Origin of the sequence: Micromonospora haikouensis (assembly GCF_900091595.1) — a bacterium.
In the GTDB taxonomy this organism is placed as follows: domain Bacteria; phylum Actinomycetota; class Actinomycetes; order Mycobacteriales; family Micromonosporaceae; genus Micromonospora; species Micromonospora haikouensis.
This window is the reverse complement of the sequence record NZ_FMCW01000041.1, coordinates 1-45,478: the sequence shown is the minus strand read 5'-3', so window position 1 is coordinate 45,478 and position 45,478 is coordinate 1. Positions and strand designations below refer to the sequence as shown.

Here is a 45,478-nt window from a genome sequence, read left to right as displayed (position 1 = left end):
GGTGCCGCGGGGGGTTCCGTTTGTGGGGTCGCCGGGTTTGGAGGATGCGGCGTATGTGATTTTCACGTCGGGTTCGACGGGGCGGCCGAAGGGTGTGGTGGTGCCGCATCGGGGGATTGTGAATTTGTTCGTGTCGCATCGTGAGCGGTTGATGGTGGGTCCGCGGCGGCGGGTGGGGCATGTGGCGTCGTTTACGTTCGATGGTTCGTGGGAGCCGTTGTTGTGGTTGTTGGACGGGCATACGTTGCATGTGTTGGACGATGACGAGTATCGGGACGACGCGGCGTTGGTGGGTTATGTCCGTCGGCATGGTGTGGATGTGTTGGATGTGACTCCTACGTTTTTGCGGGAGTTGGTGGGTGCGGGGTTGTTGGATGCGGGTTTGAGTGTGTTGTTGGTGGGTGGTGAGGCGATTGATGGGCAGTTGTGGGGGCGGGTGTGTGGGGTTCCGGGGTTGGTGTGTCATGACTTGTATGGGCCGACGGAGGCGTCGGTGGATGCGTATGGGTGGGAGGGTGCTGGGCGGTCGGCTTATCGGTTGAGGAATGTGCGGACGTATGTGTTGGATGGTGCGTTGCGTCCGGTGCCGGTGGGTGTGGTGGGTGAGTTGTATGTGGCGGGTGCTGGTGTGGCGTGGGGGTATGTGGGTCGGGCGGGGTTGACGGCGGAGCGGTTTGTGGCTGATCCGTTTGGTCCGTCGGGTGGGCGGATGTATCGGACGGGTGATGTGGTGCGGTGGGGTGTGGGTGGGGTGTTGGAGTTTGTGGGTCGGGTGGATGGGCAGGTGAAGGTTCGGGGTTTCCGGATCGAGTTGGGTGAGGTGGAGGCTGCTCTTGGTGGGCAGGCGGCGGTGGTGGTGCGGGATGGTCGGTTGGTGGCGTATGTGGTGGGTGGTTCGGTGGATGTGGATGCGGTGCGGGGGGTGTTGCCGGATTACATGGTGCCGTCGGCGTTTGTGGTGGTGGATGCGTTGCCTCGGACGGTGGCGGGGAAGTTGGACGTGGCGGCGTTGCCGGCTCCGGATTGGTCGGGGTTGAGTGGTGGTCGGGTTGCGCGTAACAGTCGTGAGCAGCGGTTGTGTGAGTTGTTCGCCGAGGTGTTGGGTTTGCCTGTGGTGGGGATCGACGACGACTTCTTCACGCTCGGCGGCGACAGCATCGTCTCGATCCAACTGGTCAGCCGCGCCCGCGCGGCCGGCTTCGGCATCAGCCCGCGGGACGTGTTCCGGCACAAGACCCCCGCCGGGCTCGCCCAGGTGGTCACCGTCGAGACCACCGTGACCGAGGACCCGCGCGAGGCGTACGGGACCGCGCCGCTGACCCCCGTGATGCGCTGGCTCGCCGAGGTGGCCGGGCCGATCGCCGGATACAGCCAGTCGATGCTGCTGCACGCGCCACCCGGGCTCACCGCGGCGACGCTGGTGGAGGTGCTCCAGGCGCTTGCCGACCGGCACGACCTCCTGCGCGCCCGCGTGACGGCGGAGGGCATCGTGATCCCCGAGCCCGGCGCGCCGATCGACGCGGTAAGGGTCGCCCCGTACGCCGAGGACACCCTGCCCACGATCGCCGCCGAGGCCCGGGGCCGGCTCGACCCGGCCCGTGGCGTCATGCTCCAGGCGGTGCTGCTCGAACCCGGCCACGTGCTGCTCGTCGTGCACCACTACGCCGTGGACGGGGTGTCCTGGCGGATCCTGCTGCCCGATCTCGCCGCCGCCTGGGCCGCCCACCGGTCCGGCGACCCGATCCGCCTGCCGCCCACCGGCACCTCCTTCCGCCGCTGGGCCAGGGAGCTCGACGCGCTCAGCAGGGACGCGCGGACCGTCGCGCAGCTGCCGTACTGGACGGAGGTGCTGGCCGGGGCGCGCGCCGCGCTCGGCGACCGGCCCCTCGACCCGGCCCGGGACCTCGCCGGCACCTGCGCCGAACTCGCCGTCGAGCTGCCGCCGGAGGAGACCCAGCGGCTGCTCACCGCGGTGCCCGCCAGCTTCCACGCCGGGATCGCAGACGTCCTGCTGACCGGGCTCGCGCTGGCCCTGCGCGACTGGGCCGGCGCCGCCGGCTGGCTGGCCATGCTGGAAGGACACGGCCGTGAGGAGCAACTCGTGGCCGGTGCCGACCTGACCCGTACCGTCGGCTGGTTCACCACCGAATACCCGGTGCGGCTGGACCTCGGCCCGGAGAGCCCCGGCGAAGCCCTCAAGACGATCAAGGAACGGCTGCGGGCCGTGCCGGACAACGGTGTCGGCTACGGCCTGCTGCGCCACCTCAACCCTGAGACCGCCGGCCCGCTCGCCGCAGCCGGCCGACCCCTGATCGGTTTCAACTACCTGGGCCGGTTCGCCGCCGGGGACGCCGGCGGCGGCCCATGGGAGCCGGCCGGCGAGGGCTGGGGCGGCGGCGTCGACGACGCGATGCCCGCCGACTATCCGTTGGAGATCAACGCCACGACCGAGGACCATCCGGACGGTCCGCGACTCGCCGCGACCTTCACCTGGCCCCGCGGCCTGCTCGCCGAGGCGCAGGTGCGCGACCTGGCCGGCCGCTGGCAGGCGGCGCTGCGGGCGCTCGCCGCCGACTCGGCGACCGGTGGCTACACCCCGTCCGACCTGAGCCTGGTCGAGCTGAGCCAGGAAGACATCGACAGCTTTGAGGCCGAGTTCGCCGACCTCGAGTCCGAGTGGGAGACGCAGTGACCAAGAAGAGCGGACTCGAGGACGTCCTGCCGCTGTCGCCGTTGCAGGAGGGGCTGCTGTTCCACGCCCTCTACGACACCGACGCACCCGACGTCTACACGGTGTCGACCGCACTCGACCTGACCGGGCCGCTGGACTCCGGCCGGCTCCGCGACGCCGGACAGGCGCTGCTCGACCGGCACGCCAACCTGCGGGCCGGTTTCCGGCGCACGGCCAAGGGCGGCACGGTCGCCGTCATCCCCACCCGGGCACGGCTGCCCTGGACCGAGCACGACCTGAGCGGGCTGCCCGAGGCCGAGCGCGCGGCCGGCCTCGACCGGCTCGCCGCCGCCGACCGGGACGAGCGCTTCGACATGGCCCGGCCGCCGCTGCTGCGCATGACGTTGACCCGGCTCGGCGACGACGTCCACCGGCTCACCATCACCCACCACCACATCCTGCTCGACGGCTGGTCCGCGCCGCTGCTCGTGCGGGAGCTGCTCGACCTGTACGCCAGCCCCGGCTCGCTGCCGCCGGTCACCCCCTACAAGGCGTACCTGGCGTGGCTGGCCCGCTGGGATCGGGACGCGGCGATCGCCGCCTGGCGGCAGGCGCTGGCCGGACTGGACGAACCGACCCGCATCGCGCCGGCCGGCACCGTGCCCGAGCCGGTCGTGCCCGGCTCGGTGGAGACCGCGTTGCCGGTCGACCTCAGCGGTCGGCTCACCCACCTGGCGCGGTCCGCCGGCCTGACCCTCAACACGGTGGTGCAGGCGGCCTGGGGGCTGTTGCTGGCGCGTCTGACGGGTCGTGACGACGTGGTGTTCGGTGCCACGGTGTCGGGGCGTCCGCCGCAGCTTGCGGGTGTGGAGTCGATGATCGGGTTGTTCATCAACACGGTGCCGGTGCGGGTGCGGCTGGATCCGGGGGAGTCGGTGGCCGGGTTGTTGGCCCGGCTCCAGGACGAGCAGGCCGGGTTGATGGAGCACCAGTACCTCGGGCTGTCCGACATCCAGCGGCTCGCCGGCCACGGAGAGCTGTTCGACACGCTCACCGTCTTCGAGAGCTACCCGTACGATCCGGCGGCCGCCGAGCCGGTGGCCGGGCTGCGGGTCGCCGAGGCACGGGACGAGGACGCCACGCACTACCCGTTGGTGCTGGTGGCCGAGCCGGGACCGCAGATCAACCTGGAGATCCGGCACCGGCCCGACGTCTTCGACGCCGAGGCCGCCCGCGTGCTGCTCGACCGGCTGACCCGCATCCTCGCCGCGGTCGCCGACGATCCGGCCGCCCCGGTCGGCCGGATCGACATCCTCGACCCGGCCGAGCGCGCGACCGTGCTCACCGACTGGAACGGCAGCATCGACGGCATCGTGCCGACCACCTTCCCCCGCCGGTTCGCCGAGATGGCCGAGGCGTACCCGCAGCAGGTGGCCGTGGTCTGCGGCGACGAGCAGGTCACCTACGCCGAGCTGGCCACCCGCTCGGACCGGCTGGCCCGGGCGCTGGCCGCGCGCGGTGTGGGCCCCGGCCAGGTCGTCGCGGTGGCCCTGCCCCGGTCGGTCGACCTGGTCACCGCCCTCGTCGGCGTGCTGCGTTCCGGAGCGGCCTACCTCGCGCTCGACCTGGACTACCCGACCGACCGGCTGCGCTACATGCTCGACGACGCCGCGCCCGCCTGCGTCGTCACCGACGCCGGCCTCGCCGGGACCCTGCCCGGCGACGTGCCGGTGCTGGACGTGGCCGCGGAGGGCCCGCAGGTGACCCCGCGCGAGCCGCAGGTGCACGACGCCGCGTACGTGATCTACACGTCGGGATCCACCGGTCAGCCCAAGGGCGTGGTGGTCACTCACGAGGGCGTCGCCAAGCTGCTCGCCACCCAGCAGCAGCGGCTCGGCGTGGACGAGCACAGCCGGGTGCTGTTCTTCGCCTCGCCCAGCTTCGACCTCGCCTACTGGGAGCTGTGCCAGGCGCTCCTGTCCGGCGGCGCACTGGTGGTGGTCCCGGCCGAGCTGCGGGTCCCCGGCGCCTCGCTGGTCGACTACCTCACCAAGCACGAGGTCACCCAGCTTGCGCTGCCCCCGTCGGTGCTCGGCGCCCTGCCCGCTGACTGCCAACTGCCGCTCGGCGTGTCCATGCTGGTCGGCACCGAGGAGGTGCCGGCCCGGCTCGCCGAGCGCTTCGCCGCCGGCCGGCGCATGTTCAACGCGTACGGCCCGACCGAGACCAGCGTCAACGCGACCCTGTGGGAATGCGCGGCGGTCACCAGCGCCACCGTGCCGATCGGCCGGCCCGATCCCGGCCAGCTGGCGTACGTGCTGGACAGCGGCCTGAACCCGGTGCCGGCCGGCACCATCGGCGAACTGTACCTCGGCGGTCTCGGCCTCGCCCGCGGCTACCTCAACCGCCCGGGTCTGACGGCCGAACGCTTCCTGCCCGACCCGTTCGCGGCGTCGGGCGCCCGCATGTACCGCACCGGCGACCTGGTGCGCTGGACGGCCCACGGGGCACTGGAGTTCGTCGGCCGCGCCGACCACCAGGTGAAGATCCGCGGATTCCGGGTGGAGCTGGGCGAGATCGAGGCGGTGGTCGCCCGGCAGGAGGGCGTCCGGCAGGCGGCCGTGGTGTTGCGCGCCGACGGTGGTGTCAAGCGGATCGTCGCCTACGTCGTCCCCGGCGTCGACCTCACCCGGTTGCGCGCGGACGTCGCCGCCGTCCTGCCCGACTACATGGTGCCCGGCGCGTTCGTCGCCCTGGACGGGCTGCCCGTCTCGGTCAACGGCAAGCTCGACCGGGCTGCCCTGCCCGCCCCCGACTTCACCGCCGACCGCCCTCGACGTGCCCCCCGCACCCCCCGCGAGAAGCTGCTCTGCGACGTGTTCGCCGAGGTGCTCGGGGTACCGGAGATCGGCGTCGACGACGACTTCTTCGCCCTCGGCGGCGACAGCATCATGTCGATGCAGTTGGTCGGCCGGGCCCGCGTGGTGGGTCTGGTGATCTCCCCCCGCCAGGTCTTCCAGCATCGCACCCCGGCCGGGCTGGTGACCGTCGCCGGCACGGTGAGCACCGCGGAGGTGATCCCGGCGAGCCTGTCTCTGGTCAACCTCACCGAGGCGGACCGACGCGAGCTGGCCGGCCTCGGCGCCGAGGTGCGCGAGTTGCTGCCGCTGTCGCCCCTGCAGACCGGCCTGCTGTTCCACAGCCTCCTCGACGACGGCGGCCTGGACGTCTACACCGTCCGGATGGTGCTGGAGCTGGCCGGGCCGATCGACCCGGTCCGGCTGCGCGCCGCCGGGCAGGCCCTGCTGGACCGGCACGGCAACCTGCGCGCCTCGTTCCACCACCTCGCCTCCGGCACGGTCGTCAGCGTCGTACCGGCCCGGGTCGCCGTGCCGTGGACCGAGGTCGACCTGTCCGACCTGGACGGGGACGCGCGGGACAGCGCCTGGCAGCGGCTGCTGGCCGAACAGAGCCGCCGCTTCGACCCGGCCACCGCGCCGCTGCTGCGCCTCGCCCTGGCGCGGACCGGCCCGGACGCCCACCGGCTCGTGCTCACCCACCATCATCTGCTGCTCGACGGCTGGTCCCGGGGGCCGCTGCTGGCCGAGCTGTCCGCCCTGTACCGCGACGGCGACTCCGTGCCGGTCACCGGCCGCCCGTTCCGCGACTACCTTGCCTGGCTGTCCGGGCAGGACCGGCAGGCCACCGAGCAGGCCTGGGCCGCCGCCCTCGATGGCCTGGCCCAACCCACCCGGGTCGCGCCCGTCGACCAGCACCGCGCCGCGTTGGCCCCCGAGGTGGCCGAGGCGGCCCTGCCCGAGGACCGGACGGCCGCCCTGACCGCGCTCGCCCGCGCCCACGGCGTCACCGTCAACACGGTGGTGCAGGCGGCCTGGGGGCTGTTGCTGGCGCGTCTGACGGGTCGTGACGACGTGGTGTTCGGTGCCACGGTGTCGGGGCGTCCGCCGCAGCTTGCGGGTGTGGAGTCGATGATCGGGTTGTTCATCAACACGGTGCCGGTGCGGGTGCGGCTGGATCCGGGGGAGTCGGTGGCCGGGTTGTTGGCCCGGCTCCAGGACGAGCAGGCCGGGTTGATGGAGCACCAGTACCTCGGGCTGTCCGACATCCAGCGGCTCGCCGGCCACGGAGAGCTGTTCGACACGCTGCTGGTCTTCGAGAACTACCCGGACGGCGACGCCGCCGACGACGGGTTGCCGGTCACCGGCGCCGACGGGCACGACGCCACCCACTACCCGCTCACGCTGATCGCCGAGCCCGGTCCGATGCTGCACCTCGCGGTCGAGTACCGGCCCGACCTGTTCGACCGGGCGCACGCCACGCGGCTGGTCGACGCCCTCGTCACCGTCGTCGACGGGCTCGTCACCGGCCTCGACGCCCCGGTCGGCCGGGTCGGCCTGCTCGACCGGGCCGGACGCGAGGCGCTCCTGGCTGCCGGGACCGGCGAGATCCGTGACCTGCCCGGGGCGACCCTGCCGGAGCTGGTGGCCGCGCAGGTCGCGGCGACCCCGGACGCGGTCGCGGTGATCGGCCCGGACGGCGTCGAGCTGACCTACCGCGATCTGGACGCGCGCGTCGAACGGCTCGCAGGGGTGCTGGCCGCGGCCGGTGCCGGCCCGGAGCGCGTCGTGGCGCTGGCCGTCCCGCGGTCGGTCGCGCTGGTCGTGGCGTTGCTCGCGGCGGGCCGGGCCGGGGCCGCGTACCTGCCGCTCGACCTCGACCACCCGGACGCCCGGCTCGCGGCGATGCTGGCCGACGCGCGGCCGGTCGCGCTGCTCGCCTCCGCCGCCACCGCAGCACGCGTCGCCGGGTTGCCGCACGCCCCGCGGCCCATCGTGGTCGACCAGCCGCTCGACGCCCGGCAGGCGCTGCCCACCCCGCCCGGACCGCGGCACCCGGCATACGTCATCTACACCTCCGGCTCCACCGGCGCGCCCAAGGGCGTCACGGTCGAACACGCCGGCATCGTCAACCGGCTGCGCTGGATGCAGCACGAGTACCGGCTCACCACCGACGACCGGGTGTTGCAGAAGACCCCGGCGGGCTTCGACGTGTCGGTGTGGGAGTTCTACTGGCCGCTGATCACCGGCGCCGCCCTCGTCGTCGCGCGGCCCGACGGCCACCGCGACCCGGTCCACCTGGCCGAGCTGATCCAGCAGCAGCGGGTCACCACCGTCCACTTCGTGCCGTCGATGCTCGCCGCGTTCCTCGCCGAGCCCCGGGCGGCCGGCTGCACCGGGCTGCGCCGGGTCCTGTCCAGCGGTGAGGCGTTGCCCAGCGCCCTCGCCGGCCGCTGCCGGGAGGTGCTGCCCGGCGCGGACCTGCACAACCTGTACGGCCCGACCGAGGCGTCCGTCGACGTGACGGCCTGGCCCGCCGCCCGCGACGCCGGCGTCGTGACGGTCCCGATCGGCGCCCCGGTGTGGAACACCCGGGTGGCCGTGCTCGACGCCGCGCTGCGCCCCGTGCCGGTCGGCGTGCCCGGTGAGCTTTACCTCTCCGGCGTGCAGCTGGCCCGTGGCTACCGGGGCCGGCCCGACCTCACCGCCGGCCGGTTCGTCGCCGACCCGTACGGCCCGCCCGGCGCGCGCATGTACCGCACCGGCGACCAGGTGCGCTGGGCCGCCGCCGGGGTGCTGGAGTTCCTCGGGCGCGGCGACGGTCAGGTGAAGATCCGTGGGCTGCGCGTCGAGCTGGGCGAGATCGAGGCCGCCCTGGCCGGGCAACCCGGCGTGAGTGCGGCCGTGGTGGTGCTGCGCCAGGACCGGCCCGGCGTCGCACACCTGGTCGCGTACCTGACCGTGGCCGGCGCCCTCGACGAGGGCGCCCTGCGCGGCCGGCTCGCCGCGCTGCTGCCCGAGCACATGGTGCCGTCCGCCTTCGTCGTCCTCGACGCGCTGCCGGTGTCGGTCAACGGCAAGCTGGACCGGGGTGCCCTGCCCGCCCCGGACTTCGCCGCCGTGGCCACCGCCACGGCCGCCCGCAACCCGCGCGAGCAGCTGCTCGTCGACCTGTTCGCGCAGGTGCTCGGGCTGCCGGCGGTGGGCGTCGAGGACGACTTCTTCGGTCTCGGCGGCGACAGCATCGTCTCGATCCAGCTGGTCGGCCGGGCCCGCGCCGCCGGCCTGTCGCTCTCGCTGCGGCAGGTCTTCCAGCTGCGTACCCCGGCCGCGCTGGCCGCCGCCGCCGGCTCGGCGTTCACCGCCACCACCGACAGCGGCGCGCTCGTCACCCTCACCGACGCCGAGACCGCCGAGATCGCCGGGCTCGGCCTGGACGTGGCCGAGGTGCTGCCCCTGTCGCCGCTGCAGGCCGGACTGCTGTTCCACGCCGCGTTCGACGCCGACGGCCTCGACCTCTACACCGTGCAGATCGTCTTCGACCTGCCCGGCGACGTGGACCCGGCCCGGCTGCGCGCCGCCGGGCAGGCGCTGCTGCAGCGGCACGCCAACCTGCGGTCGTCGTTCCACCAGCTCGACACCGGCCGGTCGGTCGCCGTGGTGGCCCGCAGCGTCGTGCTGCCCTGGGCCGAGGCGGATCTGTCCGGGCTGAGTCCCGACCAGCGCGACGAGGCCTGGCAGCGCTGCCTCGCCGAGGAGGGCCGCAGGTTCGATCCGGCGGTCGCCCCGCTGCTGCGGATGATGTTGGTGCGCACCGGCGACGCGCACCGGCTCGTCCTGACCCACCAGCACATGCTGCTCGACGGCTGGTCCCGGGGCCCTCTGATGGACCAGCTGGCCGAGCTGTACGCCGGCGACGCCGGGCCGGCCCCGGCACCGTACCGCGACTTCCTGGCCTGGCTTGCGGGGCAGGACCGCACGGCTGCCGAGCGGGCGTGGCGCGCGGCGCTGTCCGGGATCACCGACGCCACGCGGCTCGTGCCGGCCGACCCGCAGCGGGAACCAGTGGTGCCAGACCTGGTCGAGCAGGAACTGCCGGGAAGCGTGACGGCGGAGCTCACCGCGCTGGCCCGCTCCCGCAGCCTGACCCTGAACACGCTGGTGCAGGCGGCCTGGAGCATCGTGCTGGGCCGCCTCACGGGTCGCGACGACGTGGTCTTCGGCGCCACCGTCTCCGGGCGGCCACCGCAGCTTGCGGGCGTGGAGTCGATGATCGGGTTGTTCATCAACACCGTGCCGGTGCGGGTGCGCATCGATCCGGCCGAGCCGGTGGCCGGGCTGCTGGCCCGGCTCCAGGACGAGCAGGCCGCGCTGCTCGACCACCAGTACCTCGGGCTGGCCGACATCCAACGGCTCGCCGGGACCGGGGAGCTGTTCGACACCCTGCTGATCGTGGAGAACTATCCCGAGCGCGACCCCGGCGGGCCGGGGAGCCTGCTCGAGGCCGCCGAAGCCGGCGGACGCGACGCCACCCACTACCCGTTGACGTGGGTCGTCGACCCGGGGGAGCGGCTGCGGGTGGGCCTGGAGTTCCGTCCCGACCTCTTCGCGCAGTCGACCGCCGCCCGGCTCGTCGCCGCGCTCGTCGCCGTCCTGGCCGCGTTCACCACCGACCCGGCCCGCCCGGTGGGCCGGATCGATCTGGTGTCGGGCGAGGAGCGCACGGGCTGGAATCCGCCGCCGCCCGTCGTCGGCGACGACGATCCCACGGTGGCTGTGCTGTTCGAACGGCAGGCGGCCCAGTCGCCGCACGCGCCCGCCGTGGTGGGTGGGTCGGCGCGGTGGACGTTCGCCGAACTCAACGACCGCGCCAACCGGCTGGCCCGACTGCTGGCCGCCCGCGGCGTCGGCGCCGAGGACGTCGTCGCGTTGGCCCTGCCGCGCACCGCCGACGCGATTACCGCGATCCTCGCGGTGCTCAAGGCGGGAGCCGCCTACCTGCCGCTGGACCCGGCCTACCCGCCGGCCCGGGTGGCCGCCATGCTCGCCGACGCCCGGCCCGCGCTGCTGGTCACCGCCGCCGGCGCAGGTGTCGCCGCCGACGGCGTCGACCGCGTCTTGGTCGACGACCCCGCGTTGGGCGCGCTCGCCGGGGGGAACCTGACCGACGCCGACCGGGCGCGCCCGGCCCGCGCCCAGCACCCCGCGTACGTCATCTACACCTCCGGCTCCACCGGCCGCCCGAAGGGCGTGGTGGTGACCCACCGCAACCTGGTCAACCTGTTCCGCAGCCACCGCGACCAGCTGCACCTGCCGGCCCGGGTGACCACCGGCCGCCGCCACCTGCGGGTGGCGCACGCCTGGTCGTTCGCGTTCGACGCCTCCTGGCAGCCGCAACTCTGGCTGCTCGACGGGCACGCGCTGCACATCGTCACCGAGGAGGAGCAACGCGACCCGGAGCAGCTCGTCGAACTGATCCGCGCCGAGGGCATCGACTTCATCGAGGTGACCCCGTCGCACTTCACCCAGCTCGCCGACGCCGGCCTGATCCGGGACGGGCGCTGCCCGCTGGCGCTGGTCGGGGTCGGCGGTGAAGCGGTGCCACCGGCGCTGTGGCAGCGGTTGGGCGGGCTGTCGGACACGGAGGCGGTCAACCTGTACGGCCCGACCGAGGCCACCGTGGACGCCCTCGCCGCCCGCATCGGGGACACCGCGTCGCCCGTGATCGGCCGGGCGATCGTGGGCGCCCGCGCGTACGTGCTCGACCACGCCCTGCGGCACGCGCCCGCCGGCGTGGCCGGCGAGCTGTACGTCGCCGGAGCCGGCCTGGCGCGCGGCTACCTGGGCCGGCCCGACCAGACCGCCGAGCGGTTCCTCGCCGACCCGTACGGCCCGCCGGGCGAGCGGATGTACCGCACCGGCGACCTCGTGCGGTGGACCGAGGACGGCCGGGTCGAGTATCTCGGCCGGGTCGACGAGCAGGTGAAGATCCGCGGTTTCCGGGTGGAGCTGGGCGAGATCGAGTCGGTGCTCGCCGCACAGCCTGGGGTCACCGAAGCCGTGGTGGTCGCCCGCGAGGACCGGCCCGGGGCGCGCCTGCTGGCGGGCTACGTGGTCGGCGGCGACGACCTCGACCCCGCCGCCCTGCGCGCGGCGGTCGCCGCCGAGCTGCCCGACTACATGGTGCCCGCCGTGCTGCTGCGCCTCGACCGGCTGCCCACGCTGGCCAACGGCAAGCTGGACCGGGCCGCTCTGCCCGCCCCCGACCTCGGTGCGGCCGCCGGTGGCCGGGAGCCGCGCACCGACCGGGAACGCCTGCTGGGCGACGTGGTCGCGGCGACCCTGGGACTGCCGTCGGTGGACGTCGAGGCGGACTTCTTCGCGCTGGGCGGCGACAGCATCGTCGCGATGCAGCTCGTCGGCCGGGCCCGGGCGGCCGGTCTGCGGCTGACGCCACGGCAGATCTTCGCGGAGCGTACGGTGGCCGGGTTGGCCCTGGTCGCGACCGCGATCGATCCGGTCGGGGACCGGACCGCCGACGGGGTCGGTTCGTTCCCGTTGACCCCGGTCATGCACTGGCTGCGCGAGGTGGGCGACCCGATCGACGGCTTCAACCAGTCCGCGGTCGTGCAGGTGCCGGCCGATCTCGGCTGGGACGCGCTGCTGACCGCGTTGCAGGCCGTCGTTGACCGGCACGACCTGCTGCGGGCCCGGCTGGATCGCACCGGCGACTGGTCGATAGTCGTCCCGCCGCCGGGATCGTCCCGGGCCGCCGACTGGACCGTCCGGGTCGACGTCGCCGGCCTCGACGACCGTGGCCTGTGGGACGCGGTCGCCGAGCAGGCACGCCTCGCGCAGGCCGCGCTCGACCCGGTCGGCGGCGTGCTGATCCGGGCGGCCTGGCTGGACGCCGGCCCGCGCCGGCCGGGCCGCCTGCTGCTGCTGGTGCATCATCTGGTCGTGGACGGGGTCTCGTGGCGGGTGCTGCTGCCCGAGATCGGGGCCGCCTGGCGGGACGCGGTCGCCGGCCGCGCGCCGCTCACCACCCCCGGCGGCACTTCGTTCCGCCGCTGGGCGACCGGCCTGGCCGAGCGGGCACTGGACCCGGCGCGGGCGGCGGAGCTGCCCAGGTGGACGCAGATCGTGGGCCGGGGCGACCCGCTGCCGGCGCGCCGTCGCCTCGACCCCGCGGTCGACGTGGCCGGCACGCTGCGGGACATCACCCTGACCCTGCCGACCGACGTCACCGACGCCCTGCTCACCCGAGTCCCGGCCGGCCTCGGCGCCGGCATCAACGATGTCCTGCTGGGCGCGCTCGGCGTGGCCGTCACCCGCTGGCGGGCCGCCCACGGCGGCACGGGCGACGCGGTGCTGGTCGCGTTGGAGGGCCACGGACGGGAGGAACACCTGGTGGACGGGGCCGACCTGTCCGGCACGGTCGGCTGGTTCACCAACATCTTTCCGGTCTGCCTGGACACGGCCGGGATCGATGTGTCCACCGGCGGCCCGGCGGTGGCCGAGGCGGTGGGTCGGGTGCGGGAGCACCTGGCCGCGTTTCCGGACAACGGCATGGGCTACGGCATGCTCCGTTATCTCAACCCGACGACCGGGCCGGCCCTGGCCGCGCTGCCGCACCCGCCGATCCAGTTCAACTACATGGGCCGGTTCGACTTCCCGGAGGCCGCCGACTGGGAGTTCGCGCCCGAGGCGGAGGCCGCCGAGAACGGCGCCGACGAGGCGATGCCCGAGACCTACGAACTGGTGCTCAACGCCCAGACCGAGGACCGCGCGACCGGCCCACAGCTTGTCGCCACCTGGAGCTGGCCGGACGGGTTGTTCGCCGAGGAGTCGGTGGACGACCTGGCCCGCGCCTGGTTCGACGCCCTGCAAGCCCTGGTAACCCACACCCGCACGAGGAGCAACCGATGAGCACCAACCCGTTCGACAACGCAGACGGCACGTTCCTGGTCCTGGTCAACGACGAGAACCAGCACAGCCTCTGGCCGGTCTTCGCCGAGGTGCCGGCCGGCTGGCGCACGGTGCACGGACCGGCCGACCGGCAGTCGTGCCTGGACTACGTGAACGCCAACTGGACCGACATGCGGCCGCAGAGCCTGATCGACGCCGACCGTTGAGCAGCCCGGACCAGCGCGCGCTCAGTGTCGCGCGCGCTGGTCCGACCAGGCCTGCCAGAGCGTGGCGTACGGCCCGCCCCGCTCGATCAGGTCACGGTGCGGGCCGACCTCGACGATGCGGCCGGCCTCCATCACGACCACCCGGTCCGCCGTCACCGCCTGGGTGAGCCGGTGCGCCACGATGAGCGCCGTGCGCCCCGCCAGGGCGGCCGTGGCCACCCGTTCGAGCAGGCGGGCTCCGGCGCTGCCCGCCTCGGCGGTGGCCTCGTCGAGGATCGCCACCGGCGGGTCGGCCAGGATCAGCCGCGCGAACGCCAACTGCTGCGCCTGCGCCGCCGTGAGCGGGTGACCGCCCGAGCCGACCTCGGTGTCGAGGCCGTCCGGCAACTGCTCGACCCAGCCCAACGCGTCCACCGCCGCCAGCGCGGCGCGCACCTCCTCGTCCGTGGCGTCCGGGCGGGCCAGCCGTACGTCGTCGCAGAGGGCGCCGGCGAAGACGTGCACCTCCTGGGTGACCAACGCGACCTCGCCGGCCGGCACCGCCACGGTGCCTCCGTCCGGCTGGTGCACCCCGGCAATGATCTTGGCGAGCGTGGTCTTGCCCGCCCCGCTGCCGCCGACCAGCGCCACCCGCTCGCCACGCCCGATCGTCAGGTTCACACCGGTCAGCACCGGACGTTCCGGCAGGTAGGCGAAGTCCACGCCGCGCACCACCACCGCCTGCGGGGCGTCACCCGTTGCCGCTCGCTGCCGCTCTGGCGGATCCAGGTCGGCGACGCCGACCAGCCGGTTCAACCCCGAGAAGGCCGCCTGGGCGTCGTCCACCAGCGCCAGCGCCACGTTGATCGGGCCGAACAGGCCATGGAAGTACAGCGCCGCCGCCGTCGCCGTGCCAATGCTGACCGCGTTCCCGCTCACCAGGAAGAAACCCGTGGCGAGCACCGCGGCGAGCCCGGCGAACTCGGCGACGTGCAGCCGGGCGTAGAACCGGGTCTGCAGCGCGACGCCGCGCAGCAGCAGGTCCACCGCCTGCTGGGACTTGCCGGCGACCCGGTCGCCGTGCTCGTCGGCGATGCGGAACGCGCGGATCGTCGGCGCGCCGTCGATGGTCGCCAGCAGGTGGTGCTGCTGCGCGGCGACGGCGACCCGCTGCCGGGCGTAGAGCGGAACGGCGCGGCGGGCGTACCAGCGGACCGTGTACGCCTGCACGGGCACCGCGATCAGCGCCGCGGCCAGGAACCGCCAGTCGAGCACCGCCATCCCGGCCAGGGTGAGCACGATGGTCAGCAGGGCGCGGGCGAACTCGGGAAGGGCGCTGCGGGCCGCCTCGGCGATCACCGCCACGTCGTTGGTGACCCGCGAGGTCAGGTCGCCGGTCCCGGCGCGTTCGACCTGCGCCAGCGGAAGCCGCAGCGCCGACTCGACGAACCGTTCCCGTAGCCGGGCCAGCACCCCCTCGCCGACCTGCGCGAGCAGGGCGACGCCGAGCCCGGCCAGGGCCGCCTCGACGAGCGCGCCGGCCACCAGCCCGACACCGGTGAGCACGAAGTCGGCGGTGCTGCCTCCGTTGTTCGCCAGATCGACGATGCGACCGAGCAGGGGCGGGGTCACCAGCCCTGCGGCGGTGCCCGCGACCAGCAGGGCCAACGCCCCGGCCAGCCGGGCCCGGTGTGGCCGCACCAGCACGCGCAGCTGGGCTCGGGTGCGCCGGCCGCCCGCGATGGGCAGCAGCGCGGTGGTTTCGGCGGTCATGGCTGGGCCTCCGTCGGCGTGCCCTGCCGGCCCTCGCCCGCAGCGCCGCTGGTGGGTGCGGCCGGGTGCCGCACCTTGCTGTTGATCATGCGAGAACGAGCTCGCGGTAGGCGCCGTCCCCGGCGACGAGGTCACGGTGCGTGCCGTCGGTGCGGACGACCCCGTCGCGCACGACGACGACCCGGTCGGTCACCGCCAGCAGCGCCGGGCTGGTGGTCACCAGGACCGTGGTACGTCCCTCCCGCATCGCCCGCAGCCGCCCCGCGATCCGCGCCTCCGTCACCGCGTCCACCGCGGTGGTCGGGTCGTGCAGCACCAGCACCGGCGGGTCGCCCGCCAGCGCCCGGGCGAGCGCGATGCGTTGCCGCTGCCCGCCGGAGAGGGAACGGGCCCGCTCGTCCAGCACGGTCTCCAGCCCGTCGGGCAGGCTGCGCGCCACCTCGTCGGCGGCGGCCGTGGCGATCGCCGCCTCGACCCTGTCCGGCCGGGCCCGCCCGGACAGGGAGACCGCGGCCCGGATCGTGCCGTCGAACAGGTCGGTGTGGTGCTCCATGGCCAGCACCACGGTGCGCAGCTTGGCCGGCGCCAACGCGGCGAGCGCGACGCCGTCCAGCCCGATCGAACCGCCGGCCGGGTCCCGCGTCCGGCCGAGCAGCCGCACCAGCTCGGCGGCCTCGGCCGGGTCGGTGGCCACGATCCCGACGATCTCGCCGGGGGCGACCGCCAGATCGATCCCGCGCAGCGGCGGGCTCTGCACCCCGTGCAGCACGAGCCCGCCCCGGGCCGGCGTCGCCGGCCCCGCCCCGCCCCCGGCCACCGCGACGGGCGCGTCCAGCACCGCGGCGATGCGACGAGCCGACGCGCGGCCCTGAGCGAGGTCGGCCCCGACCCAGCCGAACGTCGACATCGGACCGACGAGGAACTGGGCCAGACCGAGCGAGGAGATCAACTGGCCGACGCTGATCTCGCCACGCACGGCGAGGATTCCGCCGAGCACGGCGATGAGCGCCAGGAACGTCCCGCTGAGGGTGAGCACGACACCCTGGTAGGCGGCTTCGGCACGCGCCGCCCGTACGGTCGCGGCCAGCGCGCTGCGGCTGCGTTGCCGATACCGGGCGACCGCCGCGCTCTCGGCCCGCAGGCCCTTGACCACGCGGAGCCCGGCGACCAGATCTGCGGCGATGCCGGAGGCGTGTGCGCCGTGCTCCTGTTCGGTCTCGCTGCGTTCCTCCAGCGGCTTACCCAGCAGGCGGGTGAGCAACAGCAGCGGCGGGGTGCCCAGCAGCACCAGGAGCCCGAGCGGCAGCGAGATGGACAGCAGGAGCACCGCCGCGAACACCAGGCCGACGACGGCGGCCACGCCGGACGCCACCGCGACGGCGACCGCACCCACCCGGGTCGCGTCGCTGGTGGCGATCGACACCAGGGCCCCCGGCAACCGGTCGGCATCGGCGCCGCCGCGCTCGTGCAGCACCCGCCGGGTCACCCGCAGCCGCAGCTGGTGGGCGGCCTGCTCGGCGGCGCGTTCGCCGGTGCGCTCACCGTAGCGGTAGCTGTAGCTCAGACCGAGATACACCACGGCCAGCGCCCCCAGCCAGAGCGCCAGGTCGCCGACGCCGCCGGCGACCGCCTGGTCGATGACCACGCCGATCAGAAACGGCACCGCGGCCTCGCCGGCCTGGTGGCCGGTGACCATGAGGGTGCTCGCCACGACGGCTCGCCGCTGCCCGCCGAGCGCGTCGGCGAGCACCCCCCGTGCGCCGGTCACGCTCCGCTCCGGCTGGCCGTGGCCGGCGTCGCGCCGGCGCGGGCGGCCCGCCGTCGCTGCCGTCCGGCGGGCACGATCATCGGCGTGTCCGTCTCCGGGTCGCTCATCACCCGGCACGGCATCCCGAAGACCGCCTCCACCAGCTCCGCCGTCATCACCTCGGTGGGCGCGCCCTGAGCCAGGACCACGCCGTCACGCATCACGATGAGCTCCGTGGCGTACCGGCAGGCGTGGTTGAGGTCGTGCAGGACGGCGACGATGGTGCGCCCCTGCTCGTGCAGTTCCGCGCAGAGGTCCAGCACCTCGAACTGGTGGGAGAGGTCGAGGAACGTGGTCGGCTCGTCCAGCAACAGGATCGGGGTCTGCTGGGCCAGCGCCATCGCCAGCCAGACCCGCTGCCGTTGGCCGCCGGAGAGCTCGTCGACGAACCGGTCGGCCAACTCGGCCACCTCGGTCTGGCGCATCGCGTCGGCGACCGCCGCCTCGTCCTCCGGCGACCACTGGCGCAACAGCCGCTGGTGGGCGAACCGGCCGCGGGCGACCAGCTCCTCCACCACGATCCCGCCCGGCACGACGGGCGACTGCGACAGCATGCCCAGCCGCCGGGCGACCTCGCGGGACGGGTACGACGCGATCGCCTGACCGTCGAGGTGGACCGCGCCGGAGCGCGGCTTGAGCACCCGGGCCAGCGACCGCAGCAGAGTGGACTTGCCACACGCGTTGGGACCGACGATGACCGTGAACGACCCGTCGGTGATCTGCACGTCGAGGTCGCGGGCGACCACCCGATCGTCGTACGCCAGGGTGAGTGCCTCGGCCCGCAACCGCGCGTCGCTCATCGCCGTGCTCCTTATCCGTTGTGGCGTCGCTCGTGGAACAGCAACCAGGTCAAGTAGACGCCGCCGAGCGCGGCGGTGACCACGCCGACCGGCATGTCGTCGCCGGGCAGGGCGTGCTGGGCCGCCCAGTCGCTGGCGCTCAGCAGCGCGGAGCCCATCAGCGCGGCCGGCAGGACACCGGCGTGCGGCGACCGGGTCAGCCGGGTGGCCAGCTGGGGCGCGGCGAGCGCGACGAACGCGATCGGGCCGGCGGCGGCGGTGGCTCCGGCGGCGAGCCCGACCCCGGTCAGCGCGAGCACCGCCCGGCCACGCTCGACCGGCACGCCCTGCAGCACCGCGGTCTCGTCGCCCATGCCCAGCATGTCGAGGTGCCGGCCGTGGTAGAGAGCCACCGGCAGCAGCACCGCGAGCGTGCCGCCGACCAACGCCACCTCGGTCCAGCCGCGGCCGTTGACGCTGCCGATCAGCCACACCTGGGCGGAGAGCGCCTCGTCCAGTCGGCTGCGGTAGATCAGGTACGAGTTGAACGACTCGAGCAGCGCGGACACCCCGATGCCCATCAGGACCAGCCGGAACGGCTGCACCCCGCGGCGGAACGCGAGCAGGTAGATGGCGACCGACGTGGCCAGACAGCCGAGGACCGCGCCCACCGCCACCTGGGGCCCGCCGCCGTCGAGCAGCAGCAGCACGACCAGGGCGCCGGTTGCCGCGCCCACCGTCAGGCCGACGAAGTCAGGGCTGCCCAGCGGGTTGCGCGTCAGCCGCTGGAAGATCGTGCCACTCGCGCCCAGCGCCGCGCCGACCAGCACGGTTATCAGCACGCGGGGCAGCCGCAGCTCGTGCACGATGAAGTCGGTGCCCGGATCACCCTGGCCGAGGAGGCTGCGCAGCACCTCGCGCAGTGGGAGCGGGAAGTCGCCGGTGGAGAGGTTGACCAGCGAGACGCTCAGCGCCACCACCAGCAGCCCGGCTCCCACGAGCAGCGCGCGTAGGTGCACCCGCAGCGAGAGCCGACCGGCCCGGGTGCGGATCACCAGCCGGGTCGCACCGCCGGAGCGGCGTAGCCGCACGCCTGCCGCGTTCACAGGACACTCAGCCTGCGGCGACGGCAGAGCGCGATGAACAGCGGCGCGCCGAGGAACGCGGTGACCACTCCGACCGGAAGCTCGGCCGGCGCCACCAGGACCCGCCCGATCACGTCCGAGGCCAACAGCAGCGCGGGCCCGAGGACGAGTGCGTAGGCCAGGATCCAGCGGTAGTCCGAGCCGGTGACCATGCGTGCGGCATAGGGCACGGCCAGGCCGAGGAACCAGATGGGACCCGACGCGGCGGTCGCGGCACCGCACAGCAGGGTGATCGTGATCATGCCCAGCACGCGGATCCGTGCCGGGCGCGCGCCGAGGGAGGTCGCCGAGTCGTCGCCCATGCTCAGGGCGTTCAGTTGGCGGCCCAGCGCCAGCGCCAGCACGACCCCGGTCACCAGGAACGGCGTCACCTGCACGATCGTGGCGGCCTCCCGGTCGGCGAGCGAGCCGACGTCCCAGTGCCGGTACCGGTCGAACGCCTCCCGGTGTGTCACCAGGACCGCCCAGACGCCGGCGCCGAGCACTGCGGTGAGGGAGACCCCGGCGAGCACCTGACGCTCCGGCGTGGGCGCTCTGCCGGAGCCGCCGAGGGCGAAGACGGCGGCCGAGGTGAGACCGGCGCCGGCGATGGCGAACCAGACGTACCCGGTGGCGGTTCCCACGCCGAGGAACGCGATGGCCAACACGACACCTGTCGAGGCGCCGAGGTTGACGCCGAGCAGCCCCGGCTCGGCCAGCGGGTTGCGGGTGAGTGCCTGCATCACCGTGCCGGCCAGGCCCAGGGCGGCGCCGACGGCGATGCCGAGCGCCGTGCGCGGCAACCGTAGCTGGTGCACGACCGCCGCAGCGGCGGAGCCGTCGTCGTGCCAGAGCACCTGCCACACCGTGGCCAGGCCGAGTGAGCGGCTGCCCACGGCGATGCTCAGTGCCGTGGCGACGACGAGTGCGACGGCCCCGGCGATCAGGCCGGTCCAACGGCGGGCGGTGCGGGACCGCGGGTTGCGCGGCTCGCCGGGTGCGGTCTGCAGCGCCGGGCGGGTGCCGGTGCCTGTGGTCAACACGTGCTCCATCCGTCCGCGCACACTCAATTAGGTGAGGCTAACCTACACTTCTGACCCGGGGCCACCGCTCCCGGGGCCTCGCTCTCAGAAGGGAAACAGCCGTGCGGCTATCCTCGATCCGGCGGACCGCCATGGCGGCGGCGACCGGGCTTCTCCTCCTTCCTGCCGCCTGCGGGGGCGAATCGGAGCCGGCGCCCCCCTCGTCCAGCGCCGGGGCCTCCAGTGCCTTCCCGGTCTCGATAGAACACAAGTTCGGCACGACCACCATCGCCGCCGAGCCCAAGCGGATCGTCGTGGTCGGCCTGGTCGAGCAGGACGCGCTGCTGGCGTTGGGCGTCGTTCCCACCGCGACCACCGAGTGGTTCGGCGAGAAGCCAGGTGCCGTCTGGCCGTGGGCGGAGGCCGCGCTCGGCAGCGCGCCCAGGCCCGAGGTGCTCACCAACACCGACGGCCTCCAGTTCGAGAAGGTGGCTGCCCTGCGGCCCGACCTGATCCTGGGCATCTACTCTGGCCTGACCAGCGAGGACTACGCGAAGCTGGCGAAGATCGCGCCGACGGTCGCGCAGCCGGAAGGGACGGTCGACTACGGCGTCGCCTGGCAGGACAGCACCCGCATGGTCGGCACCGCCATCGGCCGTAAGGAGCAGGCGGAGCGACTCGTCGCCACCGTGGAGGGCAAGATCGCCGAAGTACGCGCCGCCAACCCGGCCTTCTCCGGCGCGACCGGCTTGATGGCCACCACCTACGAGGGTTACTACGTGTACGGCCCGCAGGACTCGCGTGGCCGCTTCCTCACCGAGCTGGGCTTCAGGCTTCCGGACGGGCTGGCCGAGGTGACCGGCAAGGAGTTCGGCGCGAACCTCAGCCGCGAGCGCACCGATCTGCTCGACACCGACATGCTGATCTGGCTGATCGACGACTACGACACGGACCGGGCCAAGGTGCAGGCCGACCCGCTCTACAGCAAGCTGAAGGTCAAGACCGAGGGGCGGGACATCTACCTCGAGAACGAGGAGCTGGTGGGTGCCGCGACCTCGTTCATCACCCCGCTCAGCCTGCCGTTCCTGCTGGAGAAGCTCGTCCCGCAGATGGCCCAGGCGGTGGACGGCGACCCGGCCACCGCAGTGCAGCGGGCCGCCTAGGCTCCGGCCGGCCCACCCGTCGTCCCGTATCGTCGAGGAAGAACCGCAAGGTCGAAGGGCTGATCCGGACAGCGGATCAGCCCTTCGGGGCGCTGTGGCCGTCGAGGCGCCGAAGCCGGGCCGCGGGCGGCCGGCCGGACTCGGGGAGGCCCAGGGCTCCGACGGGGTCAGCAGCTCCGCGGCTGCCAGGTCACCTTCGCGACGTGCATGGGCACGTACAGGTCCCCGTCGCCGCCCGGCACGACGCAGATCGTGCCGGTGAGCGGCGTGCCGAGATACGTGTAGGACCAGGTGATCTCGGCCTTCTTGGCCGTGTAGTTGTAGAAGTTGAACGCCGGGACGTTTCCGGTCCACTCGCTGTCCGTCGTCAGGGACGGGGTCGACGTGGGGCCCTCCGGCGGGTGGTTCCAGTTCGGCCAGATGCAGAGCATGCCCTGCGGACAGTTCCCGGCCCCCCAGCTCTGGGTCGACACCGACGCGGGCGCCGCCGCGGCGGCGGGGGCGGTGGCCAGCACGCCTGCGACGGACGCGGCGACGGCGACGGGCACGCTGATGACCGAGTGCGTCGCCCACGCCGACCAGTGCCGGGCCATGTTCACCTACGAGGACCTGGTCATCGAGAAGAACGCCGAGCTGGTGAAGGCCGGCCGGGAACCGCTGCTGGTCGCGTACCCCCGGGGCTCGCTGGCGGTGAGCGACGCGCCGCTGGGCTTCCTGCCGCAGCCCGGCAACGACGACGCCCGCCGGATCTTCACCGAGCTGCAGGAGCACCTGCTCACCGACGCCGGCGCGCAGGCGGCGCTGCTCAAGCTGGGCCGCCGGCCCGCCGCCAGCGTGGGGCTCACCCTCGACGAACCCGACCCGGCGGTGTTCAACCCGGAGTGGGGCATCCAGGGCACGATCAACGAGCAGGGCATCCAGTACCCGTCGGCGCCGGTCATCCAGGCGGCGCTCGACCGCTACCAGACCCGCTACCGCCGCCCGGTCGCCGCGTACTACTGCCTGGACGGCAGCGGCTCGATGGGCGACAACGACGGGTGGACCGGCATCGAGGCCGCCACCGCGCAGGTCTTCGACCCGGAGCAGGCCGCGCAGAACTTCCTGCAGACCCACCCGCAGGACGTCACCACGGTCGCCATCTTCGCCGGCGGCGTCACCGGCGGTAGCCCCTGGCAGGTACGCGGCAACGACGGCAACACGCTGCGTGGCCTGGCCCGCGACATCGCCGGCTACGAACCCGATGGCGGCACCGACATGTACGCCTGTCTGCTGCGCGCCACGGAGGAGCTGACCGGGCGACACAACGGTGACCGCAAGCGGCTGTTGGTGCTGATGACCGACGGCCAGTCCAACACGAGGCAGCGCGACGAGGCGCTCGACGCACTGCAGCGTGCCGGCGTGCCGGTGGTCGCGATCGCGTTCGGCCGGGACGCCGATCCGCGCCAGCTGGAGGAGGTCGCCAAGGCCGCCAACGGCACCTTCGTCCGGCAGGACGACCTGGTCGCCGCCCTGCGGCAGGCGGCGGGGTACAAGTGAGGCATCGCCTCGCGGCCCCCGTGGCGCTGGCCGCCGCAGTGGCCGCCTTCGCGGTGGTCTTCCTGGTCACCGGCAGCCTGATCTGGGCGCCGCTGCTCGCCGTGGGTGCCGCCATCGGGCTCTATCTCATGATCGACGACCGTAGCGCCACCCGGGTGGACAGCGACAGCTATGCCGACGACGCCCGCGGCCGGGTCGAGGAGGCGCTGCGGGTGGTGCACGGCATCGAACGGCTCAGCCGGGACGTCCGCCACACCGAGGCGCGCCGCGCGCTGGAGGACGCCTGCCGGTACGTCCCGGAGCTGTTCGACCGGGTGCGGGACCGCTCGCCGGACAGCCTCTACTCGACCGCCGCCCAGGTCGGCGGGCACCTGCGCAGCCTCGACGGGGTGGTCCGGCAGTACCTGGACATCCAGCGCCAGCCGGTGCTCTACCACGACCCGGAACGGCTGCAACGCGACGGCGAGCAGGCGTTCCGCCGGTTCGCCGACTTCGCCCTGGACAGCGTCCGGCTGGTCAACCAGGGCGAGATCGCGCAGTACACCGCCAACCTGGGCACCGTCGCCCCACCCAGCCTGCCCGACCTGGGCCGATGAAGGAGTCACGTTGAGATTGCCGAGCACCCGGTTCCTGATCGGACTGGTCACGGTGATCGCCGTCTGCGTCGTCGCGGCGGTGCTGTGGAAGCGGTCGGCCGACCGGCCGGCGACCGCCGCCCCGCCCACCACCGTCACCTGTGTCGGCGGCTCGGAAAAGTCGGAGCTGATGGCCGACCCGGAGGTCAAGCGGATCCTCCGCGACGACTACCGGCTGGAGGTCGCGTTCGGGCCGCTCGGCTCGTACGACCAGGTGCAGCTGAGCACCGAAGAGATCAAGGCCCGCAAGCTGGACTGCCTCTGGCCGTCCAGCGCCAGCGCCCAGGGTGTCTTCGAGGCCCTGCACCCCGGGGCGTTCCCCGGCTACCGGGCGGAGAACGTGCTGCAGTCGCCGGAGGTCATCTACGCCGGGCCGCGCGGCACCGACGCGCTGCTGAAGAAGGGCATCGTGCAGCGCCGCGGCGACCGGTACTTCGTGGTGGACATGAAGGGCCTGCTGCTGAACCAGGTGGTCAAGCGGGGCACCTGGGAGGCGCTGGGCGCCGCCGACCTGCGCGGCCCGATAACCATCTCCAGCACCGACCCGGCGAAGTCGAACAGCGGCTTCACCATGGCCCAGCTCCAGTTGAACGTCGTCGCCACCGACGACGGCTTCTCCGCGCCGAGCCTGGCCCAGGCCCGCAAGGCGCTGCCCACCATGCGCGCCCTGTACGACGCGCAGGGCCTGCAGTCGCGCAGCTCCGACTCGGGGTTCCGGGAGTGGCTCACCCAGGGCGGTGAGTTCAAGGCGCCGCTCTACGCCGGCTACGAGAACCAGATCATCCAGCAGGTGTTCCAGAGCGGGGACGCCAGCGCCGCCCTGCTGAAGAACGTCCGGGTGCTCTATCCCGACCCGACCATCTACAGCGATCACCCGGTGCTGGCCCTCGACCCCGACGCCGGCCGGTTCGCCGACGCGCTGAAGGACCCGAAGATCCAGCAGATCGCCTGGAAGCGGTACGGCTTTCGCTCCGCCGTGCAGGTCGGCGCCAACGACGTCGGCGACTTTCCCGGCATCGGCCTGGCCGACCAGATCCGCGCCGCGCCCGCGCCGGCCGCCGACGTGACGCTCGCCCTGCTCAGCTGCGTGAAAGACGCCGCCACCTGTCGATGAAGGAGACCGGACATGAGTGAGGGACTGCAGATCGACTTCGGCACCATCGTCGGCGGGCAGGCCGACCCGCCCGCCGGTGCCGCCGACGCCGCCATCACCACCGCGCTGGCCACCGGCGCCCAGCCGGCCGCGTTCGCCTACCGGGACCTGCTCACTCCGGCGCAGCTCGACCAGGCGCGGCAGGCCGCCCGGCAGCTCTACCCGACGATGCTGGCCAACACCGAGGCGCTGGCGAGCTTCGGCAACCAGGCGCTGGACCAGGTCAACGCCCAGGTCAGCCGGATCTTCCGGGAGGTCGGTCGCGTCGACATCCCCGAGCTGACCAGCATCATGCACGAGATCAACGACCGGATGCGTGGCTTCCGCCGCAGGTACGACCCGAGCGACCCCCGGGTGCGGGAGACGTTCACCAAGTTCTCCGACGCCGTCCGCGGCCTGTTCCGTAAGGGCCGGGACCTGCTGGAGATGCTGTTCGAGGAGGCGCGCGCCGTCGAGCAGCAGCTCGACCGGGTCGCCGGGCAGCTCAGCGACAAGCAGCGCAAACTGCGCAGCAACGTGGTGCTCTGCGACGAGCTTTACAAGGCCAACGAGGCGGCCATCGGCCAGCTGGTCGGCGCGATCGCGGTGATGGAGCTGATCCGCGACGAAGCCCTCGCCGAGGCGAGGTCCGTCGTCGTGACCCCGGGCGCGCCGGACGAGCGGGACCGCCGCGAGCGGCTGTCGATGGTCACCGAGTTCATCCAGGCGCTCGAGGTGCGGATCAACGAGTTCCAGCAGCGGCTCTTCGTCGCCTGGTCCACCTCACCGCAGGTGCGCAACATCCGCAGCCTCAACTACGGGCTCGGCCAGCGGCTGGCGTTGCTGATCAACCTGACCATCCCGACGATGAAGCTGACCATCGCCCAGTGGGCGCTGCTGCTGCAGGCCAATCAGGCCGCCGACATGCAGCAGGTGGTGGCCGACGGCGCCAACGACGTGCTGTCGGCGTACGCGTCGGCGTCGAAGACGGCGGTGCCGCAGATCGCCCGGGTGATCCAGACTCCGACGGTCCGGCCGGAGACCATCCTCGAGGTCGCCGAGTCGATCGACGCGCAGGCCCGGGGCATCGAGGACGCGGTCCGCCATGGCCAGCAGGCGCGGGCCGAGGTGGTCGGCGCGATCGTCACCGCCAACCGGTCCATGTCGGAGTCGTCGCAGCGGCTGAGCCGTACCGTGGTGGAGCTGGTCACCCGGGCCAAGACGCCGCTGGCGCTGCCGTCCGGGCCGCAACTGCCCGACGTCGTGCTGGAGCAGGCGGTGGCGGTCGTGCCGCAGCAGCGCTGACAGCGCACGCCGGTGGACCAGGCGCACGCGGATCAGGCCGCGGGCAGGCGTACCTCGAACTGGCAGCCCCGGCCGGTGTTGCGCACGTCGACCCGGCCGCCGTGTGCCTCCACCAGGCCGCGCACGATCGCCAGGCCGAGCCCTCCGCCGCCACCGGAGCCGGCCGCGCCCGGGGTACGCGCGCGCTCGCCGCGGAAGGCCACGTCGAACACCCGGTCCAGGTCCTCCTCCGGGATGCCGCCGCAGGTGTCGGAGACGGCGAGCCACACGGAGTCGCGTTCGTGGCCGGCCGCGATGTGCACGGTGCCGTCCTCCGGGGTGTACCGGACGGAGTTGATCAGCAGGTTGCTGACGACCCGGGCGAGTTCGCGTTCGCCGGCGCGGACGAGGGGCCAGCCGCTGTCCGCCGCGACCAGGTGGATCCGGCGGCGGGCGGCGAGCGGGGCGACGCCGGCGATGGCGTCGGACACGACGTCGCGCAGCGGCACGGTGGTGGGCGCGAGCCGCAGCGCGCCGGCGTTGATCCGGGACAGCTCGAACAGGTCGTCGACGAGTTGGGTCATCCGGTCGGTCTCGACCCGGATGCGCCGGTGGTATTCGTCGACGGTGGCCGGGTCGTCGATGATGCGGTCCTCGAGGGCCTCGGCCATCGCCCGCAGCCCGGCGAGCGGGGTGCGCAGGTCGTGCGACACCCAGGCGACGAGTTCGCGCCGTCCGGCCTCCAGCCGCCGTTCCCGGTCCCGGGCCGCCTGCGCCCAGACCGCGGAGGCGGCCAGCCGGCTGCCGAAGACGGCGCCGACGGCGAGGCTGATCACCGCGGAGGCGCTCACGGTGACGAGGACGACCCACAGGTCGTGCGGGGACAGGAACATGGCCTGGGCGACCGTGGCGACGCCGACGACCACGGCGAGCACGGTGACGGTGAGCAGCACCAGCACGTGGACGAGGATGGACCGGCCGCGCAGCAGCCGCAGCGCCCCGGCGCCGGCCAGCCCGACGACGCCTCCGGCGACGAGGGCGTAGAGCCCGATGAGCAGCATGTCGGTCACCGCTGGGGTCCCCCGTCGAGCGGGTCGTAGCGGTAGCCGACGCCCCAGATGGTGCGGATGCGGCGCGGTTCGGCCGGCTCGTACTCGATCTTCTCGCGCAGCCGGCGGACGTGGACGGTCACCGTCGACTGGTCGCCGAACTGCCAGCCCCACACCTTGTCCAGCAGATCGGCGCGGGACCACGCGCGCCCGGGATGGCGCATGAGGAAGGCCAGCAGGTCGAACTCGCGGACGGTCAGCGCCAGCGGCGCGCCGTCGCGCTCGGCGACGCGGCGGGCGGTGTCGACGGCCAGCTCCGCGTCGACGAGCCGGGTGAGGTCGGCCGGGCCGGTGGTGTGCCCGCTGGCGCGACGCAGCACCAAACGGATCCGCAGGACGAGTTCGCGGGGGGAGAACGGCTTGGTCACGTAGTCGTCGGCACCGACCTCCAGCCCCAGGACGCGGTCGGCCTCCTCGCCGAGGGCGGTGAGCATGATCACCGGCAGGCCCGGCAGCTGCCTGCGGATCCGGCGGCACACCTCGAGGCCTTCGATGCCGGGCATCATGAGATCGAGCACCACGAGATCGGGCCGGTGGGTGGCGATCGCCGCGAGGCCGGCGGCGCCGTCGGCGGCCAGCCGGACCTCGCAGCCGTCCTGTTCCAGGTAGCGCCGCACGACGTCGCTGACCGTGGGGTCGTCGTCGACCACCAGCACCCGGTGTCCCATCCCGGCCACGCTACCGACCGGCGGGCGGCGGGCCGCCACCGCCGGGTCTTTCGGATCGCTTACGGCCAGCCGTCGACCGGCCCCGCCCGCGGCCCGCCGCCGGCCGGCCCCGCCGGTCCGCCGCCAGGCCCGCCGCCAGTGCCGCGCCGGCGACGAGGAGCAGGACGGCGGCGAGGTTGCGGCCGTACGGCAGCGGCAGCACCGACGGGTTGTCCGGGGGCCGGCCGAAGCCGAGGACGAGCGGCACCGCCACGACGGTGAGCGCGGCGGCGCTGATCGCGGCGGCACGCGCCACGGGCCGGTGCCGGCCCGGGACGCACCGGGCGACCGCCGCGCCACCGGTCAGCAGCACGACCATCCAGACGAGGTCGTGACCGGCCAGCACCCCGGCCAGGAAGAGCAGCACGCCCGCCGGCTTCAGGTCGGGGTCGGCGCTGCCGCCCACGACGGCGTACCCCATCAGCAGGACGCCGACGGCGACGAGCACGCTGCGGACCCTCATCGCGGCTCCCGCACGGTGATCCTGGCGACCCACTTCGTCTGGAGCACGCCGGGCCGGTTCGGGGCGATCAGCCGCGCCGGGTAGCCGTGGTCCGGGTGCAGGGGCTCGCCGTCGAGCCGCAGGGCGATCAGCGTCAGCGGGTCGCGGGCGTGGGCCGGCGCGACGGTCGACGCGCGGTACCGGCCGGCGGCCTCCAGCGACTCGACGAGGACCTCCGCGCGGTCCGGGTCGCCGCCCACGAGGGCCACCAGGTCCCGCAGTCGCACGCCGGTCCACCGCCCGGTGGCGCTCCACCCCTCCACGCAGGCGATCGGCAGGTCGGCGGTGTGCTGCGCGAAGGCGTGCAGGGCGGCGAGATCCAGGTCGGCCCGCCCGGCGGGGCCGACGACCGCCAGCCGGTAGGACGGGTCGAGCGCCCGGGCGCGTACCCCGGCGTTGTCCGCGGTCTTGTTGACCGGGAGCCCCTGCGGCCCCACGTCCGGCCGGCGGGGCGCGAGCACCGCCAGGCCGGACAGCGGCCGGACGGTCTGCCCGACCGTGGTCAGGGTGATCAGCCCGGCCGCGGCGACGACGCCGCCGAGCAGCCCGCGCCGGCTCAGCCGGCCCGGCGGTGGCCCGGCGGCGGGCCGGGCGAGCGCGCCACGCACGGTCGGCAGGTGTACGCCAATGTGCACCAGCAGCGCGCCGACCGCGAGCCACGCCACCCAGTAGTGCCCGGCGGTGAAGAAGAACGGCATCGGCGCGTACCAGCGGGAGACGTTCAGGACGCCGCCGACCACCTGGAACAGCGCGGCGGCGACCAGGACGCCGACGCTGGCGCGTTCGAGCGCGTGGGCGACCGAGCGGACCGGCGGCCAGGCGAACAGGTGCGGGTAGGCCGACCACAGCTTGGCACCGAGCAGCGGCACCGTGGCCAGCCCGGTCGCCACGTGCAGGCCCTGGGTGAACCGGTAGAGCCCCACCGGGCGGGCCGGCCACCAAAACCAGCCCGGCGGATCCTGGATCAGGTGGCTGAGCAGCCCGGTGAGGAAGCAGACGGCGAACGCCACGCCGAGGGCGACGCCGAGCTGGCTGGTCAGTCGCGTGGACCGCAGCCGGGACGGGAACGCGCCGGCGCGCATGGGTCCCCGCCGCAGCGCCGCGGGCGGTGCCGGCAGCGGCGTCGACCACCAGCGGGCGAACCGCCGCAGCACGGTCGGACGGCCGGTCACGCGGGGCCGAGGGTGGCGAACCATCGGCCCGCCGCCGTCCAGGTGTCGAGGATGCGCAGCGCCGTGGCCCCGGCCAGCGTGGGCAGGTCGTCGAGGGGCACGCAGGCCCAGCTCAGCGGGCTGCCGACGCCGCCGGGGGCCTGCACCATGGCCGTGCCGGACCAGGCGGGCGTGCCGGGTGGCGCCAACTCGGCGTGCAGCCGGCCGTCGGCCGCCAGGAGCCGGCGGCAGCGGCGCAGCAGCCGGTGCGGGTCACCACCGATGCCGATGTTGCCGTCGGCCAGCAGCAGGTGCTGCCAGCGGCCGGTGCCCGGCACCGGGTCGAAGACGTCGCGTTGCAGCGCGACCGCGCCGCGGCCCCGGGCCAGGCGGACGGCGGTGGCGCTGATGTCGATGCCGAGGGCGGGGCGGCCGGCGGCGATCAGCGCGCCGGTGAGCCGGCCGGGTCCGCAACCGACGTCGAGGGTGGGGCCGGTGCAGCGGGCGAGCAGCGTCGAGTCCCCGGCGGTCGCGTCCCGGCACCAGACGGTCGGGTCGAACCGCAGCTCGCCGCCGCTGGAGTGTCGGGCCGTGAACGCGGCGGGGACGCCCGACGCGGCCTGGTCGAACACGGCGTCGAAGACCGCGACGGCGTTCACCGGCCGACCCCCGCCGCGGACGGCACGTCGGCGTCGACGGCGACGGCGAACCGGCTGCCCGGCGGGCACAGGGCGGCCACGGCGTGCGCGTCGGCCGCGGTGTCCACGTCGCGCAGGCGGGGGAGCAGGTGGACCCGCAGCCCGCGGTGGCGCAACGCGGCCAGGGTGAGCCGTCCGGTGCGCGCCGTCGAGGTGGGGATCGCGCGCAGGGCCTCGGCGTGGCCGGGCTGGCGCAGGCCCAGCGCCCACCAGCCGCCGTCGTCGGCCGGGCCGAGCACCGCGTCCGGCCCGTTCGCCGCGCCGAGCAGCCCCACGGCGGCGTCGAGGTGTGCGGCGGCGAGCTGCGGGGTGTCCATGCCGATCAGCAGGGTCGCCGCAGCCGTCCCGCGGCGGTCGGCGACCGGGCGGGTGTCGGCGAACGCGTTGGCGAGGCGGTCGCTGAGCGGGCCGCCGCGCTGGGCGAGCCGTGCCCAGCCCGCCGGGGCCGGATGGTCGCCGTCGACGACCAGGATCCGCGCGCCGGCCGTGGCCGCGGCGACGGTGTCGAGGGTGTCGGCCAGGGCCGCCGCGGCGATCCGGGCGGCCTGCCAGGGGGTGCAGGGCGGGCAGAGCCGCGTCTTGACCCGGCCGGGTTCCGGCGTCTTGGCCAGCACCAGCACCTGGGGGGCGCTCACCGGGCCAGCACCGCGCTCATGTCCCGGACGGCGCGGACGGTGCCGAGCACGGTGCCGGTCACCTTCGAACGGGTGCCGGCCGCCCGGGGGTGGTAGTCGACGTCGACCTCGACCACCCGCCAGCCGGCCCGGCCCGCCGCGATCAGCAGCTCCAACGGGTAGCCGAACCGGCGGTCGCGCAGCCCCAGCGCCAGCAGGTCGGCGCGGCGCACGGCCCGGATCGGCCCGATGTCGTGGATGCCGAGGCCGGTCGTGCGGCGCAGCCGACGGGCCAGGACGGCGTTGGCGACCCGGGCGTGCGCGGGCCACACCCCCCGCGCGGCCGGGCGGCGCCGCCCGGTGCCCAGGTGCGCCTCGCCGGCCAGCACCGGGTCGGCCAGCCGGGGCAGCTGCGCCGGGTCGAAGGACCCGTCGGCGTCCATCACGCACACCACGCCGTCGCCGGGGTCGGCCGCCAGGACCCCGGCGTGTACGGCGGCGCCATAGCCGGGCTCGGCGACGCTGATCACCTCGGCGCCGCAGGCGCTGGCCACCTCCGCCGAGCCGTCGGTCGAGCCGTTGTCCACCACGATCGGCCGGTAGCCGGCCGGCATCCGGGCCAGCAGGTCGGGCAGGGCCGGGGCCTCGTTGCGGCAGGGAAGAACCACATCGGTCATGCCGCGGACGCTAGGACCTGATCCGCCCGGAAATCCTTACCTGACGGTGACAGAGTCTTACGGAACGGTGACCCGGCCCGGAGTTCTTACGAACCGCTGACGGTAGGCCGCGGCCGGGGCGGATGGCCGCGTCCCGGCTCTACCGTCGGCGCCGTGACCCACGTACTCGTTACCGGCGGCGCCGGATTCATCGGAACCCACGTCGTGACCGCCCTGCACGACGCCGGCCACCGGGTGACCGTCGTGGACGCGGGCCATCCCGGCGCACACCGCTCGCCGCTGCCGGACACCGTGGCGGGGGCCCCGCTCGTCCGGCTCGACCTGCGGGACCGGCCCGCCGTCGCCGGCGTCCTGGCCGGCGTCGACGCGGTGGTCCACCAGGCGGCGATGGTCGGGCTCGGCGTCGACCTGGACGACCTGCCCGAGTACGTCGGCTGCAACGACCTCGGCACGGCGGTCCTGCTCGCCGCGATGGCCCGCGCGGGCGTGCACCGGCTCGTGCTCGCCAGCTCCATGGTCGTCTACGGCGAGGGCGCGTACGCCTGCGCCGGGCACGGTGCGGTCCGCCCCGCGCCGCGAAGCGTCGCCGACCTGGCCGCCGGTCACTTCGAGCCGGTCTGCACCAGCTGCGGCGCCGCCGTCGCCCCGGGGCTGGTCGACGAGGAGGCCCCACTGGACCCGCGCAGCGTGTACGCCGCCACGAAGGTCGCCCAGGAGCACCTCACGGCGGCCTGGGCCCGGCAGACCGGCGGCACCGTCGTGGCGCTGCGCTATCACAACGTCTACGGGCCCGGGATGCCCCGCGACACGCCGTACAGCGGGGTCGCGGCGATCTTCCGTTCCGCGCTGGAGGCCGGGCGGGCACCGCGGGTGTTCGAGGACGGCGGCCAGCGCCGCGACTTCGTGCACGTCCGCGACGTGGCGGCGGCCAACCTCGCCGCCCTGGAGGCGACCGGCACGCGCACGGGCTGGCGCGCATACAACGTCGCCTCCGGTCGCCCGGCCACCGTCGGTCAGTTGGCCACGGAGCTGGCGCGGGCCGCCGGCGGGCCCCCGCCGGTGGTCACCGGCGAGTTCCGGCTCGGCGACGTACGGCACGTGGTCGCCTCGCCCGCCCGGGCCGAGACCGAACTCGGGTTCCGGGCCGCCGTGGGGCTCGCCGACGGGATCGCGGAGTTCGCCCACGCGCCGCTGCGCGGATGAGCGCCCGGCTGCCGAGCGCGGTGCCGTCCCCCTGGACGCAGCGGGGGCGGCGTCCGCCGCGGGCCGACCTGGTCGCCGCCGCCGCCGCACTCGGCCTGTTCGCGGCGGCCGCCGTCGTCGGCGGCGTGCTGTACGCGCTGGGCCGCCCGGTGTACGCCAGCGCGGCGCCGCTGTCGGCGCACTGGCTGCCGCACGCCGGCCCCGGCACACCGGCGGCGCTGCTGCTGGCCGCGCTGGTCTGCTGGCGCGGGCCGGCGCTGGCCGCCCGGCTGCCCTGGCGGCGGCTGCTCGCGCTGTCCTACGCCACCGCCGTGGCTTGGACGCTGTCGCTCGCCCTGGTCGACGGCTGGCGGCGCGGCGTCGCCGGGCGGCTCACCACCGTCCACGAGTATCTGCACGAGGTCCCCGGCGTCACCGACATCCCGGCCATGCTGGGGGAGTTCACCACCCGGATCCTCGACTTCCAGCCGGACTCCTGGACCACGCACGTGTCCGGCCACCCGCCGGGTGCGCTGCTCGGCTTCGTCTGGCTCGACCGGGTCGGGCTGGGCGGTGGTGGCTGGGCCGGGGTGCTGTGCATCCTGGCCGGGGCGCTCGTCGCCGTCGCCGTGCCGCACACCGTACGGCTGCTCGGCAGCGGCGCGGCGGCCCGTGCCGTGCTGCCGTTCGCGGTGCTGTTCCCCGGTGCGGTCTGGTCCGGGGTGTCGGCCGACGGGCTGTTCGCCGGGGTGACCGCCACCGGCGTCGCCCTGCTGGCGCACGGCGTCACCCGGGGGCGTGCCGTGGGCGCGGTCGCCGGTGGCGCGTTGCTGGCGTTCGGCTGCTACCTCTCCTACGGGCTCGTCCTGATGGCCCCGGTCGCCCTGGCGGTCGTCGTGTTGGCGGGCCGGCACCGGCCCACCGTGGGCTGGGCGTTCGCCGGGGCGGCACCGGTCGTGGCCGCGTTCACGGCCGCCGGCTTCTGGTGGCCCACCGGCTACCACCTCGTCGTCGAACGCTACTACCAGGGCATCGCCGCCGACCGCGCGTACGGCTACTGGGTCTGGGCCAACCTGGCGCTCGTGGTCGTCGCCGCCGGGCCGGCGGCGGCCGTGCTGCTGCGCCGCGCGGCGCTGGCCGGCTGGCGGGCCGTCGCGCTGCGGCGGCCGGGTGCGGAGCCGGCGACCTGGCTGCTGCCCGTCGCCGCCACGGCGGCGATCGTCGCGGCGGACCTGTCCGGCTACAGCAAGGCCGAGGTCGAACGCATCTGGCTGCCGTTCACCGCCTGGCTCATGGCCGGGGCGGCGCTGATCCCGCCCGCCGACCGCCGCACGTGGCTCGCCGTGCAGGCGGGGGCGGCCCTGGCGATCAACCACCTGCTGCTGACGGGCTGGTAGGCCACCCGAGGATCCGATCTTCCACGTCGCGTCCCGTGACCCGCTGCCCGAGAGCCTCGACCGAGGGTCAGCGGGTCTTCCGCGTGGCCCGCTTGCGGGGCGGGGTCAACAGGTCGGCGATGGCCGCGATCGCGGACGGCACCAGCCGGTAGTACGCCCAGACGCCGCGCTTCTCGCGTTCGAGCAGGCCGGCCTCGGTGAGGATCCGGAGGTGGTGGCTCACCGTCGGCTGGGAGAGCCCGAGCGGCGCGGTGAGGTCGCTGACGGACGCCTCGCCTTCCGGGGAGGACTGGATCAGGCTGAGCAGCCGCAGCCGGGCCGGGTCGGCGATCGCCTTCAGCACCCCCGCGAGCCGCTCGGCGTCGGCGCGTTTGATCGGCTCGCCGGTGAGCGGCGAGACGACGGGCGGGGCGGTTCTCGGAGTTCCCACGCCCCTCATCGTCGCACCGACACCATCGATCGGGCGGTGGATCCGGAACTCGGGTGTCGGCACCAGCCTGCGGGGTGACGTCCTGCGCAGTTCACCGCGCATTCCGGCGGGCTGGTCGCCGCGCCGCCCGGCCGGTGACGTGCCCGGCGGGCCTCCCGCTGGGCCGGCCCGACCGGACGGCGGGAAGCGGCGGGGTCAGCCGGCCGGGCGGTGGCCGACGACGGTCTGCTCCTGCCGGCCCAGGCCCTCGATCTCCAGGGCCACGACGTCGCCGACCCTGAGGTAGGGGAACCGGCCGGACAGCGCGACGCCCTCCGGGGTGCCGGTGTTGACGACGTCGCCCGGCATCAGCAGCATGTGCTGGCTGAGGTGGACGATCAGGTCGGGCACCGAGAAGATCATGTCCGCGGTGCTGGAGTCCTGCCGGGGCTCACCGTTGACCCAGGACCGCAGCCGCAGCCGGCCGGGGTCGAGCTCGCTCGCCGGGCGCAGCACCGGTCCGAGCGGGTTGAACGTCTCCGCGCACTTGCCCTTGGACCACTGGCCGCCGGAGACCTCGATCTGGAAGGCGCGCTCGGACAGGTCGTTGGCGAGCGCGTAGCCGGCCACGTAGTCCAGTGCGTCGGCCGGGTCGGTGAGGTGGCGCGGCGTGCGCTTCATGACGACGGCCAGCTCGACCTCCCAGTCGGTCTTCGTCGACCCGAGCGGCAGGATGACGTCGTCGTCCGGGCCGACCACGCAGCCGGGGTGCTTGAGGAAGACCACCGGGTACTGCGGCGGTGCGGCGCCGGACTCCGTGGCGTGGGCCGCGTAGTTCATTCCGATACACACCACGGCGGGCGGGCGCGCGATCGGTGCGCCGATCCGCTGCCCGGCCGTGTCGACCGGGTCGAGCGTGTCGGCGGCGAGGGCGGCGGCCACCCGCTCGATGCCGTCGGTCTCGAAGAAGGAACCGTCCAGGTCGGCGGTCAGCGCGGTGAGGTCGTACTCCCGGCCCTCGTGGCGCACGGCCGGCCGTTCCTTGCCGGGAGCGCCGAAGCGGAACAACTCCATGTCAGTCCTTCGTGTCGTGGGTGCGGCGTGGTCCCGGCAGCCCGGGCGGAGCGGGAGCCGGCGGGCCGTGGGGAGGGGTACGTGTCGATGCTGCGCCGGCAGGCGCACGCCGGCCCGGGCGGCGATGCGCAGGCGGCGATCCGGATCAACCTTGGAAGACCGGTTCAGGTAGATGCACGGTCTCGATACTGGCACCATACATCTGGCCGGCCGCGGGGCTTCCTGCGGCGACAGGTGCACCGCCGGAAGCGGCAGCGGGACGCGGCTGCCACGTGTAGCGGTAGCCGCCGGTGCCGCCGGTGGCCGACGCGGTGCAGTCGAAGTCACGCCACTGGCCGATGCCGGCGTGACGCGCGGCCGGGCGATGCCGAGGGGCGAGCCGGACGGCAGGAAGAGCCCTGCTATTCATCGACATACTCCCATGTAACGATATTTACGTCAGATGTCATACGAATTACGTTGGCCATGCTCCCGTCACCCTCCGCCAGGCGGGGGAGCGCACGTGCCGCAGCAGCCCTGCCTGCACCCGGACGGCCCGGTTCTTCAACCCGCATTCCCGAGAGATGGGGAGGACAATGCGAAAGCTAGCCGCTGCCCTCACGGCGCTGGTCACCGCCGCCGCGCTCGTGCTGATCGGGCCGCCGGGACCGGCGTCCGCCGCCCCCTACGTTCCGCAGGGGTCCAACCGGTCCGTGCTCAACTTCAACACCAACTGGCTGTTCTCCGGTGACGTGCCCGGCGGCGCCGGGCAGGCCGTGGGGCTCGACGAGAGCGGGTTCGTCCCCGTGACCCTGCCCTACTACCGGACCCACCCGCACAAGGGCTTCCCCAAGGGCGACTTCGAGGTGCCCGCCTCGTGGTACCGCCGCCACTTCACGCTGCCCACCCAGTACTCCGGCCGCCGGATCGCCGTCGAGTTCCAGGGCGTCGCGAAGGTCGCCGACGTCTACGTCAACGGCACCTTCGTCGGCCAGCACAAGGGCGCCTACACCTCCTTCACGTACGACGTCACGCCGTACCTCACCATCGGCGGCGCCGACAACGTCATCGCGGTGAAGGTCGACTCCATGACCCGCAACGACATCCCGCCGGAGGGCGGCGCGATCGACTACTACGTCTGGGGCGGGATCGTCCGCGACGTCAACATGATCGTCGCCGACCCGGTGCACGTGGACTGGACGTACCTCACCACCCCCAACACCAACACGGTCAACGCGCGGACCCGGGTGCGCAACGACAGCGCCCAGTCCCGGTCGGTCACCGTCGTCACCCAGGTCGTCGACGCCACCAACAACGTCGTGGCCACCGGCACGGCCACCCAGACCATCGGCGCGCAGTCGGCCGTCGAGTTCGCCTACAACACCAGCACGATCGCCAACCCCACCGCCTGGCACCCGGACCGCCCGTACCTCTACACCGTCTACACGCAGGTGCGCGACGGCTCCACCTACGTGGACGAGCACAAGACCCGGATCGGCATCCGGAGCATCCAGTTCAACAAGAGCGACGGCAAGTTCTACATCAACGGTCAGGCGCTGAAGCTGCGCGGGCTCAACCGGCACGAGTCCTACCCCTACATCGGCCGGGCCGCGCCCAACCGGCTCCAGGCCAAGGACGCCGACATCATCAAGTACGAACTCGGCGCGAACATCGTGCGGACCTCGCACTACCCGCAGGCCCCGGAGTTCCTCGACCGCGCCGACGAGATCGGCCTGCTGGTCATGGAGGAGATCCCCGGCTGGCAGCACATCGGCAACACCGCCTGGCAGGACATCGCGGTGGAGAACGTCCGCGAGATGGTGATGCGCGACCGCAACCACCCGTCGGTCGTGCTGTGGGGGGTGCGGATCAACGAGTCCGGCGACAACCACAACTTCTACACCCGCACCAACAACCTGGCCCGGCAGCTCGACCCGTCGCGTCCCACCGGCGGCGTGCGCAACTTCAAGGGCAGCGAGCTGCTGGAGGACGTCTACACCTACAACGACTTCTCCGGCACCGCCGAAGCGCCGACCGTGCTGCCGTGGCTGGTCACCGAGGCGGTCGGGCACACCTCCCCGCACAAGTCGTGGGACCCGGAGCAGACGCAGGTCAACACGATGCGGGTGCACCTCAACGTGCAGAACACCGCCGCCGGCAGGTCGAACATGGCCGGCGCGCTGGGCTGGGCGGCCTTCGACTACAACACCACGTTCGTCACCCCGCCGTCCTGCCAGGACTACACCTGCTACCACGGTGTCTCGGACATCTTCCGGATCCCGAAGATCGCCGCCGCCGCGTACGCCTCGCAGCGCGACCCGGCGCTGTACGGGCCGTACGTGTCGATCGCCAGCCAGTGGACGCCCGGCGTCTCCAGCGGCACCGTCTACGTCGGCGGCAACTGCCAGCAGGTCGAGCTGTTCGTCAACGGCGCGTCCCGGGGACGCATCAACCCCAACGCGTACACGAGCCTGCCGCACCCGATGTTCCAGTTCACCGGGATCACCGTGAGCAGCGGGCAGCTGCGCGCCGACTGCTGGATCGGCGGGCAGGTCGTGGCCACCGACACCCGCCACACCCCGGGCGCGGCGACCCGGCTGACGCTGACGGCCGACGACTCCGCGATCAAGGCCGACGGCGGGGACATGACCCGCGTCGTGGTCAAGGCCCTCGACAGCAACAACCAGGTGGTACCCACCAACAGCGCCCCCGTGTCGTTCAGCGTCACCGGGCCCGGGGCGGTCGTGGGGGAGAGCCCGCTGGCCCTGGAGGCCGGCACCGGCGCGGTGTATCTCAAGAGCGCGCTGGGCCAGACGGGCGCGGTGACGCTGACGGCGTCGGCGCCGGGCCTGACGTCGGCGAACGTCACCGTGAACACGACCGCGTTCACCGACCCGATCGTGCCGACCAGCGGCGCGTACACGTTCGGCTTCCCGGTCGACGTCAACGACCGGCAGAGCTTCGTCTACGCGGGCAGCTGGCAGGCCGTCGGGGACAACCAGACCTTCAGCAAGGACTACACCCGCAGCGGCACGGCCGGCGACACGGCCACCCTCACCGTCACCGGCAACCGCGTGGTGCTGTTCGGGGTGCAGGACCCGTCGCACGGCTCGGCCGCCGTCTCGGTCGACGGTGGTCCGGAGCAGACGGTCAGCTTCCAGGCGTCCGCCCGCCGCGGCAACGTGGCGCTGTTCAACAGCGCCACCCTCACCCAGGGGCAACACGTCGTGCGGGTGCGGGTCGTCGGCAACGGCTCCGTCGCGCTGGACCGGGCCACCGTCGTGTCGGCCGCGCCGGCCGTGGTGGCGCCGCCGCCCCCGGCGAACGGCGGGAACGGCCAGCAGGGCACCATCGTCGGCACCCAGTCCAACCGCTGCGTGGACGTGCCGAACTCGACGACGACCAACGGCACCCAGGTGCAGCTCTTCGACTGCGGCGGCGGCAGCAACCAGCGGTGGAACGTCAAAGCCAACGGCACCATCACGGGCGTCGCGTCGGGGCTCTGCCTGGACGCCAGCGGCGCCGCCACCGCCAACGGCACGAAGATCGTCCTGTGGTCGTGCAACGGCGGCGCGAACCAGCAGTGGAGCCTGAAGACCTCCTAGCCGGCCGCAAACCCGGATCCGGGCCAGCCCGCGCACCTGCGGGCTGGCCCGTCGTCCGGCGGGTGGCCCGCAGTCGCCGCTCACCCGGTGCGAGGGGAAGGTCACGCTGAGCGGCGACTCGCCCGACACATCATCTGGTGTTGCCGTCTTCGCCTTGCGCCCATATATGGTGTCACCCGTAGCTGGTTCGGCCATCGGTCCACGGTGGTCGAGGCAAGAGGGAACCCGGTGTGATTCCGGGGCTGCCCCGCAGCGGTGAGTGGGAACGACCGCCGTCAACGAAGCACTGGGTCCGGCCGGGCCTGGGAAGCGACGGCCAGTAGGCACCGAGCACGACGCCCGCGAGTCCGAAGACCTGCCAGCGTGCCGCACGCGACGCGTGCGGCGGTCGAAGGCCGCGTGGGACGGCCGACGCCATCAGCTGGCCAGTCACGGCAGAGTGTGCCGTCGGGCGGCCGGCGGCGTCCTCCCGCGCGCCCTCGACCTCGGGGACGGGCTTGAGGAGGGCGAACATGAGCGCGACGCGCGAGCAGGCGGGGCCGGGGCAACGCCGGCACGTCATGCAGGTCCGTAAGCGGGACGGCGACACCGAGCCGGTGGACGTCAACAAGATCGTCGAGGCGGTGCAGCGCTGGGTCGCCGACCTGGACGAGGTCGACCCGCTGCGGGTGGCGACGAAGACGATCAGCGGCCTGTACGACGGGGCGACCACGGCCGAGCTGGACAAGCTGTCGATCCAGACGGCGGCGGAGCTGATCGGCGAGGAACCGCAGTACTCGAAGCTGGCGGCGCGGCTGCTGGCCGCGTACGTGGCCGAGGAGGTCCGCGGGCAGGAGGTGGACAGCTTCAGCCAGTCCATCCGGTACGCCCACGGCCTGGGCCTGATCGGCGACGGCACGGCCGCCTTCGTGGCCGCCCACGCCCGCGAGCTGGACGACGCCGTCGACCCGGCCGGGGACCTGCGGTTCGAGTACTTCGGCCTGCGTACGGTCGCCGACCGTTACCTGCTGCGGCACCCGCAGACCCGGCTCGTGGTGGAGACGCCGCAGTACTGGCTGCTGCGGGTGGCCTGCGGGCTGTCGCAGACGGCGGGGGAGGCGGTCGACTTCTACCGCCTGATGTCCGCCCTGGCGTACCTGCCCAGCTCGCCGACGCTGTTCAACTCCGGCACCCGGCACACCCAGATGTCGTCGTGCTTCCTGGTCGACTCGCCGCGCGACGAACTCGACTCCATCTACGAGCGCTACCACCAGGTGGCGAAGCTGTCGAAGTTCTCCGGCGGTATCGGCATCTCCTGGTCGCGGGTGCGCGGCCGGGGCGCGTTGATCCGGGGCACCAACGGGCGCTCGAACGGGATCGTGCCGTTCCTCAAGACGCTCGACGCCGGGGTGGCGGCGGTCAACCAGGGCGGCCGGCGCAAGGGCGCGGCCTGCGTCTACCTGGAGCCGTGGCACCCGGACGTCGAGGAGTTCCTGGAGCTGCGGGACAACACCGGCGAGGAGTCCCGGCGCACCCACAACCTGAACCTGGCCAACTGGATCCCGGACGAGTTCATGCGCCGGGTCGAGGCCGACGGCGACTGGTCGCTGATCGACCCGTCCGACGCCCCCGAGCTGCCCGACCTGTACGGCGAGGCGTTCGACTCCGCGTACCGGGCGGCGGAGAAGAAGGCCGTCCGCACGGTCCGGGCCCGCGACCTGTACGGGCGGATGATGCGCACGCTCGCGCAGACCGGCAACGGGTGGATGACGTTCAAGGACGCGTCCAACCGGCTGTCCAACCAGACCGGCGAGCCGGGCAACGTGATCCACCTGTCGAACCTGTGCACCGAGATCCTGGAGGTCAACGACGACGCCGAGACGGCGGTGTGCAACCTCGGCTCGGTCAACCTGGGCGCGCACGTGGGTGCCGACGGCGTCGACTGGGACCGGCTGCGCGCGACCGTCCGCACGGCGGTGGTGTTCCTCGACCGGGTGATCGACATCAACTACTACCCGGCCGAGCAGGCGGCGGCGTCGAACCCGCGCTGGCGGCCGGTCGGGCTCGGGCTGATGGGCTTGCAGGACGCGCTGTTCACCCTGCGCCTGCCGTTCGACTCGCCCGAGGCCCGCGAGCTGTCGACCCGGGTGCAGGAGGAGATCTTCCTGACCGCGCTGGAGACCTCCGCCGGGCTCGCCGAGCGGTTCGGCCCGCACCCGGCGTACGCCCAGACCCGGGCCGCCAAGGGCGAGCTGCACCCGGACCTGTGGGGAGCGCGGGTCACGCAGCCGTCGCGGTGGGCCGCGCTGCGCGCGCGGATCGCCGCGCACGGCCTGCGCAACTCGCTGCTGGTCGCGATCGCGCCGACCGCCACCATCGCCTCGATCGCCGGCTGCTACGAGTGCATCGAGCCCCAGGTGTCCAACCTGTTCAAGCGCGAGACCATGTCCGGCGAGTTCCTCCAGGTCAACACGTACCTGGTCCGTGAGCTGAAGGCGCGCGGGCTGTGGACCCCGGCGATCCGCGAGCGGATCAAGCGGGACGAGGGCTCGGTGCAGGGCGTCACCGAGCTGCCCGAGGCGGTGCGGAGCCTGTTCCGCACGGCGTGGGAGCTGCCGCAGCGCGCGCTGATCGACCTGGCCGCCGCCCGCGCCCCGTACGTCGACCAGTCGCAGTCGCTCAACCTGTTCCTGAGCGCGCCGACCATCGGCAAGCTCTCCTCGATGTACCTGTACGCCTGGAAGTCCGGGCTCAAGACCACCTACTACCTGCGCTCGCGTCCCGCGACCCGCATCCAGCAGGCCACCGTCGCCGTCACCCCGGCCGCCGGGCCGGCCGTCGCCGTGAGCGCCGACGAGGCGTTGGCCTGCTCCCTGGAGAACCCCGAGAGCTGCGAGGCGTGCCAGTGACGACCGTTTCCGAACCCCGCTCCACCGCCGGCCAGCGGCACCTGCTGCTCGACCCCGGGATGGACCTGACCCTGCGGCCGATGCGCTACCCCCGGTTCTTCGACCGGTTCAAGGACGCGATCAAGAACACCTGGACCGTCGAGGAGGTCGACCTGCACTCCGACCTCGCCGACCTCGCCCGGCTCTCCCCGGCGGAGCAGCACCTGGTGTCCCGGCTGGTCGCGTTCTTCGCCACCGGCGACACGATCGTCGCCAACAACCTCGTGCTCAACCTCTACCAGCACGTCAACTCCCCGGAGGGCCGGCTCTACCTGTCCCGGCAGCTGTTCGAGGAGGCGGTGCACGTCCAGTTCTACCTCAACCTGCTGGACACCTACGTGCCGGACGAGCGGGAACGGTTCGCGGCGTTCGCGGCGGTGGAGAACATCCCGTCGATCGCCCGCAAGGCCGAGTTCTGCTTCACCTGGATCAACTCGATCCACGACCTGCGGGAGCTGCGGACGCGCGAGGACCGGCGGGCGTTCCTGCTCAACCTGATCTGCTTCGCCGCCTGCATCGAGGGGCTGTTCTTCTACGGCGCCTTCGCCTACGTGTACTTCCTGCGCTCCCGGGGGCTGCTGCACGGGCTGGCGTCCGGCACCAACTGGGTGTTCCGCGACGAGTCGATGCACATGGAGTTCGCCTTCGACGTGGTGGACACCGTACGCGCCGAGGAGCCGGAGCTGTTCGACGCGGAGCTGGAACGGCAGGTGCGGCAGATGCTGGCCGAGGCCGTGGAGTGCGAGGTGCAGTTCGCCGCCGACCTGCTGGAGCAGGGGGTGTCCGGGCTGTCGCTGGCCGACATGCGCGAGTACCTGCAGCACGTGGCCGACCGGCGGCTGGCCACGCTCGGCATCAAGCCGATGTACCACAGCCGCAACCCGTTCGCGTTCATGGAGCTGCAGGACGTGCAGGAGCTGTCGAACTTCTTCGAACGACGGGTGTCGGCCTACCAGGTGGGGGTGACCGGCACGGTCGGCTTCGACGAGGACTTCTGACCGGGCCTGCGCGGCGGCGACCGCCGCTAGGAGGCGATCGACGGCTGCCGCGGTCGCCGCCGCGCGGGCCGTGCGCTGGACTCCCGCACGACGAGCTCCGGCTGGAAGACCACGTGCCGGTGCTGGTGCTGCCCGGCGTTGTCGACCTCCTCCAGGAGCAACTGGGCGGCCGTGCGGCCGAGCTGCTCGCGGGGCTGCCGCACCGAGGACAGCGGCACCGCCGCGGCGGCCGCGTACTCGATGTCGTCGTAGCCGACGATGGCGATGTCCTGGGGGACCCGGATGCCCTGCCGGGTCAGCTCCTGGAGCACGCCGAGGGCGATCAGGTCGTTGGCGCACATCACGGCGGTGGGCCGGTCGGCCGCGGGCAGGGCGGTGAGCTCGCGGGCGGCGGACCGGCCCGCGCCGACGGTCAGGTTCGGGGTCGCGACGTTGATCAGCTCCGCGTTGCCCTCCAGCGCCTGGGTGACGCCCGCACGCCGGTCGGCGACCTGCGCGATGCTGAGCGGGCCGCCGACGAAGGCGATCCGCCGGTGCCCCTGCTCGACCAGGTGGTCGCCGGCGAGGCGGCCGCCGAGCACGTCGTCGACCGCCACCGAGCACAGGCTGTGTCGGCCGGCTCCCCGGTCCACCAGCACGACGGGGGTGCCCCGGCGGATGAGCTGCTCCAGCCGGGAGCCTCGCGAGTCGTCCACGGGGGTGATCAGCACCCCGCGTACGCGCTGCTCCTCCAGCAGCTCCAGGTGCCGGCGCTCGCGCTCGTCGTCGTCGCCGCTGTTGCACACGACGACCATCACACCGTGCTTGTCGACGGCGGCCTCGGCGCCCCGGATCACGTCGGTGAAGAACGGGTTGGTGACGTCGAGCACCACGATGGCGATCTGGCGGCTGCGCCCGGCGCGGAGCTGCCGCGCCGAGTCGTTGCGGACGTACCCCAGCTCGGCGATGGCGTCCAGGACGCGCCGCCGGGTGGCCTCGGCGACCAGGTCGGGCCGGTTCAGCACGTTGCTCACCGTGCCGATGGACACCCCGGCGTGGCGCGCGACCTCCTTGATGCTGGCCGTCATCGCCCTCGCTCCTCGTCGCCTTGCCAGCCGGTCGCCGTCAGCCGGCGGCACCGGTGCGACCCCGGCAGGGAGCCGCCTTCTAAAACGTGTCAACTACGGTCGGGCGGGAAAACGCCGTCCCCCAGGTTACACGCAGGGCGAGTTGGCCGAACTCCTTGACGTGCCGTGCGTGGCGACCTACCGTGAGCGTAACAGGTGTATGAAACGTTTCACGACGCGTTTGCCGAGATCGGAGCGATGGTGGTCAATCCGCTGCTGCCCGGGACGGGCCCGGGATCCCCCGGCGCCCCCGCACCGGGGGAGGCACCCGATGCCTGAGTTGTCCCCAAGCACCCGGGCCCGGGTGGCGGCGGCCCTGCGCGCCCAGCGCATCGAGACGGCCTCTTGGGCGTATGCCAATTCCGGTACGCGGTTCAAGGTGTTCGTGCAGGAGGGTGTGCCGCGGGATCCGTACGAGAAGGTCGCCGACGCGGCTGTCGTGCACCGGTTCACCGGGGTGGCCCCGTCGGTGGCTCTGCACATTCCGTGGGATCGGGTGGACGACTATGCGGATCTGGCCCGTCACGCGAAGGAGCAGGGCGTGGTCCTTGGTGCGGTCAATGCCAACGTGTTCCAGGACGATGACTTCAAGCTCGGTAGTGTGACCAACCCCGATCCGGTGGTGCGCCGTAAGGCGGTCGCCCATCTGTTGGAGTGCGTGGATGTCATGGACGCCACTGGTTCGCGGGATTTGAAGTTGTGGTTCTCCGATGGCATCAACTATCCGGGTCAGGACGATGTGCGGGCTCGGCAGGATCGGTTGGCGGAGGCGTTGCGGGAGACGTACGACCGGCTGGGGGACGACCAGCGGATGTTGGTGGAGTACAAGTTGTTCGAGCCGGCGTTCTATGCCACGGATGTGCCGGACTGGGGCACCGCGTATGCGCATTGTCTCGCCCTTGGGCCGAAGGCGCAGGTGGTGATCGACACCGGGCATCATGCGCCGGGGACGAACATCGAGTTCATCGTGGCGGTTCTGCTGCGGGCCGGGAAGTTGGGTGGTTTCGACTTCAACTCGCGGTTCTATGCCGATGACGATCTGATGGTGGGTGCGGCGGATCCGTTTCAGCTGTTCCGGATCATGCACGAGATCGTGCTCGCGGACGCTCTGCGTGCGGAGGCCGGCATCGCGTTCATGCTCGATCAGTGTCACAACATCGAGCCGAAGATCCCGGCGGTCATCCGGTCGGTGATGAACGTGCAGGAGGCCACCGCGAAGGCGCTGCTGGTCGACCGGGCTGCGCTGCGGGCCGCTCAGGACGCCGGTGACGTGCTCGCGGCGAACGCGGTGTTGATGGACGCCTACCACACCGACGTGCGGCCCCTGCTCGCCGAACTGCGCGCCGACGCGGGCCTGGACCCCGACCCGATGGGCGCGTACGCCCGCTCCGGCTACTTCGAGAAGATCCGCGCCGAACGCGTCGGCGGCCGGCAGGCCGGCTGGG

General features: G+C 73.4%; 30 protein-coding genes and 1 riboswitch. Of the genes, 14 read left to right on the top strand and 16 right to left on the bottom strand.

Features of this window, described 5'->3' with window-relative positions:
* Position 1: 1 nt before the first annotated feature.
* Genes GA0070558_RS29545 through GA0070558_RS29535 form a run of 3 tightly spaced genes read left to right on the top strand, consistent with a single transcriptional unit; the run spans position 2 to position 13,664 of the window.
* Entirely contained in the window at positions 2-2,692 is a 2,691-nt protein-coding gene (locus GA0070558_RS29545) for an AMP-binding protein (protein ID WP_091285874.1), read from the top strand.
* Positions 2,689-13,458, top strand: a complete 10,770-nt coding sequence (locus GA0070558_RS29540; protein ID WP_176734430.1) for a non-ribosomal peptide synthetase — start codon at positions 2,689-2,691, stop codon at positions 13,456-13,458. The genes GA0070558_RS29545 and GA0070558_RS29540 overlap by 4 nt, the downstream gene beginning before the upstream one ends.
* Positions 13,455-13,664 carry an MbtH family protein gene (locus GA0070558_RS29535; RefSeq protein WP_091285868.1) on the top strand — a complete coding sequence of 70 codons (210 nt, stop codon included), beginning with the start codon at positions 13,455-13,457 and terminating at the stop codon, positions 13,662-13,664. The genes GA0070558_RS29540 and GA0070558_RS29535 overlap by 4 nt, the downstream gene beginning before the upstream one ends.
* A gap of 21 nt (positions 13,665-13,685) precedes the next feature.
* Here the strand turns inward: GA0070558_RS29535 and GA0070558_RS29530 are convergent, their stop codons facing one another.
* From GA0070558_RS29530 to GA0070558_RS29510, 5 genes are all read right to left on the bottom strand, one after another.
* A complete protein-coding gene (locus GA0070558_RS29530) occupies positions 13,686-15,416 on the bottom strand; it encodes an ABC transporter ATP-binding protein (RefSeq protein WP_091285865.1) in 1,731 nt (576 codons plus the stop codon).
* 85 nt (positions 15,417-15,501) lie between these two features.
* Positions 15,502-17,184, bottom strand: coding sequence for an ABC transporter transmembrane domain-containing protein (locus tag GA0070558_RS29525; protein WP_256092195.1), 1,683 nt, complete (start codon positions 17,182-17,184; stop codon positions 15,502-15,504).
* Entirely contained in the window at positions 17,181-18,023 is an 843-nt protein-coding gene (locus GA0070558_RS29520; RefSeq protein ID WP_091285862.1) for an ABC transporter ATP-binding protein, read from the bottom strand. Before GA0070558_RS29520 ends, GA0070558_RS29525 begins: the two co-directional genes overlap by 4 nt.
* Before the next feature lie 11 nt (positions 18,024-18,034).
* Positions 18,035-19,108, bottom strand: a complete 1,074-nt coding sequence (locus GA0070558_RS29515; RefSeq protein WP_256092194.1) for a FecCD family ABC transporter permease — start codon at positions 19,106-19,108, stop codon at positions 18,035-18,037.
* Positions 19,105-20,166, bottom strand: coding sequence for a FecCD family ABC transporter permease (locus GA0070558_RS29510; RefSeq protein ID WP_091285893.1), 1,062 nt, complete (start codon positions 20,164-20,166; stop codon positions 19,105-19,107). Before GA0070558_RS29510 ends, GA0070558_RS29515 begins: the two co-directional genes overlap by 4 nt.
* A gap of 104 nt (positions 20,167-20,270) precedes the next feature.
* On the opposite strand from GA0070558_RS29510, the gene GA0070558_RS29505 reads away from it, so the two are divergent.
* Positions 20,271-21,311 (top strand): iron-siderophore ABC transporter substrate-binding protein, encoded by a 1,041-nt coding sequence (locus tag GA0070558_RS29505; RefSeq protein WP_218107127.1) that lies wholly within the window; start codon positions 20,271-20,273, stop codon positions 21,309-21,311.
* A gap of 167 nt (positions 21,312-21,478) precedes the next feature.
* Here the strand turns inward: GA0070558_RS29505 and GA0070558_RS34710 are convergent, their stop codons facing one another.
* Positions 21,479-21,742, bottom strand: a complete 264-nt coding sequence (locus tag GA0070558_RS34710; protein WP_256092193.1) for a hypothetical protein — start codon at positions 21,740-21,742, stop codon at positions 21,479-21,481.
* Between GA0070558_RS34710 and GA0070558_RS29495 the strand changes: the two genes are divergently transcribed.
* Genes GA0070558_RS29495 through GA0070558_RS29485 form a run of 4 tightly spaced genes read left to right on the top strand, consistent with a single transcriptional unit; the run spans position 21,732 to position 25,919 of the window.
* Positions 21,732-22,847, top strand: coding sequence for a vWA domain-containing protein (locus tag GA0070558_RS29495; RefSeq protein ID WP_256092192.1), 1,116 nt, complete (start codon positions 21,732-21,734; stop codon positions 22,845-22,847). The genes GA0070558_RS34710 and GA0070558_RS29495 overlap by 11 nt on opposite strands.
* Positions 22,844-23,443 (top strand): 5-bromo-4-chloroindolyl phosphate hydrolysis family protein, encoded by a 600-nt coding sequence (locus tag GA0070558_RS34705; protein ID WP_256092191.1) that lies wholly within the window; start codon positions 22,844-22,846, stop codon positions 23,441-23,443. The genes GA0070558_RS29495 and GA0070558_RS34705 overlap by 4 nt, the downstream gene beginning before the upstream one ends.
* Before the next feature lie 10 nt (positions 23,444-23,453).
* Positions 23,454-24,596 carry a hypothetical protein gene (locus GA0070558_RS29490; protein WP_256092190.1) on the top strand — a complete coding sequence of 381 codons (1,143 nt, stop codon included), beginning with the start codon at positions 23,454-23,456 and terminating at the stop codon, positions 24,594-24,596.
* A 12-nt stretch (positions 24,597-24,608) separates the two neighbouring features.
* The gene (locus tag GA0070558_RS29485) at positions 24,609-25,919 is read left to right on the top strand and encodes a toxic anion resistance protein (RefSeq protein ID WP_091285853.1); all 1,311 of its coding nucleotides are present in this window, start codon (positions 24,609-24,611) and stop codon (positions 25,917-25,919) included.
* Between the two features lie 32 nt (positions 25,920-25,951).
* Here GA0070558_RS29485 and GA0070558_RS29480 read toward each other — a convergent pair whose 3' ends face one another.
* Genes GA0070558_RS29480 through GA0070558_RS29450 form a run of 7 tightly spaced genes read right to left on the bottom strand, consistent with a single transcriptional unit; the run spans position 25,952 to position 31,356 of the window.
* Entirely contained in the window at positions 25,952-26,959 is a 1,008-nt protein-coding gene (locus GA0070558_RS29480) for a sensor histidine kinase (protein ID WP_091285882.1), read from the bottom strand.
* A gap of 5 nt (positions 26,960-26,964) precedes the next feature.
* The gene (locus tag GA0070558_RS29475) at positions 26,965-27,675 is read right to left on the bottom strand and encodes a response regulator transcription factor (protein WP_091285884.1); all 711 of its coding nucleotides are present in this window, start codon (positions 27,673-27,675) and stop codon (positions 26,965-26,967) included.
* Positions 27,676-27,685: 10 nt separating this feature from the next.
* Complete coding sequence (locus GA0070558_RS29470) at positions 27,686-28,177, bottom strand: hypothetical protein (protein ID WP_091285851.1); 492 nt, start codon at positions 28,175-28,177, stop codon at positions 27,686-27,688.
* Complete coding sequence (locus GA0070558_RS29465) at positions 28,174-29,388, bottom strand: molybdopterin-dependent oxidoreductase (RefSeq protein WP_256092189.1); 1,215 nt, start codon at positions 29,386-29,388, stop codon at positions 28,174-28,176. Before GA0070558_RS29465 ends, GA0070558_RS29470 begins: the two co-directional genes overlap by 4 nt.
* Positions 29,385-30,026, bottom strand: a complete 642-nt coding sequence (locus GA0070558_RS29460) for a methyltransferase domain-containing protein (protein ID WP_256092188.1) — start codon at positions 30,024-30,026, stop codon at positions 29,385-29,387. The genes GA0070558_RS29465 and GA0070558_RS29460 overlap by 4 nt, the downstream gene beginning before the upstream one ends.
* Positions 30,023-30,700 carry a TIGR04282 family arsenosugar biosynthesis glycosyltransferase gene (locus GA0070558_RS29455; protein ID WP_091285845.1) on the bottom strand — a complete coding sequence of 226 codons (678 nt, stop codon included), beginning with the start codon at positions 30,698-30,700 and terminating at the stop codon, positions 30,023-30,025. The genes GA0070558_RS29460 and GA0070558_RS29455 overlap by 4 nt, the downstream gene beginning before the upstream one ends.
* On the bottom strand, positions 30,697-31,356 hold the full coding sequence (locus tag GA0070558_RS29450; protein WP_091285842.1) for a glycosyltransferase family 2 protein: 660 nt from the start codon (positions 31,354-31,356) through the stop codon (positions 30,697-30,699). The genes GA0070558_RS29455 and GA0070558_RS29450 overlap by 4 nt, the downstream gene beginning before the upstream one ends.
* Before the next feature lie 153 nt (positions 31,357-31,509).
* Between GA0070558_RS29450 and GA0070558_RS29445 the strand changes: the two genes are divergently transcribed.
* On the top strand, positions 31,510-32,559 hold the full coding sequence (locus GA0070558_RS29445; protein WP_091285840.1) for an NAD-dependent epimerase/dehydratase family protein: 1,050 nt from the start codon (positions 31,510-31,512) through the stop codon (positions 32,557-32,559).
* On the top strand, positions 32,556-33,935 hold the full coding sequence (locus GA0070558_RS33670) for a hypothetical protein (protein ID WP_176734429.1): 1,380 nt from the start codon (positions 32,556-32,558) through the stop codon (positions 33,933-33,935). The genes GA0070558_RS29445 and GA0070558_RS33670 overlap by 4 nt, the downstream gene beginning before the upstream one ends.
* Before the next feature lie 67 nt (positions 33,936-34,002).
* Here the strand turns inward: GA0070558_RS33670 and GA0070558_RS29435 are convergent, their stop codons facing one another.
* Together GA0070558_RS29435 and GA0070558_RS29430 are read right to left on the bottom strand one after the other, a co-directional pair.
* Positions 34,003-34,374 (bottom strand): ArsR/SmtB family transcription factor, encoded by a 372-nt coding sequence (locus GA0070558_RS29435; protein WP_077939650.1) that lies wholly within the window; start codon positions 34,372-34,374, stop codon positions 34,003-34,005.
* A gap of 186 nt (positions 34,375-34,560) precedes the next feature.
* Positions 34,561-35,418, bottom strand: coding sequence for a fumarylacetoacetate hydrolase family protein (locus GA0070558_RS29430; protein WP_091285837.1), 858 nt, complete (start codon positions 35,416-35,418; stop codon positions 34,561-34,563).
* 575 nt (positions 35,419-35,993) lie between these two features.
* Between GA0070558_RS29430 and GA0070558_RS29425 the strand changes: the two genes are divergently transcribed.
* The 3 genes from GA0070558_RS29425 (at position 35,994) to GA0070558_RS29415 (ending at position 42,927) form a co-directional block, all read left to right on the top strand.
* On the top strand, positions 35,994-39,002 hold the full coding sequence (locus GA0070558_RS29425; RefSeq protein WP_176734428.1) for a glycoside hydrolase family 2 TIM barrel-domain containing protein: 3,009 nt from the start codon (positions 35,994-35,996) through the stop codon (positions 39,000-39,002).
* Positions 39,003-39,168: 166 nt separating this feature from the next.
* Positions 39,169-39,379, top strand: a riboswitch (cobalamin riboswitch).
* A 135-nt stretch (positions 39,380-39,514) separates the two neighbouring features.
* Complete coding sequence (locus GA0070558_RS29420; RefSeq protein WP_091285831.1) at positions 39,515-41,890, top strand: ribonucleoside-diphosphate reductase subunit alpha; 2,376 nt, start codon at positions 39,515-39,517, stop codon at positions 41,888-41,890.
* 59 nt (positions 41,891-41,949) lie between these two features.
* The gene (locus tag GA0070558_RS29415; protein WP_256092196.1) at positions 41,950-42,927 is read left to right on the top strand and encodes a ribonucleotide-diphosphate reductase subunit beta; all 978 of its coding nucleotides are present in this window, start codon (positions 41,950-41,952) and stop codon (positions 42,925-42,927) included.
* A 26-nt stretch (positions 42,928-42,953) separates the two neighbouring features.
* Here the strand turns inward: GA0070558_RS29415 and GA0070558_RS29410 are convergent, their stop codons facing one another.
* Positions 42,954-43,994 carry a LacI family DNA-binding transcriptional regulator gene (locus GA0070558_RS29410; RefSeq protein WP_091285826.1) on the bottom strand — a complete coding sequence of 347 codons (1,041 nt, stop codon included), beginning with the start codon at positions 43,992-43,994 and terminating at the stop codon, positions 42,954-42,956.
* A gap of 310 nt (positions 43,995-44,304) precedes the next feature.
* Here GA0070558_RS29410 and rhaI point away from each other — a divergent pair.
* On the top strand, positions 44,305-45,478 hold a 1,174-nt coding region (gene rhaI / locus GA0070558_RS29405), incomplete at its 3' end, for an L-rhamnose isomerase (RefSeq protein WP_091285823.1).

Bases quoted from the DNA above. Each gene is read 5' to 3' on its own strand.
- GA0070558_RS29535 (WP_091285868.1), top strand. From the start codon at position 13,455: ATGAGCACCAACCCGTTCGACAACGCAGACGGCACGTTCCTGGTCCTG.
- GA0070558_RS29530 (WP_091285865.1), bottom strand. From the start codon at position 15,416: ATGACCGCCGAAACCACCGCGCTGCTGCCCATCGCGGGCGGCCGGCGC.
- GA0070558_RS29520 (WP_091285862.1), bottom strand. From the start codon at position 18,023: ATGAGCGACGCGCGGTTGCGGGCCGAGGCACTCACCCTGGCGTACGAC.
- GA0070558_RS29495 (WP_256092192.1), top strand. From the start codon at position 21,732: ATGCAGAGCATGCCCTGCGGACAGTTCCCGGCCCCCCAGCTCTGGGTC.
- GA0070558_RS34710 (WP_256092193.1), bottom strand. From the start codon at position 21,742: ATGCTCTGCATCTGGCCGAACTGGAACCACCCGCCGGAGGGCCCCACG.
- GA0070558_RS29485 (WP_091285853.1), top strand. From the start codon at position 24,609: ATGAGTGAGGGACTGCAGATCGACTTCGGCACCATCGTCGGCGGGCAG.
- GA0070558_RS29480 (WP_091285882.1), bottom strand. From the start codon at position 26,959: ATGCTGCTCATCGGGCTCTACGCCCTCGTCGCCGGAGGCGTCGTCGGG.
- GA0070558_RS29475 (WP_091285884.1), bottom strand. From the start codon at position 27,675: ATGGGACACCGGGTGCTGGTGGTCGACGACGACCCCACGGTCAGCGAC.
- GA0070558_RS29470 (WP_091285851.1), bottom strand. From the start codon at position 28,177: ATGAGGGTCCGCAGCGTGCTCGTCGCCGTCGGCGTCCTGCTGATGGGG.
- GA0070558_RS29450 (WP_091285842.1), bottom strand. From the start codon at position 31,356: ATGACCGATGTGGTTCTTCCCTGCCGCAACGAGGCCCCGGCCCTGCCC.
- GA0070558_RS33670 (WP_176734429.1), top strand. From the start codon at position 32,556: ATGAGCGCCCGGCTGCCGAGCGCGGTGCCGTCCCCCTGGACGCAGCGG.
- GA0070558_RS29435 (WP_077939650.1), bottom strand. From the start codon at position 34,374: ATGAGGGGCGTGGGAACTCCGAGAACCGCCCCGCCCGTCGTCTCGCCG.
- GA0070558_RS29430 (WP_091285837.1), bottom strand. From the start codon at position 35,418: ATGGAGTTGTTCCGCTTCGGCGCTCCCGGCAAGGAACGGCCGGCCGTG.
- GA0070558_RS29425 (WP_176734428.1), top strand. From the start codon at position 35,994: ATGCGAAAGCTAGCCGCTGCCCTCACGGCGCTGGTCACCGCCGCCGCG.
- GA0070558_RS29420 (WP_091285831.1), top strand. From the start codon at position 39,515: ATGAGCGCGACGCGCGAGCAGGCGGGGCCGGGGCAACGCCGGCACGTC.
- GA0070558_RS29415 (WP_256092196.1), top strand. From the start codon at position 41,950: ATGGACCTGACCCTGCGGCCGATGCGCTACCCCCGGTTCTTCGACCGG.
- GA0070558_RS29410 (WP_091285826.1), bottom strand. From the start codon at position 43,994: ATGACGGCCAGCATCAAGGAGGTCGCGCGCCACGCCGGGGTGTCCATC.